The organism is Pseudomonas marginalis, from assembly GCF_900105325.1.
GTDB lineage: Bacteria > Pseudomonadota > Gammaproteobacteria > Pseudomonadales > Pseudomonadaceae > Aquipseudomonas > Aquipseudomonas marginalis.
Genome location: NZ_FNSU01000003.1, coordinates 1493137 through 1550073, shown reverse-complemented (window position 1 = coordinate 1550073; position 56937 = coordinate 1493137). Strand labels below are relative to the sequence as shown.

Below are 56937 nucleotides of genomic sequence, written 5' to 3'. Positions count from 1 at the left end.
TGCCGCCTTTCCCTACGCCGACCTGATCGCCGAAAACGCCCGCCGTGGGCTGGGCGATGCCGAGTACGAGATCCTCGATACCGGTGTGTTCGAAGACAACCGCTACTGCGACGTCAGCGTCGAATACGCCAAGCATCAGCCCGACGATATCTTCATGCGCGTCACCGTGCACAACCGCTCGCAACAGCCGACGCGCCTGCAGGTGCTGCCGCAGGTGTGGGCGCGCAATGACTGGAGCTGGACTTTTGATGCACCCAAGCCGCAGTTGAGGCTGGACGGCGAATACGTGCTGGCCCGTCATCATGAACTGCCCGATCGGCATCTCAGCGCCTGGGGCCAGGAGGGCCTGGAATGGCTGTTCTGTGAGAACGAAAGCAACTTCCCGCTGCTCGACGGGCAACCGGCGCCGGGGCCTTTCAAGGACGGGATCAACGACTACGTGGTCGAAGGGCTGGACGCTGCGATTCGCCGCGACACCGGTACCAAGGTGGCCGCGCGCTTTATCCTTGAACTGGCGGGCCTGCAAAGCCAAAGCCTTTACCTGCGCTTTGCGCCCGTGGACGCGCCCGAGGTCAACGCGCGCAAACTGTTTGAACAGCGGCGCCAGGAGGCCGATGACTTCTACGCCGCCTTGCAGCAAGGCATCGCCGATGACGATGCGCGCAATGTGCAGCGCCAGGCCCTGGCCGGCTTGCTGTGGTCCAAGCAGCTCTACTATTTCGATGTGAACCAGTGGCTCGACGGCGACCCGGCCCAGCCCGCGCCACCGCCCGAGCGCCTGCATATCCGCAATACCCATTGGCGGCATCTGTCCAACTTCGACATCCTCTCCATGCCCGACACCTGGGAATACCCGTGGTACGCCTCTTGGGACCAGGGTTTCCAGGCGGTGGCGTTTGCCCTGATCGATCCGGGGTATGCCAAGCAACAGCTGTTGTTGCTGGTGAAGGACCGCTTCATGCACCCCAACGGCCAACTGCCGGCCTATGAATGGCGTTTCGACGACGCCAACCCACCGGTGCATGCCTGGGCCAGCTGGCGCGTGTACCAGCAGGACAAGGCGCTGACCGGTGTGGGCGACCTGGATTTCCTCGAGCGGATTTTCCACAAGCTGCTGCTGAATTTTTCCTGGTGGGTCAACCGCAAGGACGCTGAGGGTCGCAACCTGTTCCAGGGCGGCTTCCTGGGGCTGGACAATATCGCCTTGTTCGACCGCTCGGCCGCGTTGCCGCCGGGTTATCAGCTCGATCAAGCCGACGGCACCGCCTGGGTGGCGGCGTATGCGCTGGACTTGATGCGTATCGGCCTGGAGTTGGCCAAGCGCAATGCGGTGTATGTCGATATCGCGGTGAAGTTTTTCGAGCATTTCCTGTATATCGCCGGCGCCATCAACCGCGTCGACGACAGCGCCGAAGGCCTGTGGGACGAGCAGGACCTGTTCTTCTACGACGTACTGCACCGTCCCGATGGCCAGAACGAGCCGGTGCGGCTGCGCTCCATCGTCGGCCTGATGCCGTTGTTTGCCGTGCTGGTGCTGGAGCAACGCGAACACGAGGGGCTGGAAGGGTTGCGTGAACGGCTGTTGGGTTTCATGCATCACCGGCCGGACCTGGCCAAACTGGTGTCGCGCTGGAACGAACCGGGGCAGGGCAATCGCCTGTTGCTGGCGCTGTTGCGTGGCGAGCGCACCAAGGATTTGCTGCGGCGCATGCTCGATGACGACGAATTCCTCTCGGCCTTTGGCGTGCGCTCCCTGTCCAAGGCGTTCGCCGAGCAGCCACTGGCGCTGAAGATGAATGGCGACACCCTGTGCGCCCGTTACCAGCCGGGTGAATCCGACTCGCGCCTGTACGGCGGCAATTCCAACTGGCGCGGGCCCTTGTGGATGCCGGTGAACTACATGCTGATCGAATCGCTGCGCGAATTTCACCGCTACTACGCGGACAACTTCTCGGTGGAATACCCCACGGGCAGCGGGTATCTGGCATCCCTGGAGGACGTGGCCGACAGCCTCAGCCAGCGGATGACACGCCTGTTTCTGCGGGATGAAAACGGTTCACGACCGTCGATGGCGGGGTATGCGCAGTTGGAGGCGGACCCGGCCAGTCGTGAGCTGGTGTTGTTCCATGAGTATTTCCATGGCGAGACGGGGCGGGGGTTGGGGGCTTCGCACCAGACCGGATGGAGTGCGTTGGTGGCGTTGCTGCTACAGCCCAAATGCGGGAGGGGGCTTGCCCCGGTACAAACCGGGGACATCGTTTACATTTCTAACCGGGGACATGGTTTACAGGCTAATACGCATGATCAGGAGGTAACTGATCATGCCCTGGAACCAAGAGTCCCCCATGAATCAAAGAATCAAGCTGGTAGCTGATTGGCTTTCTGGCAACTTCACCAAAAGCCAGTTGGCACGCCGCTTTGACGTTAGCCGACCTACCGTCGATAAGTGGATTGCCCGGCACGACGGCGATTTGAGGTCTTTATCCGAACTGTCCCGGCGACCTCACAACAGCCCAAATAAAACCGACGACGAGATTTTGGCCCGTGTAGTCGCGATGAAGGAGGCTCACGATAAATGGGGGCCGAAAAAGCTTCTCGAGCTATTACGGCTGGAAGATCCCTCCGTCACCTGGCCCTCTCCAAGTACGGCCGGTCAATGGCTTGACCGACTTGGGCTCGTCAAAAAGCGGCGCTTCAAACGCCGACACAGCATTTCCCACGCACAAATGCGAAAGGCCGACGAACCTAACAAGACGTGGTGTGCTGACTACAAAGGGCAGTTCAAGATGCTTAATGCTCAGATGTGCTTCCCTTTGACCGTCACAGACCATGCGTCGCGGCTGATTTTAGCGTGCAGGGCCCATCCCAAGATCATGACCCAGCCTGTAAAACAGGCCTTTGAGAGGCTTTTTCAGGAGTACGGCATGCCGGAAGTTATCCGTTCGGACAACGGGGTACCGTTCGCCTCTCCTGGCCTGGCAAGAATATCCACACTGGCAGTTTGGTGGATTCGGCTGGGTATTTATCCCGAGCGAACCATGCCGGGAAGACCCGCCCAGAATGGTCGCCATGAACGAATGCACCGTAGCTTGAAACTTGAGTTGCCCTTAGGGAAAAACTTAGTCGAGCAGCAGCTTTTGCTGGAGCATTTCAGGCATGAGTTTAATTACGTACGCCCTCACGAAGCGCTCGGCATGAAACGTCCGGGAGACTTGTATGTGCCGTCCACCCGAATTTATCCAGGATGCTTGCCCGATGTGGAATATCCGGCAGAAATGAAAGTTCGAAGCGTCAGGCAGGACGGATCGATCAAGTGGAACGGCAAGTTGGTATTTATCAGCGAGGCGCTGTCCGGGGAAAGGATAGGGCTCAAAGAAGCTGAAGATGAAGCTTGGGATTTGTACCTGTGTGATTATCCCTTGGGGAGGCTTGGACGAGGTATGACCCGCGTCCAGGCCTCAAATGTGTAAACGATGTCCCCGGTTTCAGATGTAAACGATGTCTACGGTTCTACACCCCGATAGCGGTGGGTCAGTCAACTGATGACGCGACTGACAAACCGCCATCGGGAGCAAGCCCCCTCCCACAGAGATTCAGGGTTGCCCGTGAATCAGGAAGGGAACAGTTCGCTCAGCTTCATGGCCAGCATCATGTCGCCTTCGGTGCGCAGCTTGCCGCCCATGAAGGCCTGCATGCCGTCGGTGGAACCGTCGACGATGCCCTCCAGGGTCTCGCTGTCCATGACCAGGGTCACTTGGGCGTCCGGGTTTTCGCCTTCCAGCAGTTCGCAGGTCTTGTCTTTGACTACCAGGGAAAAGTTCTTGGTGTCGTCGATACGGAAACCGAACACCAGGTCCAAGCCTTCGGCAGCGCTTGGGTTGAATTTGGCTTTCATTGCTTCTACGGCTTTAGCTACGTCAGTCATGGTTTCGATCCTTTTATGGTGAGTCCAGTGACCTTGGGGTCACGGTTGGCCGCACTTCATCGGAAGGTGATGAGTTGCGGCGCCTTCAACAGTTGCAAGTGGGTGTGACTGTTGAAGGAAGCCAGTGCCACCTCGCGACCGCGGAATTTCAGCTGGTTGAGCGAGGTGTTAACAATTTGCCAGTTCAGTTCGAAGGCCTGGGCGGCAGGCATCCGGGTAATCAGGTGGAGCAGGGCGGTGATGGTGCCGCCGGAGGTGAACACGGCGATCTTCTGCGTGTTGTTCGCCGCTTCCAGAATGCGTTGCAGGCCACCCTGGACGCGCTCGACGAACCCCAGCCAGCTTTCCAGCCCCGGGGTGTCATAGGTGCCGGCCAGCCAGCGCTCGATGATCAGGGCGAAGATGCGTTGGAACTCGCTGCGGTTTTGCGCGGCGTTGCGCAGGATGTCCAGGGCGTCGGGTTCGCTGCCGAGCAGGTCGGGGAGCAGGGCGCGGATGATTGCGTCGGCGTCGAATTCGTTGAAGGCGCTGTCGGTTTCCAATGCAGGCACCGGCAGGCCGAGGGTGCAGTATTGATCGAAGGCGGCAGTGGCGGTGTGCTGCTGTCGGCGCAGGTCGCCGGCGATGCAGCGGTCGAACACCAGGCCCATATCCGCCAGGTGGCGGCCGAGCACTTGCGCTTGTTCCACGCCGACGGGCGATAGCACGTCATAGTCGTCTGCACCGAAGGAGGCCTGGCCATGTCGAATCAAATAGATGCTGCCCACGTCCGTTTTCCCGGTACGTTGAAAGTCTGGCGAGGTTATGAGGATGCCAGGGTGCTGTCAATGAAAAAACATACGCTTGTTTTAAAAGCTCGTTGGAGCGCGTTCCTGCTGGCGGTTTGAGCACTGGCCGCCCGGCGATCCCGTCGGTATGCTTGGGCAATCCGCGCCTGGCGCCGTGCATTGTTAAGGAGACACATGGATTTTTTGGCTGAATACGCGAGCTTTCTGGCGAAGACTGTCACCCTGGTGGTCGCTATTCTGGTGGTCTTGATCAGCTTCGCGGCACTGCGCAGTAAAGGGCGTCGCAAAGCCGCCGGCCAACTGCAAGTCAGCAAGCTCAATGACTTCTATAAGGGCCTGCGTGAGCGCCTGGAGTCGAGCCTGCTCGACAAGGAGCAGCTCAAGGCCCTGCGCAAGTCCGAAAGCAAAGCCGAAAAGAAGAACGGCAAGAAGAAACCCGAGGTCAAGCCACGGGTGTTCGTGCTGGATTTCGACGGTGACATCAAGGCCTCGGCCACCGAGAGCCTGCGCCATGAAATCACCGCGCTGCTGAGCCTGGCCACGCCCAAGGACGAAGTGGTGCTGCGCCTGGAAAGCGGCGGCGGCATGGTCCACAGCTACGGCCTGGCGTCGTCGCAACTGGCGCGTATCCGCCAGGCGGGCGTGCCGTTGACCGTGTGCATCGACAAGGTCGCGGCCAGCGGCGGCTACATGATGGCGTGCATCGGCGAGAAGATCATCAGCGCACCGTTTGCCATCCTCGGCTCCATTGGCGTGGTGGCGCAGTTACCCAACGTCAACCGCCTGCTGAAAAAGCACGACATCGACTTTGAAGTACTGACCGCCGGCGAGTACAAGCGCACCCTCACGGTGTTTGGCGAAAACACCGAGAAAGGCCGCGAGAAGTTCCAGGAAGACCTGGACATCACCCATCAGCTGTTCAAGAACTTCGTCTCGCGTTATCGCCCACAGCTGGCGATTGATGACGTAGCGACCGGAGAGGTGTGGCTGGGTGTTGCCGCGCTGGATAAGCAACTGGTCGACGAACTGCAAACCAGCGACGAATACCTGGCCACCAAGGCCAAGACCGCCGAAGTGTTCCACCTGCACTATGCCGAGCGTAAAAGCCTGCAGGAACGGGTGGGCCTGGCGGCCAGCGGTTCGGTAGATCGGGTGCTGCTGACCTGGTGGAGCCGCCTGACCCAGCAACGCTTCTGGTAAGGCCCTTTGAGGTATAGGTAATACCTGTGGGAGGGACGGTGCGACGATTCGACTTGCCCCCGATGGCGGCCTGACAGCCGACCAGGCCGACCAGGATGTTGGATCAGACCGAGTACATATCCGTTGCTTCGGTAACGGCGGCTATTGGTTCCGCCCTTACGGCGGCTCACTTTTGAAAAGCGCAAAAGTAAGCAAAACGCTTCGCCCCACCACTCGGCACCTCGCCTAGGCTCGGTGTGCCCGTAATCCGACAGTGATTTGGGGGGCCGCCGCCACGCGCCATCCATGGCGCGGGGCGGCTAAACCGGCATCCCTGCCGGTTTACCCCCCAAATCACTATCGAATTCCGGCCAGCGTGGTTTAACGGGGCGCCTGAGATCAAGATCAAGAGCGGCTCGCTTCGCATCGTGGTTAGCGTTGGCTGCTACAAAGTTTTGTAGATACCTATGCTCATCGGGGGCAAGTCGAATCGTCGCACCGTCCCTCCCACATTCAGTTCGGTGTGGGTATCGGCTTGCGCATCAGCCTCCCCACCACCAGCGCTCCGAGCAATCCCAGCACACCCGCCACCCACAATACGTAACTGAATCCACCCACAAACGCCTGCTGCGCCAGCGGTTGCACCATCGCCCGTGCCGGCTCGGGCAACAAGCCCATTGCCGCCGGCATATCCCCGGCCACCACCCGTGAAGCAATCCCCGCCACCTGCGCCTGCCATTGCGTGTCGATACGTGCGCGCAACACGTGCTCGCTGTGGCTGCTCAGCAGTGCGCCATACACGCCAATCGCCAACATGATCGCGCTGAACCGCATGGTGGTGCTCATGCCCGACGCCATCCCCGCACGGTCCCGTGGCACGCAGGCCATGATGTTTTTTTGCGTATCACCATTGAGCAAACCGGCACCGGCACCGGTGACGGCAATCGCCAGGGCGAAGGGCAGGTAGCCGCCGATATTCACCGCCCAGGCACTTAGCAGGTTGCCGCAGCCCACCAGGGTCAACCCGGTTGCCATCATCGTTGCCGGTGCGAAGCGCCCCGCCAGCCGCGCGCCGATCCGGGGACAGACCAGCATGGTCAGGGCGAACGGCAGCATGCCCAGGCCCGAGGCAATCGCGGAGAAGCCCAGGCCGTTCTGCAGATAGAACGGCAGCAGCGTCATCATCACTTGGGCACAGCCGGCGTAGGCAAACATCCCGAGCAAGGCGCCGATAAAACGCGGGTGGCGAAACAGTTGCAGGTCCACCATGGGCCGCCGCTGCACACGTTCGACCCCTACAAATACACCCAGCAACACCGCACCGCCGATCAGGCGTGCATAGGTCAGCGGGTTATCCCAGCCGATACGGTTGGCCTCGATCAGGCCCCAAATCAGGCACAACAGGCTCGCGCTGAAGGCCAGGCTGCCCCACGGGTCGAGGCGGGCGGATTGGCTATCGCGGGATTCCGCAATGGCGTGCAGCACCAGGCTCATCAGCGCCAGGCCCACGGGCAGGTTGAGGTAGAAAATCCAGCGCCAGCCCAGGTACTCGGTGATCAAGCCGCCCAGGGTCGGCGCGGCCGTCATCGCCACGCCCATGCAGGCGCCCCAGAACGCCCAGGCCTTGGCCCGCTCGACTTCATCGTGGAAGGTGTGGCCAATGGAGGCCAGGGCTGACGTGAGCAATAACGCTGCACCGACGCCCTTGACCGCGCGGGCGATATCCAGCCACAACGCACTCGGCGCCGCCCCGCAGCCAACGGAGGCGAGGATAAAAATACTCAGGCCCCAGACCAGGGATTTTTTGCGCCCGAACCGATCGGCAAGGCTACCGGCCGGCAGCAGCAAGGCGGCAAACGCCAGCATGTAGGCGCTGACCACCCATTCGATATCGGCAAAGTTCGCCCCCAGGTCGCGAGCGATGCTCGGCAGGGTCACGGCGACGATATTAGTGTCGAGCACGATCAGCGAGCAGACGCCGGACGCGGTCAGCAACGTCAGGCGCGGGTTGACCCGGCTCATGATCGGATTACCTTACAGGCAATAGGGCAAATGCAGTTGATGGGCATCGCAAGGGCGCTCCAGTGGTGAGGTGCTTCGAGCTTATCCCTGGCCACTGCTGGTATTGTTAGCCGCTGTGGAGCACTTCATTACCTTTGAGCTAACCCTGTTATGGATATCCGCCATTTTCGCTACTTCCTCGCCGTGGCCCGGCAGCGCAACTTCACCCGTGCCGCCGAGCAATTGGGCATTGCGCCACCGACCCTGAGCCGGCAGATCCAGGACATGGAAACCAGCCTGGGCACGCGCTTGTTTATCCGCCGGCAACGCGAAGTCAGCCTCACCGAAGCCGGCGCCGCCTTGCTGGTCGAGGCCGAAGCCACCGTGCGCCAGTTTGAATTCGCCCAACGCCATGCCCAGCGTGCCGGGCGTGGCGAGATCGGCCATATCGAATTGGGTTACGTGGCTTCGGCGCTGTACGCCGGGCTGTTGCAGCGGCAGATGCGTGCGTTCGGCCAGGCATTTCCCGACGTCAGCGTGACGGTGCGCGAATGCGCCATGGCCACGCTGCCGAGTGCGGTGGCGGACGGGCGCTATGACATCGGCTACATCCGCTCGCCGATGACCTTGCCCGAGGGGGTGGAGGCGGTGCGCCTGGACGGCGAAGGTTTTGTCCTGGCGCTGCCCCAGGATTCCTGGCTGTTGGGGCTCGCGGCCATAGGCTGCGAACACCTGCAAAACGAGACATTTATCCTGCCGGAGCAAATCAGCGGCACCCTGCATGTCGCCGCGCAAGGCGGTTATGCTCCGCGCCTGGGGCCACAGCCGGGCGGGCTGGTCGCGGTAGTGGCGCTGGTGTCGATGGGGCAGGGCGTGGCGGTGGTGCCCGCGTCAATGGTCGGGCATGTGCAGTTGCCGGGCGTGGTGTACCGCAGCATTCAGGGCTGCGACGCATCCTCGTGGCTGTCGCTGATTCACCGGCGCTTCGAGAAAGCGCCGGCGGTGGCGCGGTATATCCAGCAGGTCAAGCACTCAGGCGCGGCTGCACCGAATCCGCCAGGCGCGTAAGGATCAGGCAGCACGACACCGCCCCCGCATCCAGCACGCCGAGTGAGCGCTCGCCCAGGCGACTGGCGCGGCCGATCTTCGCCACCAGGTCCTTGGTGGAGTCGCGCCCCTGGGAGGCGGCGGTTTTCATCGCCTCCAGTGCATCACTGAAGGACGCCCCCGAGGCGTGCGCGCGCTCGAAGGCTTCCACCGCCGGGATCAATGTGTCCATCAGGCACTTGTCGCCCACGCCCGCTTCGGTGATGTCCTGCAACGAGGTCAGGCCGCCGCGCAACAGGTGGGCGAAGGTGGCCGCGTCGATGTCGTCACGGCCACGCACTTCGTCGGCCATGCCGATAAACAGGCTGCCATACAACGGCCCCATGGAGCCGCCGATGCCTTCCATCAGGCTCAGGGTCAGTTCATCCAGGGCTTCGGCGAGGGTCAGTTGGCGACCTTCGATCGTGCGCCCGCAATGGGCGAAGCCCTTGGCCATGTTGATGCCATGGTCGCCGTCGCCAATCGCGCCGTCGACTTCGCTGAGGTATTCACGGTTGGCCACGATCACGCTGACCAGGTCGGTGACGATGGCGCTGCCGTGGTGGCTGGAAAAATGCTGGCTCATGGTTCAGTCCGCCTGGGTCATGCCGATGGAGCGGCAGGGTTGGTCGATCAGGGTTTTCAGCTCGGCGTCGAGGCCGAGCAGGGTCAGGGTCACGCCCATCATTTCCAGGGAGGTGAAGTAGTTGCCGACGTAGCAGCGGTGAATCTTCAAGCCCTTGGCCTTGAGTTGGCGTTCGACCTCGGCATAGAAAATATACAGCTCCATCACCGGCGTGGCGCCAAGACCGGAGACCAGCACCACCACGCTGTCATCCTGGCTGAAGTCGCGGTCGGTGAGGATCGGCGCGAGCATGCGCTCGGCCATGGCGGCGGCGGATTCGATCGGGATGACCTCAATGCCCGGTTCGCCGTGATGGCCGATGCCCAGTTCCATCTGGCCGTCGGGGATCTGGAAGTTGGGCTTGCCCACGGCGGCAATGGTGCAGGGCGTGAGGCCGATGCCAATCGAGCGGCACTGGTCGACGGTTTTCTGCGCGACGCGAATCACGCCGTCGAGGTCGTAGTGCTGGGCGGCTGCGGCACCGCCGATCTTCCACATGAAGATTTCCCCGGCCACGCCTCGACGTTTGGCGATCTCGGCCTTGGGCGCGGAGGCCACGTCGTCGTTGGCGACCACGGTGCGGATGCGCATGTCTTTGCTGGCGGCCATTTTCATCGCCAGCTTCACGTTCATATTGTCGCCGGCATAGTTGCCGTACAGGCAGGCCACGCCGGCGCCATGGTCGGCAGCGCGGAAGGCGTCGAAAAAGCTCTTGGCGGTGGGCGAGGAGAAAATCTCGCCGACGGCCACCGCGTCGACCAGGCCGGGGCCGACATAGCCGAGAAAGGCCGGCTCATGGCCGGAGCCGCCCCCCGTGACAATGCCGACACGCCCTGGCCCGGAAGGCCTGGCCTTGACGATCACCCGTGGGTTGCTTTCGTACTGGCGCAGTTCGGGGTGCGCGACCAGGATGCCGCGCAGCATGTCCTCGACCACTTGGTCCGGATCGTTGATGACTCGATTCATAACGCGGGTTCCTGTGTTCTTTTTGTAGGAGCGAGCTTGCTCGCGAAAAGCGTGAAGACACCGCGTTTATCCAGAAGCCCCGCGTTATCGTTGTCGACCTTCGCGAGCAAGCTCGGCTCCTGCAGTAAAGCGGTTGTGTGTTCCTAGGGTTCGAGTACAACCTTGAGCGACTTGTCGCCACGTTCCATCACCGCAAACGCTTCCTTGAAGTCCGCCAGGGCGAACTTGTGGGTGACTACATCGCGCATATCGATCTTGCGGTTGCCGATAAAGTCGATGGCCCGCGGGTACATGTACGGCCCCAGGTGCGAGCCGAGGATGTCCAGCTCCTTGCGGTCGCCGATGATCGACCAGTCCACCGTGGCCTCGTCGTTGAATACGCTGAACTCCACGAAGCGCCCCAGCTTGCGCAGCATCGCCAGGCCCTGGTTCACCGCCTTGTGGTGCCCGGTGGCCTCGATATAGATGTCGCAGCCATAGCCGTCGGTGATCGCGCGGATGTTGGCCAGTACGTCCACTTCGGCCGGGTTCCACACTTCGTCGGCGCCCATGCGCAGGGCGAGGGCGGCGCGTTCGGGTTTCATGTCGAGCACGATGAGTTTTTTCGGGTTGCGCAAACGCACGGCGCCGATGATGCCCAGGCCCAGGGTGCCGGCGCCGGCGACCACCACAATGTCGTCATGGTCGACGTTGGCGCGTTCCGCCGCATGCAGTGAGCAGGCCAGGGGTTCGATCAGGATCGCTTCGTCGGGGGCGATGGATTCCGGCACTTTGTGAATGATGCCTTCCTTGGTGAAGATCATGTACTGGGCCATGGCACCCTGCACATTGTTCTGGAAACCATAGAGGTCGTGTTTCTGGCACATCCAGTACTGGCCGTGGTTGCAGAAGCGACAGCCCCAGCACGGCACGATCTGCTCCGAGATCACCCGATCACCGACCTTCACGCCGCGCTTTTCCGCGCCCGGGCCCAGGGCCACCACGCGACACACGAACTCATGGCCGGGGATCATCGGCGGCTTGACGTAGCGCGGTTGCTCGGCATCGCCCCAGAACGACGGCGCGCCGCGATAGGTCTTGATGTCGCCCATGCAAATGCCGCACAACTCGACCTTGGTGAGGATCTCATCGGGGCCGGGCGTGGGTACGTCGACGGTTTCCAGGCGATAGTCTTCCGGGCCGTGGCAAACCACGGCCTGCATGGTTTTCGGGATGGCCGGCGAGAGTTGTTCGGGTGTGCGTTCGGTGACAGTGGACATGACAAAACCTCACGACAGATAAATGAATTACTGAATGCTGTAGCCGCCGTCGATCACCAGGTTGGCGCCGGTGATCATCTGCGCGGCATCGCTGAGCAGGTACAGCGCCAGCCCGGCGATTTCCTCCGGCTGCGCAAAGCGGCCCGCCGGGATCTGCAATTTGGCCCGTTCGCCGACTTCACCGGCCCAGGCCTTCTTGCCCAGCGCGGTCTCGACGATGGTGGGGGAAATGGCGTTGACATTGATGTGCGGCGCCCATTCCATGGCCAATACCTTGGTCATGCCGACGATGGCCGCCTTGCTGGCGCAGTAGGCGACGTGGCGGTCGAGGCCGATCACCGCGGCCTGGGACGCGAGGTTGACGATGCGCCCGCTGCCCTGGGCGAGCATGTGCCGGGCGCAGGCCTGGGCCACGAAAAAGCTGGCCTTGAGGTTGATGTCCAAGGTGGTGTCCCAGGCGCTTTCGCTGACATCGACGGCCTTGTCCAGCAGGGCCACGCCGGCGCTGTTGATCAGGTAATCCAGGCGTTGGAAGTGTGCGAAGACCTGGTCGATGGTGTGTTGCACTTGGTTGATCTGGCTGAGGTCGACGGCAATGCCCAGATGCCCGGCACCCAGGCCCGCTGCCACTTCAACCACCGCCGGGTCGCGGTCGAGCAAAGCCACGCGGGCGCCGCGCTCCACCAGCAGGCTGGCACAGGCCAGGCCGATACCGGCGGCGCCGCCGGTGATCACCGCGCAACGGCCGTTGAGGTCGAAGGCTTGGTTCCAGAATCCAGACATGCATGACTCCTCTTTCAATAACGATCGAGATCCAATGTGGGAGGGGGCAAGCTCTCTCCCACACTTGACTGTATTTCAAGCCAATGACTACTTACCGCCACTGACCTGTTTGTACAGCGCATCGGCGTTGGCGTTAGTCACGGGCACCCACGGCAGGATGTAGGTCTTGGCCGTGCCATCGCCCCATTTCAGGTCCTTGGCATAGCGCTCCCAGATCACCGACTGCGGCTTGTAGTCCTTGCCGGCGAGTGCGCGCAACGCCACGTCCAGTGCGCCCTGGGACTGGGCCTGGGCGTCCTGGAGGAAGGTGGTGACTTCGTCTTTCTTCGCCGCCTGGATCGCGTCCGGCATGCCGTCGATGGACGTGACGGGCACATCCTTGGAGGTCAGGCCGTGGGATTTGAGGGCCTGCACGGCGCCGAGGGCCATGTCGTCGTTCTGCGCGATCACGCCGTTGATGCCTTTGGGGTGGGCGTTCAACCAGTCTTCGGTCAGCGCCAGGGCCTGGGCGCGGTCCCAGTTGGCGGTCTTCTTCTCGATGATCTTGATGCCAGGGTGCTTGCCCAGCACTTCCAGCTCGCCTTTTTCGCGGTCGATCTGCGCCGACTGGCCAATCGGGCCCTGGATGATCACTACGTTGCCCTTGCCGTTGAGCTTGTCGACCATGGCCTGGGCCTGCAGGCGGCCGCCTTCCACATCATCGTTACCGACGTAGGGCACCGAGGCGTCGGCGACCTTGGTGTTGGAGGCGATAACCACCACGTCGTTGCTCATGGCTTGCTTGACGGTGCCGACGCCGGCCTTGGTGTCGATCGGCACGAACAGGATCGCGTCGTAGCGCTGGGTCACCATGTTTTCGATCTGATTGTTCTGGGTCAGGGCGTCGTAGTTGCCGTCGAACACCGTCAACTGCACGGTGCCGTCCTTGACCGCCGGGTGCTCCTTGAGCTCGCGGACCCAGTTCTGCATGAACTGGCCCTTGAGGCCATAGACGGCCGCGCCGACCTTGTAGGTCTTGCCATCGGCGGCCATTGCGATACTGCCGGCGAGCAGGGAGAGAGCCGCCGCGGCGGCCAGGGTGGTACCAAGTTTCATGGGGGGAACTCCGGTTATTGTTGTAGTGGTCGTTCTCTAGCGTTTTTTCTTGCGCCACACGTCGATCAGTACTGCAAACACGATGATCAGGCCCTTGGCGACCTGCTGGTAATAGGAGGACACGCCGAGCAGGTTCAGGCCGTTGTTGATCACGCCGATCAACAACGCGCCGAACAGCGTGCCGACAATGCTGCCGGTGCCGCCCGACAGGCTGGTGCCGCCGATGACCACGGCGGCAATCGCGTCCAGCTCATAGGACACCCCGGCCTGGGGCAGGGCGGAGGTGGTGCGTGCCGACAACACCACGCCCGCCAACCCGGCGAGCAGGCCGGACACCACGTACACCGAAAACATCACCTTGCGCACGCCGATCCCGGAGGTGCGCGCGCTTTTTTCATTGCCGCCCACCGCGTACACATAGCGGCCGTAGGTGGTGTAGCGCAGCACCATCCAGAAGATCAGCGCGACCACGGCGAAGATGATGATCGGCACGCCAATCGGGCCGATCTTGCCGATGCCCAGGGCCAGGTAGGCGTCGGGCAGGTCGGTGATCGGGCTGCCGTCGTTGAGGATGAAGGTCATGCCGCGGGCAATGCTGAGCATGCCGAGGGTGGCCACGAACGGCGGGATCGACAGGTTGGCGACCATAAAGCCGTTGACCACGCCGAGCATCGCCCCGGCAAACATCCCCGCACTCACTGCCGCCAGCAGCCCGTAGCCCTGGGTCGCGACCATGGCGCTGCACAATCCGGCAAAGGCCAGGATCGAGCCGACGGAAAGGTCGATGCCCTTGGTCAGGATCACGTAGGTCATGCCCACCGCGAGGATGCCGTTGATGGAGGTCTGGCGCAGGATGTCCATCCAGTTGCGCCAGGTCATGAAGTACTCGCTGGAAAACGCCATCACCACGCACAGCAGGATAAACACCAGCGGCAGGCCGAAACGGTCTAGGGACAGGCGCAGGCGGTTGCGTGGCGCTGTGGTGATGGGGGCGGCAATGGTTTTGGCATTCATGAGGCAAGACTCAACAGGGCTTCCTGGGAAAGGGCGGTGTCGGTGCTGATGGTCACCAGGCGGCCGCCCTTGAAGACGGCGATGCGGTCACTCAGGTGCAACAGTTCCGGGGCTTCCGACGACACCACGATGGCGGCGCCACCGGCGCGCACGAATTGATCCAGCAGGTGGTAGATCTCCTGCTTGGCGCCCTCATCGATACCCCGTGTCGGCTCATCGCACAGCAGGCACACCGGTTCGGTCGACAGGCATTTGGCGAGCACCACTTTCTGTTGGTTGCCGCCGCTCATGGACGCCACCGGCAGTTCCAGTGAGGTGGTTTTGATCTGCAGGCGCTTGACCATGTCCTGGGCCAGTTGGGTTTCCTTGCGCGCATTGATCAGCGACCAGCTCGACAGGCGCTTGTAGGCCGACAGCGCAATGTTGGAAAGAATGCTGCCGGTAAGCACCAGGCCGCTGTCCTTGCGGTCTTCGGTGACCAGCGACATGCCGGCATTGATGGTCGCCTTGGGCAGGCCCACGGGCATGGGCTTGCCTTGCAGGGTGACGCTGCCGGAGTCCGCCACGGTCAGGCCATAGATGCAGTTGAGGAATTCACTGCGCCCCGATCCCATCAGGCCGTAGATGCCGAGGATTTCACCCTGGCGCAGTTGCAGGCTGATGTCGTGGAACTCACCGGCGCGGCTGAGGTTGTCGACTTGCAGGCAGGTGTCGGCGGCGCATTCGCGGCCGACCTTGTGGTCGATGCGGGTCAATTCCTGGCCAACGATGCCGCGCACCAGGTGGTCGCGGTCGATATCGGCCATGCGTCCGCTTTCCACAAAGGCGCCGTCGCGGAAGATGCTGTAGTCATCGGCGATCTGCGCCAGTTCGCTCAAGCGGTGCGATACATAGACGATGCCGGCGCCCCGCGCGGTGAGGCGGCGAATCGCCTTGAACAGGGTTTCGGCTTCGCGCTCGCCAATGGCCGAGGTGGGCTCGTCCATGATCATCACCTGGCAGTCATGGCTGAACGCCTTGGCGATTTCCACCAGTTGGATCTGCGCCACGCTCAGGCGGTGCATGGGGCTGCTCGCGTCGACATCGAATTCCAGGCTTTCCAGCAGTTCGCGGGTGCGGCGGTTCAAGGCCTTGTTGTCGACGATGCAGCCGGCGCGGCGCGGTTCGCGACCCAGCCAGATGTTTTCGGCGACGGTCATGTAGGGGATCGGTTCCAGTTCCTGGGTGATCATCGCGATCCCCGCCGCGAGGGCTTCGCTGGGGCGATTGAACTGTACGGCGGTGCCGTTGAGCAGAATGCTGCCGGCATCACGCGGGGTGATGCCCATCAGGATGCTCAGGAAAGTCGACTTGCCTGCGCCATTGCCGCCGCACAGGGCGTGGACGCTGCCGGCCCGCAGAGAGAGGCGCCCGTCACGCAGGGCAGGGATCCCGGCGTAAGCCTTGGCGACGTGTTCAGCCTGGAGCAGTAATGGCGTGGCCATCGGCGTGTCCTCGTGCTGTGAATTCTTATTAGGTCGCACAGTCATGTTTCGCTGTGATCATATGTGTATCAAATGAAATTCTGATCAGTCAATCTCTTTCATGTAAATGCTGCGATTCTGATCTTTTTCGCCAATTACCCTTTTTTAGAGCGCTTTGACTGGCAAGTCAGTTAAATCCTGCTTGACAGGAGAGGGTTACGCCTGCGAAATGAATGAGAGAAATTTCATTGAGTGATCAGTTGATCAGTCATAAGCACTCACGGCAGCGGAGCCAGACACCATGAACACACCTTTCCCGGTGGCTATCGGATGCGATGAAGCGGGTTTTGAGCTCAAGGAGCTGTTAAAGCGCCATATCGAGGCGCTGGGCTATCCGGTGACCGACTTCGGCACCCATTCCACCGCGCCGGTGTTGTACCCGGACATCGCCCTGGCCGTGGCCACCGCCATCAACGCCGGGCAGCAGCGCCTGGGCGTGCTGGTGTGCGGCACGGGGATCGGCATGGCGATCTCGGCCAACAAGGTGCTCGGGATTCGTGCGGCCCAGGCCCATGACACGTACTCGGCAGAGCGGGCGCGCAAGAGCAACGATGCGCAGATCCTCTCTATCGGCGCGCGGGTGATCGGCGCCGAACTGGCGAAAAGCATCGTCAAGTCGTTCCTGGAGTCGGAGTTCGAGGCGGCACGTTCCGGGGCCAAGGTCGAGCGCATCAATGCGATCGAGCGCGATGGGCATCAATAGTGGACGTAGCAGGGCAAGAGTCGGGAGAATGCGCCTTTGACGCCGAAACGGAAGCCCGTCCCCATGAGTGACAGTACCCAGCGCATGGCCAGCGATATTGATCAGATGACTGAAGTGGCGATGCTCTATTACCTCGAGAACGTCACTCAGGAAGCCATCGCCAAGCGCTTCGACCTGTCCCGGGCCAAAGTCAGCCGATTGCTCAAGCGCGCGCGGGATGAAGGCATTGTCGAGGTGCGCGTCTTGCAGCATCCGGCGATGAACAACGAGCTGGAACAGGCCTTGGTGGCGCGCTTCAAGCTGGATCGCGCGTTGATCGCGGTGGACCACAGCGACCCCGATACCCAGCGCTCGGCGGTCGCCAGCCTGGTGGCCAACTACCTGAACAAGACCTTGAGTGACGGCATGATCGTCGCCGTGGGCATGGGCCGCAACGTCGGCGCCGTGGCCGATAACGTGTTCCTGCCGGTGACGCGCAACTGCACATTTGTCTGCGCCATTGGCGGTTCGCTCAAGGCCGGCGAATACATGAACCCCGATCACATCTGCCGGCGCCTGGCCCTGCGCTTTGGCGGCGAGAGTGAAAGCCTGTACGCCCCGGCCCTGGTGGCCAACCCGGAGTTGCGCGGGGTGTTGATCAACAACGACACGGTGCGCTCGACCCTCGACCGTGCGCGGCGGGCTGACATGGCGCTGATCGGCATCGGCGACATGAGCGAAAACAGCAATATGGTGCGCATGGGCTGGTTCTCGCCCCAGGAGATCGCCCAGGCACGCTTGTCCGGCACCGTGGGCGACATGATGGGCTATGACTTCATCGACATCCATGGCCAGCCGGCGGTCAACGCGATCCAGGGGCGAGTGATCGGGTTGACGGTGCAGGAGTTGTTTCGCATCCCGGACGTGGTGGCGATTGCCAGCGAGAACACCAAGGCGGCGGCGACGTTGGGGGCGTTGCGGTCGGGGGTGATCAATACGTTGGCGACGACGGTGACGAATGCCCACACCATCCTGGCGCTGGACGATGCAACCCGTAAAACCTGACACGCCCTCGTCGGGGCATGGGTATCTACACAACGTTGGCTCAACGCCGGACGCCCGGCAGACAGGGCTGTTGTGGTGAGCGGGCTTGTCGAATCGTCGCACCGCCCGCGCCGGGCTGCGAAGCAGCCCCAGTAAAGAAGTACGCGGTGTATCAGGCACTCTGTAGAGGCTGGTTTTGGGGCTGCTTCGCAGCCCAGCGCGGGGCAAGCCCGCTCACCACAGAGATTTGGCAGGATCTGAAAATACTCATGCTCATCGGGGGCAAGCCGTCTCCCACATGATTTTGTGTGGGGGTCGAAGACAGGTTTTGTAATAGTTTTGCGTTGCAGGAAATTTGTATTTCGCCTGTAGGATTCAAGTCCTTTTGTTATTTCAGGACCTGCATGAACATCCTCTCGGAGCCTCCCAGTCGTCTTTCCCCAAGACATCCGCCGCCGCTGTTCCCGCTGAAACACCCCGTATCCCGACTGCCAGCCGTGTCCCGGTCCACTGACCGCGCCTTGCCGTGCCCGGCATTCTGAAACCTGTAGAGAGACTTGTATAAATGGAATGGTTAGCGGATCCAACGGCCTGGCTCGGCCTGTTGACCTTGATTGTGCTGGAACTGGTGCTGGGCATCGACAACCTGGTGTTTATTGCGATCCTGGCGGATAAGCTGCCGCCGGAGCAGCGCGACCGAGCGCGCTTGATCGGTTTGTCCCTGGCGTTGCTGATGCGCCTGGGCTTGCTGGCGAGTATTTCCTGGTTGGTAACCCTGACCCAGCCGCTGTTCGAGGTGTTCGACAAGAGCTTCTCCGGCCGCGACCTGATCATGCTGTTCGGCGGTGTGTTCCTGTTGTTCAAGGCCACCATGGAACTGCATGAACGCCTGGAAGGCCATGTGGCCCAGCGCACCGGCAACGTGGCATACGCGATGTTCTGGCCGATTGTGGCGCAGATCGTGGTGCTCGACGCGGTGTTCTCCCTGGATGCGGTGATCACGGCCGTGGGCATGGTGGATGAGCTGGCGGTGATGATGATCGCCGTCATCATTTCCATCGGCCTGATGATCGTCGCGAGCAAGCCGCTTACACGCTTCGTCAACGCCCACCCGACGGTGATCATGCTGTGCCTGGGCTTCCTGATGATGATCGGTTTTGCCCTGACCGCTGAAGGCCTGGGTTTCCATATTCCCAAGGGCTACCTGTACGCGGCGATTGGTTTCTCGATCCTGATCGAGGTGTTCAACCAGATTGCCCGCGCGCGTCGCAAGAAGTCGGCCCAGGGCGTGTTGCCGGTGCGTGAGCGCACGGCCCATGCGGTGATGCGCTTGCTCGGCGGTCGCAGCCTGGCGGTGGAGGAGGTGGGGGAAGAGGTGGCTGACCTGTTGGGCGAGACGGATGCCGCCCAGGGGCCGCTGTTCGACCGACGCGAGCGGGTGATGATCAGCGGTGTGCTGCAACTGGCCGAGAGGCCGATTCGCAGCTTGATGACGCCGCGGGCCAACGTCGACTTTATCGACCTGGCGGACGACCCCGACACGATTCGCCTGAAGCTGATGCATTCGTCCTATTCGCGCCTGCCGTTGATCCGCAATGGCGCGGTGGATGAACCGTTGGGCTTTGTGCATAAGAAGGAATTGCTCAAGGAGTACCTGGCCGGCAACGAGCCGAACCTGGAGCACCTCGCACGCCGGGCGATCAACCTGCTGGAGAGCTTTTCGATCCTCAACGCCCTGGAACAGATGCGCCAGGAATCCACCCATATCGCCTTCGTGATCAACGAATTCGGTGACTTCATGGGCGTATTGAGCATGACCGACATTCTTGAATCCATTGCCGGTGAGTTGCCGGACGCCAGTGAGATCGAAGGGCCGGATATTGTCGAGGAGGGCGCGGGCTTCCGTGCCAATGGCGCCCTCAACCTCACCCAGATTCGTCAGCGTACCGGCTTCAAGGCCGTCGCGACCGAGGACTACCAGACCCTGGCCGGCCTGGTGATGAGCCTGCTCGACCGCCTGCCTGTGGTGGGCGATAGCCTGGAGCATGAGGGCTGGCGCCTGACGGTGGCGGCGGTAGAGGAGCGGCGGGTGACGCAGGTGTTATTGCAGCCTTGCGGCGTGCATAACGCCTGAAGGTGTCCTCCACAAACTGCGCTTGCTGCTCCTCGGGTCCGAAACCCTTGAATGTTTCCATCAAGGTGCCGTTCTGGAAGACCAGCAGCGTCGGGGTGCCTGTAACCTGCGGGTGCCTCGGCGTTTTCGCGCAATCGAGCACCAGGCTCACTACTGATCGGTACTGGGCGGCAATCTGCTCAAACAGCGGCCCGGCTACCTCGCAGGCCGGGCAGTGAGCTGAGATGAACAGCATGAACACCGGGCGCGAACTGCTCAGCACGCGCCGGTAGTCGTCGGTAGTGGCAATGGTTGCAGTGGCAATCCCCATGATGATCTCCCTTTGGACCGTGCAGGTTTTTTACCAACGCTAGGCCCGGGGACCGTCACCGTCTACTGTCAACCTTCACAGGTCTGCCTCACGCTCCACCCGTTCCCGGGCCTTGCGCGCCTGGTTTGCGCACTTGCGGTATTCCTCATTGTCCCGGGAGGCCTTGGCCCGGCGGTAGTCGTGGTGGTTCTGGCTGGTGTAGTTGGTGTCGAAGGCTTCCTTGAGCCTGCGCAGTTCTTCCTTGCAGTCGCGGCGGTCGTTGCTGGCCGACGCGTTGCCGGCTGCCAGCAAGGTGAGCATCACCAGGGTAAGGCATGACTTCATCAGGGCAGGGTCCTTGTCGGCAGGGATGTGCCAAGGCTAGTCCAGCGTGGGGATTTTTCCACGCTGCGCGCGCACTGCAACGGTGCGCAGTAACGCTGTCGCAGTGCGTCCAAAGGGACCTGTCACCGCCATATGGGGCCCTGGGTAGCAAAGTGATTGCAGATGCTGGCGTAGCGCCTTGTCTCCCCGAAATATTTATCTATCTGATTTAAAAAGCCTTTATTGCAGGCATGTTTTTCTTTGAGGGCGTGTGGCACACTTTCTGCTGTCTATTCCGTTGTTACATACTATGTTCCGGTATAGCGGAATACACAACTCCTGGAGTGCTTGTCATGCATCACCGACCTTCCGTGTTCAAAGCGTGTGTTTTTCTCTTCGCCGCATCGGCTTCCCTCGCAGGCATCGTGCAGGCGGCGGACAGCAAGCTCGATGATGTGCTCAAGCGTGGGCACCTGATCGTGGGTACAGGCAGTACCAATGCGCCGTGGCACTTCCAGGGAGCGGATGGCAAGTTGCAGGGGTTTGATATCGACATCGGCCGTATTGTGGCCAAGGGCTTGTTCAACGACCCGAGCAAGGTCGAGTTTGTGGTGCAGTCGTCCGACGCACGCATTCCCAACCTGCTGACCGACAAGGTCGACATGAGCTGCCAGTTCATCACCGTCACCGCCAGCCGTGCCCAGCAAGTGGCGTTCACGCTGCCGTACTACCGCGAAGGCGTGGGCCTGCTGCTGCCGAACAACAGCAAGTACAAGGAAATCGAAGACCTGCAGGCGGCGGGCGATGGCGTCACCGTGGCGGTGCTGCAGAACGTGTATGCCGAAGAACTGGTGCACCAGGCGCTGCCCAAGGCCAAGGTCGACCAATACGACAGCGTCGACCTGATGTACCAGGCGGTGAACTCCGGTCGCGCCGATGCCGCCGCCACCGACCAGTCCTCGGTCAAGTACCTGATGGTGCAGAACCCTGGCCGCTACCGCAGCCCGGCCTATGCCTGGAGCCCGCAGACCTACGCGTGTGCGGTCAAGCGTGGCGACCAGGACTGGCTGAACTTCGTCAACACCGCGTTGCATGAAGCCATGACCGGTGTGGAATTCCCCACCTACAAGGCGTCGTTCAAGCAGTGGTTCGGTGTGGACCTGCCGGAACCTGCCATCGGCTTCCCCGTCGAGTTCAAGTGATTCGTGAAAACCGGGGCGCCGCCAACGGCGCCCCCATCAGGTACTGCTGACCATGAACTATCAGTTGAACTTTGCCGCCGTGTGGCGCGATTTCGACACTTTGCTGGCGGGGCTCGGCCTGGGCCTGCAACTGGCATTGCTGTCGATCGCCATCGGCTGCGTGATCGGCCTGTTGATGGCGTTTGCCATGCTGTCCAGACATCGTGCGTTGCGAATCCTGGCCTCGGTGTATGTGACGGTGATCCGCAATACGCCGATCCTGGTGCTGATCCTGTTGATCTACTTCGCCTTGCCCAGCCTGGGTATCCGCCTGGACAAGATCCCCTCGTTCATCATCACCCTGTCGCTGTACGCCGGTGCCTACCTGACCGAAGTGTTCCGCGCCGGGCTGTTGAATATTCCCAAGGGCTTGCGTGAAGCCGGACTGGCCATCGGCCTCGGCGAATGGCGGATCCGCGCCTATATCACCGTGCCAGTGATGCTGCGCAACGTACTGCCCGCGCTGTCGAACAACTTCATTTCGCTGTTCAAGGACACTTCCCTGGCCGCCGCCATCGCAGTGCCCGAACTGACCTATTACGCCCGCAAGATCAACGTCGAAAGCTACCGGGTGATTGAAACCTGGCTGGTCACGACCGCGCTCTACGTGGCGGCCTGTTACCTCATTGCCATGCTGCTCCGTTACCTGGAACAGCGTCTGGCGATCCGTCGTTAAGGAGGGTGTCCATGTACGAGTCCCCCAGCTGGCTGCATGAGTTGTGGATCGCCCGGGATACGCTCTGGGCGGGGTTTCAGGCCAGTGTCGCGGTGTCGGCACTGGCGATTGTCTTTGGCACGCTGATCGGTATCGCCGCCGGGTTGATCCTGACCTACGGCAAATTCTGGATGCGCGCACCGTTTCGCCTGTATGTCGACCTGATCCGTGGCACGCCGGTGTTTGTGCTGGTGTTGGCGTGTTTCTACATGCTGCCGGCGCTCGGCTGGAAAATCACCGCGTTCCAGGCCGGCGCCGTCGGGCTCACGCTGTTTTGCGGCTCCCACGTGTCGGAAATCGTGCGCGGTGCACTGCAAGCCATTCCCCGTGGGCAGTTGGAAGCAGGCAAGGCGATTGGCCTGACATTCCGGCAGTCCCTGGCCTACGTGCTGCTGCCCCAGGCGCTGCGACAGATCCTGCCGACCTGGGTCAACTCCTCGACGGAAATCGTCAAGGCCTCGACCTTGCTCTCGGTGATCGGCGTGGCTGAATTGCTGCTGAGTACCCAGCAGGTGATCGCACGTACCTTCATGACCCTGGAGTTCTACCTGTTCGCCGGGTTTCTGTTCTTTGTCATCAACTACGCCATCGAGTTATTCGGGCGCTACATTGAAAAACGGGTGGCCTTGCCATGAACCAACCTCAAATAACCGAGCCGCTGCTGGACATCCGCGGCCTGCGTAAACAATACGGCGAGGTCGAAGTGCTCAAGGGCGTCGACCTGTCCATGGCGCGCGGCAACGTGGTGACGTTGATCGGCTCCAGCGGCTCGGGCAAGACCACCTTGCTGCGTTGCGTCAACCTGCTCGAAGAGTTCCAGGGTGGGCAGATCACCCTGGATGGCGAGTCCATTGGCTACAGCGACATCGGCGGCAAGCGCGTGCGTCACCCCGAACGCGTGATCGCCCAGCACCGGGCGATGACCGGCATGGCGTTCCAGCAGTTCAACCTGTTTCCCCATCTGAGCGCGTTGCAGAACGTCACCCTCGGCCTGTTGAAAGTTAAGAAAATGCCTAAGGACGAGGCGGTGGCACTCGCGGAAAAATGGTTGGACCGTGTAGGACTTCTGCAGCGCCGCGATCACTTCCCCGGCCAGCTGTCCGGCGGCCAGCAACAGCGTGTGGCGATAGCCCGTGCCATTGCCATGAACCCGAGCCTGATGCTCTTCGACGAAGTCACTTCGGCCCTCGACCCGGAATTGGTGGGCGAGGTGCTCAGTGTGATCAAGGGCCTGGCGGAAGAGGGCATGACCATGTTGCTGGTCACCCACGAGATGCGCTTTGCCTATGAAGTCTCGGACAAGATCGTCTTCATGAACCAGGGCCGGATTGAAGAGCAGGGCTCGTCGAAGGACATCTTCGAGCGGCCGCAATCGCCGCGCCTGGCGGAATTTCTCAAGAACATTCGTTTTTAATCAGGAGCATCGTTTTATGAGCATCACTCGTTACGGAGCCGGCAGTACGGCCGGCGGTGGCCAGCCGCGTCCCTTCGCCCGCGCGGTGGAAGCGGACGGTTGGTTGTACGTCTCGGGCCAAGTGCCTGCGGTGGACGGCGAAATCATCACCGGCGGGATCATCGAGCAAACCCGGCAGACCCTGCGCAATGTGGTGGCAATCCTCGAAGAAGCCGGCTACGAGTTGAAAGACGTGGTGCGGGTTGGCGTGTGGCTGGAAGACCCGCGGGACTTCTGGAGTTTCAACAAGGTCTTCGGCGAATACTTCACCCCGGAACACGCCCCGGCGCGGGCCTGTGTGCAGGCCAACATGATGGTGGACTGCAAGGTCGAGATTGATTGCGTGGCCTACAAGAAAAAGGGCTAAATTGCCCTCACTCTTAAGCCCACCAGAGATCAAATGTGGGAGGGGGCTTGAACCCGATAGCGGTGTATCAGTAACAGATGTGTTGATTGACACGCCGCCATCGGGGGCAAGCCCTAATGCCAGTCAGTTAAGGCTTTTTGTAGGAGCGAGCTTGCTCGCGAAAAACTCACAGGCGCCGCGTTCATTCAGGAAGCACGCGTTATCGTTGACGTTTTTCGCGAGCAAGCTCGCTCCTACAGGAGGCGATGTACGCTTAACTGACTGGCATTAGGGCAAGCCCCCTCCCACAGTGGACCTGCGCCAGCCCTACCATTTCGACCGGACCGAAATTGCCATGACCGAAGACACCATCAAACGCCGCGCCAAAGGCCTGGACCGTGCATTCGATATCCTCGATTTTCTCAAGGAAATCGGCCAGCCCCTGCGCCCGAATGATATTGCCAGCGGCATCGGCAGCCCCAAATCCACGGTCTACGAATTGGTCGCCTCCTTGTTGGAGCGGCGCATCCTCGAAACCGTGGGCAAGGACGGTCACGTCTACCTCGGCCGTCAGTTGTACTTCCTCGGCCAGGCGCATCTACGCCATTTCGACCTGACCCGCGAGGCCGACCACGCCTTGCAGGAGATCGTCAGCCAAACCCACGAAACCGCGCAGATGTGCCTGCTCAACGGGCGCAAATACACGGTGGCGCTGATGCGCGAAGGCGAGCGGCATTTCCGCATTTCCTCGGACATCGGTGAAGACGCGCCGATCCCATGGACCGCCTCCGGGCGCCTGTTGCTGGGGCACTTGAGCGACCAGCAGATCATCGACCTGATCGACCACGACGACTTTATCCTGCCGGACGGCCAGCGCCTGCCGCTGGAGACCTTTCTCGCGCAAATCCGCCAGGCCACCCTCGACGGGTTCTTTTCCTTCGACAGCGTGGCCGACACCTTTACCCACTGCTTTGCCGCCCCGGTCCGGGACGCGCAGGGCATCAGCATTGCGACGCTGTGCATCGTCGCCCCTCGGGCCGATGCGAGCAAAAACTACAACGACTATCGCCGGGTGTTGATCGACAGCGCCAACAACCTGGCTCGTCGCATCAACGAATAGGAGTTTTCCATGTCAGCCATCAATGCCGTTGAAAAGGGCGCCGCCGCCGTCGGTGCCCACCTGGTCCGCGACGTCGGCCTGCCCGCCCTGGTGCTGCACCGCGATGCCCTGGAGCACAACATTCGCTGGATGCAGGATTTCGTCAGCAACAGCGGCGCGGAACTGGCGCCCCACGGCAAGACCAGCATGATGCCGGCGTTGTTCCAGCGCCAGCTTGCTGCGGGCGCCTGGGGCATCACCCTGGCCAACGCGGTGCAGACCCGCGCCGCCTATGCCGGTGGCGTGCGCCGGGTGCTGATGGCCAACCAGTTGGTGGGCGCACCGAACATGGCGTTGATCGCCGACCTGCTGGCCGACAAGGATTTCGACTTCCACTGCATGGTCGACCACCCGGACAACGTCGCCGACCTGGGCCTGTTCTTCGCTGCCCGTGGCCTGCGCCTCAACGTGATGATCGAATACGGCGTGGTCGGTGGCCGTTGCGGTTGCCGCAGCGAGCAGGAAGTGCGCGACCTGGCCAAGGCGATCAAGGCCCAACCAGCCCTGGCCCTCACCGGTATCGAAGGCTACGAAGGTGTGATCCACGGCGAGCACGCCATCAGTGGCATCCGCGACTTCGCCGCGAGCCTGGTGCGCCTGGCCGTGGACCTGCAAGACAACGGGGCCTTCGACCTGCCCAAGCCTATTATCACGGCGTCGGGGTCGGCCTGGTACGACCTGATCGCCGAGTCCTTCGAAACCCAAAACGCAGCTGGTCGTTTCCTCAGCGTGCTGCGCCCCGGCAGCTATGTGGCCCACGACCATGGCATCTACAAAGAGGCGCAGTGCTGCGTGCTCGACCGCCGCGGCGACCTCCAGGAAGGCCTGCGCCCGGCCCTGGAAGTCTGGGCCCATGTGCAATCGTTGCCTGAGCCGGGGTTTGCGGTGATCGCCCTGGGCAAGCGCGACGTGGCCTACGACGCCGGTTTGCCGGTGCCGCTCAAACGCTATCGCGCCGGGATCCTGCCGGCGGAAGGCGATGATGTGAGCGCCTGCACCGTCACCGCCGTGATGGACCAGCACGCCTTCATGACCGTCGCGGCAGGTGTCGAGCTGCGCATCGGCGACATCATTTCCTTCGGCACCTCGCACCCTTGCCTGACCTTCGACAAGTGGCAGGTCGGCTGCCTGGTGGATGAGCAGTTGCGGGTGATCGAGTCCCTGGAAACCCGTTTCTGAGTGTAAAGCCATGACCACCACCCATCCCAGCATCGCCCTGATCGGCGAATGCATGATCGAATTGCAACACCGCGCCGATGGCAGCCTGCAACAGAGCTTCGGCGGCGATACCCTGAATGCGGCGGTGTACCTGCGCCGTGAGCTGGGGGATATCGGCACGGTAGACTATGTCACCGCCTTGGGCGATGACAGCTTCAGCGACGCCATGTGTGCGCACTGGGCCGAAGAAGGCCTGGGGCTGGAGCGGGTCCAGCGCCTGCCCGGACGTTTGCCCGGCTTGTACTGCATCCAGACCGATGCCAACGGCGAGCGCAAATTCCTCTACTGGCGCAACGAAGCGGCCGTGCGCGACTGCTTTACCACGCCGGCGGCTGCGCCGATCCTGGCGGCATTGCCGGACTACAACGTGGTGTATTTCAGCGGCATTACCCTGGCGGTGCTGGGTGAAGTCGGGCGCCGGCGCCTGCTCGAAGTCCTGATCGAAACCCGCCGACGTGGCGGCGCAGTGGTGTTTGACAACAACTACCGGCCACGGCTCTGGGCCACGGTGGACGTTGCCCGCGAGGCTTATCGCAGCGTACTGGCCGAGGTGGATATCGCCTTGCTGACCGAGGATGACGAACGCGCGTTGTTTGGTTATGCCGACAGCGAACAGGTATTCGCGGCGTACCCGGCGATTGCGGAAGTGGTGCTCAAGCGCGGTGCGGATGCGTGTTTGATCCGTTGCGACGGCGAGCGCCTTGCCGTGCCGGCGCTGAAGGTGGAGAAGGTGGTGGACACCACGGCGGCGGGGGATTCGTTCAGTGCGGCGTACCTGGCCAGTCGGCTCAAGGGTGGTTCGCCCCAGGAGGCTGCTTTGGCCGGGCATCGATTGGCGAGCCGGGTCATCCAGGTGCCGGGGGCGCTGATCCCCAGGGAGTAGGTGAATGGCCGCCTGCGGCGGATCGGGGGCTTGCCCCCGATAGCGGTCTTAAGCCAAAGCCTCAATCCCGGTAAAACACCTGCACCAGGTGATACCCGAACTTGCTCTTGATCGGCCCGTGCACCACCTTCACCGGTTTCTTGAAGATCACCGCATCGATCACCCCGACCATCTGCCCCGGCCGCACTTCACCCAAGTCGCCGCCGCGCTTGCCGGACGGGCACGTGGAGTACTTCTTGGCCAGCACATCAAAGGCTTCGCCCTTGGCAATGCGCTGCTTGAGTTGTTCGGCTTCTTCGCTGGTTTTCACCAGGATATGGCGGGCTTGGGCTTTCATCGGTCTCTACCAGGTGTGCGACGGCGCGCGATTATGCCTGAACTGAATCATCGACGCTGATCATGCTGCGGATTTTGGTCGCCAGCAGGTCGATGGAAAACGGCTTGGCGACCATGTCCATGCCGTCCTCCAGGAAGCCCTGGCGTTCGGCGGCTTTCTCCGCGTAGCCGGTCATGAACAGCACCTTGAGCCCCGGCCGATGCTGGCGAGCGATCTCCGCCAGTTGGCGGCCGTTCATGCCGGGCAGGCCGACGTCTGTCACCAGCAGGTCCACGCGCAAGTCCGACTCCAGCAACGGCAGCGCTGCACGCGCATCCCCCGCCTGGTGTGCGGTATAACCCAGCTCGTCGAGCACATTGACCACCAGCATGCGCACCGCCGGGTCATCCTCGACCACCACCACCGCTTCGCCGGCAAGGGCCAGCGGGACTTCGCCCAGATGGGCGGGCTGGCTGCTTTCCAGAGAGGTGCCGTGCAGGCGCGGCAGGTACAGGCGCACGCAGGTACCCTGGCCCGGTTCGCTCTGGATGGTCACGTGGCCACCGGACTGCTGGGCAAACCCATAGATCATCGACAGCCCCAGGCCGGTGCCCTGGCCGATGGGTTTGGTGGTGAAGAACGGGTCGAACGCCTTGGCGAGAATCTTCGGTGCCATGCCGCTGCCGTTGTCACACACGCCGAGCATCACGTAGTCGCCGGCCCTGACCGGTTCGAGGGTGGTGATATCGGTGCCGTCCAGGTAGCTGTTAGCGGTTTCGATCAGCAGTTCGCCGCCATCGGGCATGGCGTCGCGTGCGTTGATCACCAGGTTGAGCAGGGCGTTTTCCAGTTGGCTGGCGTCGGTGTTGACCGGCCAGATGTCGCGGCCCAGTTGCACCTTGAGCGTGATATGCGCGCCCTTGGTACGCTGGAACAGCTCCTCCAGGGACGCTACCAACTGGTTCGGATCCAGCGGGCGAAGGTCCAGCGACTGGCGCCGCGAAAACGCCAGCAGACGGTGGGTGAGGGCGGCCGCGCGATGGGCCGAGGACACGGCGGCGTCGGTAAAGCGGCCGATCTCGTCGCTGCGCCCGGCGGCGATGTAGCGCTGCATCAGGTCCAGGCTGCCGATGATGCCGGTGAGCATATTATTGAAGTCGTGGGCGATACCGCCGGTGAGCTGGCCCACCGCTTCCATCTTCTGCGCATGGCGCAGGGCATCTTCGGCGCGCTCGCGCTCGAACATCTCGTTTTGCAGGCGTTCGTTGGCTTCGGCCAGCGCCTGGGTGCGCTGGGCCACGCGCTCCTCGAGGTTCTCGTTGAGGTGGCGCAGGGCTTCTTCGGTGAGTTTGCGTTCGGTTTCATCGATGACAAAGATGTAGAAACCGTTCACCGAGCCGTCATTGCTGAAGCGCGGCAGGTATTTCATCAACGCATGGCGCGGGCGGCCATCGCGATGGGGGGTGACGGTCATGAAACTGCAGGCCTTGCCCCTGAGCGCAGCGGTGATCTTGTCCTCGCGCCCGGCGTACACATCGTCGCCGAGCACCTCGCGGATGGTCTTGCCGTACAGCTCCTGGGGCGTCATGCCGTACCAGTCGAGGTAGGCACTGTTGTTCAGGCGAAAGCGCTGCTCGTGGTCGACGTAGCCGATCAGCACCGGCATGGCGTTGATGATCAACTGCAGTTCGGTCTGGCTCTGGCGCAGGGCCTGCTCGGTGTTTTTGCGCTCGGTGAGGTCCAGTGCTGCGCCGAGAAAGCGCGCGGGGCGGCCTTGATGATCCTTGTAGCAACGCCCCCGGGCGAACACCCAGCGCACCTGGCCGTCGGCTTGTTGCAGGCGATATTCCTCGGCGTATTCAGTGCCGTAGGTGATGCAGTGCTTGATGCTGCGCGCCACCATGCCGCGATCTTCGGGATGTACGCCTTGCAGGTAGTCGCTGATCGGCAACCGGCTGGCGTCGCTTGGATCAACCCCGTGCAGGTAGGCGAAGTGCGCATCGGCGATAAAGCGGTCTTCGCCAATGTCCCAGTCCCAGGTGCCCACCGCATCGGTGGCGGCCAGGGCCAGTTGCAGGCGTTGTTCGGTGTTGTGCTGGGCCTTGCGCCGTTCGTTGGTTTCGATGGCCGTGACCAGGATGCCGGCCACATTGGCGCGTTCATCGCGGATCGGGCTGTAGGTCAGGTCCAGCCAGATTTCGGTGTCGCGATTGTTACGTTGCAGGACAAAACGCTGCTCGCTGAAGGTGCGCACCTGGCCGCTCAGCACGGCGTCGTAGATCGGCGCAGTGAAGCTTTCGAGTTCCGGCCAGGTCTGGTGCGCCGGCTGGCCCATGGCCTCCGGGTGTTTATTGCCCGCCAGCAAGGCGAAGCCGTCGTTGTAGAGTTGGGTGAGTTCGCTGCCCCACAGCAGGAGCATCGGCATCGGTGAGTGGATGACGATGTCCACGGCTGTGCGCAGGCTTTGCGGCCAATCATTGGCCTCACCGAGGGGGCTGTGCGCCCAGTCCAGCCGCGCAATCAATGCAGCGGCTTCGCTGCCGGTGGTTGTTCCCTTCATAAAAAGCCCTGAGCGTAACGCTTTGAAAAATGACAACACCCATTATCCCGTGGGACACCGATGGGTGACTACCCTCGAAAAATAGCATGCATTGAGGGTTTGTCTTCAAATGAGTGCGGCAGGGCTGAAACCTTTCATCTTTCCGCCAGTTCGGGGCGGTCGCGAAATTGCTCCAGGGCCTGCGGGTTGGCCAGTGCGTCGGTATTCTTCACCGGCTCGCCGTGCACCACGTTACGCACCGCCAGTTCGACGATCTTGCCGCTGATGGTGCGCGGGATATCGCTGACGGCGAGGATCTTCGCCGGCACATGGCGCGGCGTGGTGTTGGCGCGGATCACCTGGCGGATCTGTTGCTCCAGGTCCTCATCCAGTTCGATCCCGTCATCCAGGCGCACAAACAGCACGACCCGCACATCGTCCTGCCAGCGTTGGCCGATGGCCAGGCTTTCCAGCACCTGCGGGACTTTTTCCACCTGGCGATAAATCTCCGCGGTGCCGATGCGCACGCCGCCGGGGTTGAGCACTGCGTCGGAGCGGCCGTGAATCAGCAGGCTGCCGTTGGGGCGTTGCTCGGCGTAGTCGCCCTGGGCCCACACCCCGGGAAACTGGCTGAAATACGAGGCGCGCAGCTTCTTCTGGTGCGGGTCGTTCCACAAGCCGATGGGCATCGCCGGGAAGTGCCGGGTGCACACCAGCTCGCCTTTTCCCCCGACCAACGGCCGGCCCTGGTCGTCCCACACCTCGATGGCCATCGCCAGGCTCTTGCATTGCATTTCCCCGCGCCGCACCGGCAGCACCGGATTGCCGATCACAAAGCAGGAGACGATATCGGTGCCACCGGACATCGATGACAGGCACAGCTCGGCCTTGATCTCGCGGTACACGTAGTCGTAGCTCTGGGGCGACAAGGGCGAGCCGGTCGAAATCAGGCCCTTGAGGCTGCCCAGGTCGTGGCTCAGGCGCGGTTGCAGCCCGGCCTTTTCCAGGGTGGCAAGGAACTTGGGGCTGGTGCCGAACACGCTGATCTTTTCCGCGTCGATCAGGTCGATCAAGCGTTCCGGGCCGGGGTGAAACGGCGAGCCGTCATACAGCACCGCCGTGGCCCCGATGGCCAGCACCGAGACCAGCCAGTTCCACATCATCCAGCCGCAGGTGGTGTAGTAGAACAGGCAGTCCTCGCTGGATATGTCCGCGTGCAGGCCGTGTTCCTTGAGGTGGGTGAGCAGCACGCCGCCGGTGCCGTGGATGATGCATTTGGGCACGCCGGTGGTGCCGCTGGAATAGAGGATATACAGCGGATGGTCGAACGGCACCGCGACGAATTCAGGCTCGCCGCCGGGTTGGTAGAAGTCGTTCCAGAGGGCGACGCGGGCCTGGGTCTGATAGTCCTCGACGCAGGCCTGGGGCCGTGCATACGGGACGATGATCAATTGCTCCAGGGACGGCAGGCGTTCGAGGATTTCATTGAGCTTGGCGCTTTGGTCGATGGTTTTACCGGCGTAGCGGTACCCGGCGCAGGTGATCAGCACCTTGGGCTCGATCTGGCCGAAGCGGTCGATGACGCCTTGGGTGCCGAAGTCTGGCGAGGAGCATGACCAGATCGCGCCGAGACTGGTGGTGGCAAGCATGCCGACCAGGGTTTGCCAGGTATTGGGCATGCACGCGGCGACCCGGTCACCGCGGCCGACACCGGCCGCCCGCAGGCTGTCCTGCAGGCCGGCGACGTGGGCGGCCAGTTCGGCGTAGGTCAGTTGTTCGCGCTGGCCGTCTTCGCTGATCGCGACCACCGCCGGGTGATCGTCGCGGCGGCGTAACAGGTGTTCGGCAAAATTCAGGGTCGCGCCGGGAAACCACTGGGCGCTGGGCATCTCGACGTCTTCGATCAGCACTGCACTGGGCGGGCTGCGAAACTGCACATCGAAGAACGTGACGATCGCCTGCCAGAAGTCCGGGCGCTGGTCGATGCTCCACTGGTGCAGGGCCGGATAGTCGCTGAGCTGCACGCCGTGGCGATCATTGATAAAGCGCCGGAACTGGTCCATTCGCGTGGTGTGGATGCGTTCGGGGGAAGGTTGCCAGAGGATTTCGGACATCAGCACGGTCTCTTGTTCTTGTAAAAATCTACCCGTCAACATAGATCAACTGTGGGAGGGGGGGGGTGCCCCCCACAGTTTAGAACTCCAGTGTCTGGTTTTATTGGGCCAGCCAGCCACCATCAATGTTCCACGCCGCCCCCCGCACCTGGGCCCCGGCCTCGCTGCACAAGAACAGCACCAGCTCTCCCAGCTGCGACGGCGTCACGAACTCCAGTGACGGCTGTTTCTCCGCCAGCAGATCATGTTGCGCCTGCTGCGGATCGACGCCATTGGCCACGCGATCATCAATCTGCTTCTGCACCAGCGGCGTCAGCACCCAGCCGGGGCAGATCGCGTTGCAGGTCACGTTGCTGGTGGCGGTCTCCAGGCCCACCACCTTGGTCAAGCCGATCACGCCGTGCTTGGCCGCCACATACGCGGCCTTGCCCACCGAGCCGACCTGGCCGTGCACCGAGGCGATGTTGACGATACGCCCCCAGCCCTTGGCCTTCATGCCCGGCAGGCTCAAGCGTGTGCTGTGGAACACCGAGGACAGGTTGATCGCGATGATCGCGTCCCAGCGCTCCAGCGGGAAGTCCTCCACCGCCGCCACGTGCTGGATGCCGGCGTTGTTGACCAGGATGTCGACACCGCCGAACTCACGCTCGGCGTAGGCGAGCATGTCGGCGATCTGCGCCGGGTCGCTGACGTCCGCCGGGTGATGGCCGACCTTGCCGCCAAACGCCTGCACCTGGGCGACCACCGCGCTGGCGTCGCCGAAGCCGTTGAGGATCAGGTTGGCTCCGGCCTTGGCCAGGCTCAGGGCGATACCCAGGCCGATGCCGCTGGTGGAGCCGGTAACCAGGGCGGTCTTGCCGTTCAATCTCGTCATGAAAACCTCACACAATGCCGGTGGCGTAGAAAGTACCGATCACCACGAACACCGCGAGGGTCTTGATGATCGTGATGCCGAAAATGTCCTTGTAGGCTTCGCGGTGGGTCAGGCCGGTCACAGCCAGCAGGGTGATCACCGCGCCGTTGTGGGGCAGGGTGTCCATGCCGCCGCTGGCCATGGCCGCGACCCGGTGCAGCACTTCAAGAGGAATATTGGCCGCATGGGCCGCCGCAATAAAGCTCTCGGACATGGCCGCCAGGGCGATGCTCATGCCGCCGGACGCAGAGCCGGTGATACCGGCCAGCAGGGTCACGGTAATCGCTTCGTTGACCAGCGGGTTGGGGATGCCCTTGAGCCAGTCCGCCAGCACCAGGAAGCCCGGCAGCGAAGCGATCACCGCGCCGAAGCCATATTCGGAAGCGGTGTTCATCGCCGCCAGCAATGCGCCGCTGACCGCGCTTTTGCTGCCGTCGGCGAGCTTACTTTTGATCGCCGACCAGCCGAATACCAGCACCATGATGATGCCCACCAGCAACGCCGCCTGCACCGCCCAGATCGCGGTGAGCTTGGCGATTTCAGTGGTCACCGGTGCGCTCATGCCCGGCAGGCTGAGGCTGTGGGTCTTGCCGTACCACTGTGGGATCCAGTGGGTGAACAGCAGGTTCATCACGCCCACCAGGATCAGCGGCGACAGCGCGATCCACGGGTTGGGCAGGGCAATGTTCTCGGCGGTCTCAGGCTCGTTGCGCAGCTCGGTGCCGTAGCCTTCACCCGCGCGCTGGGCCTTGTTGCGCTGGCGCGCCAGGTAGAGCATGCCGGCGCAGAACACGAAAATCGTGCCGATCAACCCCAGCCACGGCGCCGCCCAGGCGGTGGTGTTGAAGAAGGTGCTGGGGATGATGTTCTGGATCTGCGGCGTGCCGGGCAGGGCGTCCATGGTGAACGAGAACGCACCGAGGGCGATGGTCGCTGGGATCAGGCGCTTGGGGATATTGCTCTGGCGGAACATCTCCGCCGCAAACGGGTACACCGCAAACACCACCACAAACAGCGACACGCCGCCGTAGGTGAGCAGGGCGCAGACCAGCACGATCACCAGCATCGCCTGGCGCGTGCCGAGCAAACGGATCGCCGCCGCCACGATAGAGCGCGAGAAACCCGACAGCTCGATCAGCTTGCCGAACACCGCACCGAGCAGGAATACCGGGAAATACAGTTTGATAAAGCCGACCATTTTCTCCATGAACACCCCGGTAAAGGCAGGGGCGACGGCGGACGGGTCGGTGAGTAGCACGGCGCCGAGGGCGGCGATGGGGGCAAACAGGATAACGCTATAGCCACGGTAGGCAGCCAGCATCAGCAACGCGAGCGCTGCCAGGGCAATGATCACACTCATGGTGTGTCTCCATCGGATTGTTATTGTTGTGGGTGAAGCAGTGGGGAGGGCTATAGCGAGATGTGTGCCATATTTTCAAACTATTGAAATATATGGATATTTTTTAAATTCTTTCGAGTGTTTTTGAATGCTGTCTCGATTTTGAGACAAATGAAGACAAAATGTGGGAGGGGGCTTGCCCCGATAGCGGTGCATCAGCCAGTAAATGTGTTGACTGGCCTGATGCTATCGGAAGCAAGCCCCCTCCCACAGGGAGTGTCTTTCTATGGAGAATTTTGTCTCTGTTTGGAGATCAGGCGATTCCAAGTGCCACCATCTTCTTGTACAACGTCGACCGCCCCAGCCCCAATCGCCTGGCCGCCTCCACCACATTCCCGTCACACGCCTGGAGTGCCGCCGCAATCACCTGCCGATCAAGCCGCTCCCGCGCCGCCGCAAACGTCTCACCCTCAACCGTGTCCACTGCGCCGCGCGTCACCGGGCTGAACGTGCCAATCGCCGCGCGAATGTCCCTAGCGTTCAGCACCAGGTCATCGCTCAGCAACGCCGCGCGCTCCAGCACGTTGCGCAGTTCGCGGATGTTCCCCGGCCACGCATGCTGCGCCAACAGCGCCAGGGCCTCGCGGTCCAGTTCATGCTGGCTGCGCAGTTCCTCGAGGATCGCTTCGCTCAGCGCCGGAATGTCCTCCAGCCGTTCACGCAGCGGCGGCACCTGGATCGGCAATACGTTCAGGCGGTAATACAGGTCCGCACGGAACTCACCGCGCTTGATCGCCGCTTCCAGGTCCATGGAGGTGGCCGCGATCACCCGTACATCGCTGTGCAGCATTTCGTTGGAACCCACCGGTTCGAATTCCTTTTCCTGCAACACCCGCAGCAGCTTGCTTTGCAGCGGCAGCGGCATATCGCCGATTTCATCGAGGAACAGCGTGCCGCCCTGGGCAATCTGGAACTTGCCTGGACGGCCCTTGCGATCGGCACCGGTAAAGGCGCCCGGCGTGGTGCCGAAGAACTCGGCTTCCAGCAGGTCATGGGGAATCGCCGCGCTGTTGATGCTGACAAACGCCTTGTGCGCACGCGGTGAGGCACCGTGGATCGCCTGGGCGAGCAATTCCTTGCCGGTACCAGTCTCGCCCAGCAGCAGCACCGGCGATTCGGCGCTTGCGCTGCGTCGTGCACGGCGTTTGACTTCCAGGCTGGCGGCGCTGGTGCCGATAAAGTGCGCGAAGTTGTACTTGCTCTGGCGTGAGCGCAGCAACGAGCGGGTGGAGGCCAGTTCCTGCTGCATGCTCAGGTAGCGTTCGATCAGCGGCGACAGGTTGCGCAGCTCATCGAACAAGGCAAAGCCAATCGCACCGATCACTGCACCGGCGTCGTTGTGGATCGGCAGGCGCATCACCACCAAAGGGCCTTTGGGGGTGTCCTGGATGTCCAGCAGAATCGGCCGGTCGGTGCGCACCACCTGGCGCAACAGGCTGTTGGAAATCACCCGCTCGCACGGCTGGCCGATGGCTTCATCGGCACTCTTGAGGCCGAAGCGCTTGGCGTAGCGCTCATTCATCCAGACGATATTGGCGTCGCGGTCGACAATCACCGTGCCTTCGCTGGACTGCTCGATGATCTCGAACAGCGACTGGATCGCCAGGCCGCGAACCTGTTGGTAGTCCGTCAGGCTGGTACTCATGACGACAGCCCGCCGGCCGCCGCCAGGAGTTCTTTGGTATACGGGTGCTGCGGTGCTTCGAAAACGTCATGGCTCGGCCCGCGCTCCACCACCTTGCCGTCCTTGATCACGATCATGTCATGGGCCATGGCGCGCACCACGGCGAGGTCATGGCTGATAAACAGGTAGGTCAGACCGTACTTTTCCTGCAATTCACGCAGCAACGCTACGACCTGCTTCTGCACCGTACGGTCCAGTGCCGAGGTCGGTTCATCCAGCAGCATCAGCGCCGGCTTGAGCACCAGCGCGCGGGCGATGGCGATGCGTTGGCGCTGGCCGCCGGAGAATTCATGGGGGAAGCGATGGCGGCTGGCGGGGTCGAGGCCCACGTCCTTGAGCACCTGGATCACTTGCGCATCGCGGTCGGCCAGGCTGCACGGCGCATGCACCTCCAGGCCTTCGCTGATGATCTGCTGCACCGACATGCGCGGGCTAAGGCTGCCGTAGGGGTCTTGGAAGACCACCTGCATCTGTTTGCGCCACGGGCGCATTTGCTTGTGGTTGAGCGGGTCGAGAGACTCGCCCTGGAAGCGGATGCTGCCGGTGGAGTCCAGCAGGCGCAGGATCGCCTGGCCGAGAGTGGACTTGCCCGAACCGGACTCGCCGACAATCCCCAGGGTCTTGCCGCGCTGCACGCTGAGGCTGATGCCATCCACCGCGCGCAGGTAGGTCTTGCGCCGGAACAGGCCGCCGCCCAGGGGGAATTGCACGCTCAGGTCGTGCACGTCCAGCACGGTCTCCCGTGGCTCGCTGCACAGCACATCGCCGGACGGCTCGGCGTCCAGCAGCAGGCGGCTGTAGGGGTGTTGGGGGGCCGTGAACAACGCCTCGCAGTCGGCCTGCTCGACAATCTCGCCGGCACGCATCACGCACACCCGCTGGGCAATGCTGCGCACCAGGTTGAGGTCATGGCTGATCAGCAGCAGCGACATGCCCAGGCGGTGTTGCAGGGACTTGAGCAGCAGCAGGATCTTGCGCTGCACGGTCACGTCGAGGGCGGTGGTGGGCTCGTCGGCGATCAGCAGTTCCGGCTCACAGGCCAGGGCCATGGCGATCATCACCCGTTGGCGTTGGCCCCCGGAGAGTTGGTGGGGATAGGCCTTGAGGCGTTCCTGTGGTTTCTGGATACCCACCAACTGCAGCAACTCGAGGATGCGCGCCTGAGCCGCCTTGCCGCCGAGGCCCTTGTGCAGCAGCAAGGTTTCGCCGATCTGTTTTTCGATGCTGTGCAGTGGGTTGAGGGAGGTCATCGGCTCCTGGAAGATCATCGCAATGCGGTTGCCGCGCAGTTTCTGCAAGGTCGACGCCGAGGCGCCGATCAGTTCCTGGCCGCGATACTTCACGGAGCCGCGGGTTTCAGTACCGGCTTCGGGCAGCAGTTGCAGAATCGAATGGGCGGTCACCGACTTGCCGGAGCCGGACTCACCCACCAGCGCCAGGCACTCGCCGGGGCGTACGTCCAGGCTCAGGTTGCGTACCACGGTCTGGCCGCTGAAGGCGACGCTGAGGTCGCGGATTTCGATCAGGTTCATACGCAGTCACTCATGAGCGTGGGTCGAAGGCATCACGTAATGCCTCGCCGATAAAGACCAGCAGCGACAGGATCAGCGCCAAGGTGAAAAACGCCGTCAGGCCCAGCCACGGCGCTTGCAGGTTCTGCTTGCCCTGGGCAATCAGCTCGCCCAATGACGCACTGCCCGCAGGCATGCCGAAACCGAGGAAATCCAGGGCGCTCAGGGTGGAAATCGCCCCGGTGAGGATAAACGGCAGGTAGCTCAAGGTGGCGGTCATGGCGTTGGGCAGGATGTGCCGGCGAATGATCTTGCCGTCGCCCAGGCCCAGGGCCCGTGCGGCCTTGACGTACTCCAGGTTGCGCCCGCGCAGGAACTCGGCGCGCACCACATCCACCAGGGCCAGCCAGGAAAACAGCGCCATGATCCCCAGCAACCACCAGAAGTTCGGCTCGACAAACCCCGACAGGATGATCAGCAGGTACAGCACCGGCAGCCCGGACCACACTTCAAGGATGCGTTGGCCGAGCAGATCCACCCAGCCGCCGTAATAGCCCTGCAAGGCCCCGGCGGCGATGCCGATGGTGGCGCTGATCGCGGTGAGTGCCAGGGCAAACAGGATTGACACCCGCGCGCCGAAGATCACCCGTGCCAGCACATCCCGCGACTGGTCATCGGTACCCAGCCAGTTCACCGTCGAGGGCGGGCTGGGGGCCGGGCGGGTCAGTTCGTAGTTGGGGGTGTCGTCGCTGAACGGGATTGGCGGGAACAGCATCCAACCGCCGTCCTGCTTGATCAGCTTTTGCACGTAGTCACTGCGGTAATCGGCCTGGAACGGCAGTTGCCCGCCGAACTGCTGCTCGGTGTAGCGCTTGAATGCCGGGAAATACAGCTCGTTCTTGTAGCTGAGCACGAGAGGCTTGTCGTTGGCGATCAACTCGCCGCCCAGGGTCAGGATAAACAGCCCGATAAACAGCCACAGCGACCACCAGCCGCGACGGTTTTTCTTGAAGCGTTCGAAACGCCGACGGGCCACGGGAGACAGGTTAAGCATCAGGCGTTCCTCGCGGCGAAGTCGATACGCGGGTCCACCAGGGTGTAGCAGAGGTCGCCGATCAGTTTTATCAGCAGGCCAAACAAGGTGAAGATAAACAGCGAGCCAAACACCACCGGGTAGTCCCGGGACACGGCCGCTTCGTAGCTCATGCGGCCGAGGCCATCGAGGGAAAAGATCACCTCGATCAACAGCGAACCGGCAAAGAACACACTGATGAACGCCTGGGGAATCCCCGAGATCACCAGCAGCATGGCGTTGCGAAACACATGGCCGTACAGCACCCGGCGTTCGCTCAGGCCCTTGGCGCGGGCGGTCACTACGTACTGGCGCGTGATTTCATTGAGGAACGAGTTTTTGGTCAGGATGGTCAGGGTGGCGAAACCGCCGATTACCAGCGCGCTGACCGGCAGCACCAGGTGCCAGAAGTAGTCGGCGATCTTGCCCACGGTGCTCAGTTCGGCGAAGTTTTCCGAGACCAGCCCGCGCACCGGGAACCAGTTCAATGACGTGCCTCCGGCGAACATCACAATCAGGAACATCGCGAACAGAAACGCCGGCATCGCGTAGCCAATCACAATGGCGGTGCTGCTCCACACATCAAAGCTGCTGCCATGGCGCACCGCCTTGCGAATGCCCAGGGGGATCGACACCAGGTAAGTGATCAGCGTGGCCCACAGGCCGAGGGAAATGGTCACCGGCATTTTTTCCAGGATCAGGTCGATCACGGTGGCGCCGCGAAAGAAGCTGTTGCCGAAATCCAGCTGGGCGTAGCTATTGAGCATCAGCCACAGGCGTTCCGGCGCGGGCTTGTCGAAGCCGTATTGTTTTTCGATGTCCTTGATCAGTTTCGGGTCCAGCCCGCGGCTGGCACGGGAGCCGCTGCTGACAGCGTCGCCGGATGAGCCGCCGACCGCGCCGCCGCCGATGCCCTGCAAGTGGGCGATGGCTTGTTCCACCGGCCCGCCGGGGGCGGCCTGGACGATCACGAAGTTGACCAGCATGATGATCACCAGCGTCGGGATGATCAGCAGCAGGCGCCGCACGATATAGGCAAACATCAGCGAGCTCCCGCGCGTTTTTTCAACTCGGCATTCATTTGTTCATTGGTCAGCGGGGTAGGGCTGATTTCCCACCAGGTTTCCAGGGCTTCATCATTCCTGGCCTCGATGGCCGGACGGCCGAAGCGGTTCCACCACGCAGCGGAGGTGCCGGGCGGGTAGTAATTGGGGATCCACAGGTAATTCCATTGCAGCACCCGATCCAGGGCATGGGCATAGGTGAGCATCTGCGCCTGGGTGTCGGCCTTGACCAGGCCCTTGATCAGGCTGTCGACGGCCGGGTCCTTGAGCACCATGTAGTTGTTGGCGCCCGGATCGAATGCGGCGGTCGAGCCGAAGTAGTTGTACAGCTCCATGCCGGGCGAGGTGGTCACCGGGAAGCCGGTGACGATCATGTCGTAGTCGCGGGCCATCAGGCGGTTCACGTATTGCGAAGAGTCGATGCGGCGGATGTTCAAGGTAATGCCGATCTGTGCGAGGTTGCGTTTGTACGGCAACAACAGGCGTTCCAGGCCGTTCTGGGCATTGAGGAAGGTGAACTCCAGCGGCTCGCCCTCGGCATTGACCAGTTTGTCGCCGTCTGGCTTCCAGCCGGCTTCTTCCAGCAGGGCCAGGGCTTGCAACTGTTTGTCGCGGATCATGCCGCTGCCATCGGTGACCGGGGCCTTGAACACCTGGGTGAATACCTCGTCGGGAATCTGCCCGCGCAAGGGTTCGAGAATCGCCAGTTCTTCCGGGGTGGGCAGTTGGGTGGCGGCCAACGGGCTATTGGAGAAGTAGCTTTGCTGGCGGATGTACAGGTTGCGCATCATCTGCCGGTTGGCCCATTCGAAGTCCCACAGCATTGCCAGGGCCTGGCGCACGCGACGGTCCTTGAACATCGGTTTTTGCACGTTGAACACATAACCCTGGGCCGGTTGCGGCATGTCCTTGGCCAGGTGCGCACGTTGCAGGCGGCCATCGTCCAGGGCCGGGCCGTTGTAGCCGATGGAATAGCCGGTGGCGGAAAACTCACGGTTGAAGTCGTAGGCGCCACCGCGCAGTACCTGGCGGGCCACTTCGGTGTCACCGAAGTACTCCAGGCTCAGGTGATCGAAGTTGTACAGGCCGCGGCTGACGGGCAGGTCCTTGCCCCACCAGTCGGGGTCGCGGGTAAAGGTGATGGTGCTGCCCGAGTCGATCTTGCCGACCTTGTACGGGCCGCTGCCCAGGGGGGCTTCGTAGCCACCGCCGTTGGCGAAGTCGCGAGTTTTCCACCAGTGCTCGGGAAACACCGGCAGGGTGGCGATATCCAGGGGCAGGGTGCGGTTTTCATTGCTGGAGAAATCAAAACGTACCTGGCGCTGGCCTTCGACTTCGACGTGCTTGACGTCGGCGAACAGCGTGCGAAAGCGCAGGCTGCCTTGGGTCATCAGCAGGTTGAAGCTGTAGCGCACGTCTTCGGCGGTGATCGGCTTGCCATCGGCAAAGCGCGCCTTGGGGTTGAGGAAGAAACGCAGGGACAGGCCGTCCTCCGCGCGTTCCATCTTCTCGGCCACCAGGCCATACACCGTGTAGGGCTCGTCCAGGGAACGCAGGGCCAGGGGCGCATACAACCAGCCGTCGACCTGGGAGACGCCGATGCCTTTGTCGATATACGGCAGCACATGGTCGAAACGCCCGATCTCCAGCGCCGAGCGCCGCAGGCTGCCGCCCTTGGGGGCGTTGGGGTTGGCGTAGTCGAAATGGCTGAAACCGGCTGGATACTTGGCCGGTTCGCCGTACACGGTCATGGACGGTTGGGGCGCCGCGATCACGGCGCTGCTGGCCAGCAGCAGGGCCAAGGAGGTACTGAACAGTCTGGAAAAAGCCAATCGCATTGTCAGCCTTGAACGCCGGGTGGAGAAGAATAAGGATTTGTACGCTAACGGCATCAGCGTCGCCAGTCGTCACATGCACAACGGCCCACCAAGAGGCGGGCCGTTGTTTCAAGCAGCAGCGCGGACGGGATCAGTCCTGGCGGCTGGTGACTTCCAGCAGGTGGTAGCCGAACTGGGTTTTTACCGGGCCTTGCACGGTGTTGACCGGGGCGCTGAAGACGACGGTGTCGAATTCCTTGACCATCTGGCCTGGACCGAACGAACCCAAGTCACCGCCCTGGCGGCTGGATGGGCAGCTGGAGTTGGCTTTGGCGATTTCTGCGAAATCGGCGCCGCCTTCGATTTGGGCCTTGAGTTCGTTGCACTTGTCTTCGGTGGCAACGAGGATGTGACGGGCGGTGGCTTTGGCCATGGGGATTAACTCCTTGAGTAAAAACGGTGAGCGTACCGGATTCAGGCGGTTATTTCCTGGCAAAGTTCCGCTGGGGTTCAGGTTGGGGCGTTGAGCTTGGGTATTGGCGTGAGATCTAGAGCAGACTGATATCTACCTGATGTATAGAGATCACATGTGGGAGGGGCGGTGCGACGATTCGACTTGCTCCCGATGGCGGCCTGAAAGCCGACCAGGATGTTGGATCAGATCGAGTGCATATCGGTTGCTGCGGTAATGGAGTGAGATCCAGAGCAGACTAGTATCTACCTGATGTATGGAGATCAAATGTGGGAGGGGCGGTGCGACGATTCGACTTGCTCCCGATGGCGGCCTGACAGCCGACCAGGATGTTGGAACAGACCGAGTACATATCCGTTGCTGCGGTAACGGCCACCTATGGTTCCGCTCTTACAGCGGCTCACTTTTGGAGGGACCCAAAAGTAAGCAAAAGGTCCTCGCCCCAACACTCGGCACCTCGCCTAGGCTCGGTGTGCCCGAACGCAGGCTTGAATCCGTGGGCCGCCGTCATGGGCCATCCCTGGCCCAGGACGGCTAACCCGGCGTCCTGCCGGGTTACCCACGGATTCAAGCCTGCGTTCGGCCAGCGTGTTTGACGGGGCGCCTGAGATCAAGAGCAAAAGCCACAGCCACAGCAAAAGCAGTGTTACGTCTGACGTTGCCGGAGTCATCTGATGTCAGGTCGAATAAGCCCCCATCAATTCAAGACGATATAGTCATTCTGCTGAATGATCGGCCGATGGGCGCCTTGCACCAGGTGCAGGTAGCGGCCGTCCACCAGGTCGATGGGCAGGCAGTCGTCGATATCCATCACGCCGTCGGTGTGGGCCTGGGACCAGTGGCGCAGCATTTGTTGCTTGCCCTTGCTGGTCGCCTCCCGTTTGTTGCGGGCGACCACCAGCAGGTAGTGGTGGGCTTCGCCAAAGCTGTTGGCTTCATAACCGCCAAGGTTGATGAAGTACAGGTGATGGGCGTCGGCAGCGGGGGCCAGGTGGCTGAGTTCGACTTTCCAGCCGTCGACGCCGTCCACCGCCATCCACGAATCTATATGCACGCCCTTTGGGCTGCCAAACCAGCTCTCGCGCAGTTGCGGGTAGGTATCTTCCAGGGTGTCTGCTACGGCGAACACCACATCGTGCACTTCAATTCTTGCTCGTGGGTGCTTGCCCCCGAGCATCACGACAAACAGCATTGCAGGTCCTTCCTGGCGACTTGGCAAAGGGCAACCATACTTCGATTGAACCCTTTTGTCCGGTCAATGCCACACTGTTAATCCGCGAATTCATCAGGAGGTTGTCATGCGCACCATTGATCTGGCGGGCGTTCCCGTCCCTGTCATCGGCCAGGGCACCTGGCGCATGGGCGAAGACCCGGACCGGCGTCGCGCCGAAGTCGCGGCATTGCAACTGGGGATCGACGAGGGCATGACCCTCATCGACACCGCCGAGATGTATGGCGAGGGGGGCGCCGAGGAAGTCGTCGGCGAAGCCATCAGCGGCAGGCGCGACCAGGTGTTCCTGGTGAGCAAGGTCTACCCGCACAACGCCAGCCAAAAGGGCGTGCCCCGTGCGTGTGAAGCCAGCCTCCGGCGCCTGGGCACGGACTACATTGATCTGTATCTGCTGCATTGGCGTGGCCAGTACCCCCTTGAAGAAACCGTCGAAGCGTTCGAGCGCCTGCGTGAGGCTGGCAAGATCGGCCGCTGGGGCGTCTCGAATTTCGATGTGGCCGACCTGCAGGAACTCGCATCCCCGGCCTGCGCGACTAACCAGGTGCTGTACAACATCGAAGAACGCGGGATCGAATTCGACCTGTTGCCCTGGTGGCAACAACACCATTTGCCGCTGATGGCGTACTGCCCGATTGCCCAGGGTGGGGCGTTGCTGTCCAGTCAGACCCTCAAGCAGATCGCCCGCCGCCACGAGGTCACGCCCGCCCAGGTTGCCCTGGCCTGGGTGCTGCGCCAGGACGGTGTGATCGCCATCCCCAAGGCGGTCACCCCGGAGCATGTACGGCTCAATGCGGCCGCCGCCAAGATGGTGCTCGATGAGCACGACCTGGATGCCATCGATCGGGTGTTCGGCGCACCCAAGCGCAAGCATCCCTTGGCGATGGTGTAGTTGCCTGGCAGAAACGGTGCCGTCCCTGGCACCTGTTCCTGCTCAGGTCCGACCTAACCCGCTACCGGGCTGCGCCAGTCATCGGACCCGGATGTGCCGGACACTTCGTGGGTCCACACGATCTTGCCATAGGTGAAGTGCACGTCCTCCAGGTGAGTGAAATGGGCATTGTCCGGATCCTGGCAGTGGGGCATGCGTGACTGTATGTCCACGATCTTCGCCCTCTCCAGTTCAATCGTGAAGTAGTGCTCTTGGGTGCCGGCTGGCGACGTACGGAACCACTCGAGTCGGCAGGTGACGTCTTCACCGCTGGTCAAGGCGCTGAACAGCAATGGCGATGACTTATCGAAGACCTTGCTGATCATCAGCGGCTTATGGACCCTCTGGCCCGTCGGCTGGCCGGACTGCGGGTCGCGTGGAACAATCACCTGATGGGAGAAGGCCTGGACCAGAATCTGGTCTTCATGGCCTTCCTGGTAAATATTGCCCACCGAGTCCTTGGTAAATGTGCCTGCCGTAATCAAGCCTTGCTTGGAGCCAGTGACGGAAAGATACGCGGGTGTTGGCATGACGGGTTTCCTTGTCTGATTGATGAGGTAGTTCCAACGGTTAATCGTACCGGTTGGGAATGTGGCTATTACAAGAAGCGTGCCGGAAAGTGTGGGAACCAATACGGACTTGGCATGCTGTGGATATAGGCGTTGGATTTAAACGGGTGTTATGGTTTTTTTGGCTGTTTTGCGGGAAATGTTTGCGCATAAGTGCGCATTTAGTTGCTCATGTTGAAACGTCGCTCAGTAGTTGGTTTTCCGCTGGGGTTAGGTGAAATATATCTCTGTAGCTGCGCAAAAGCCTGCATATGCCTTGGTTTACGGGTGGTGTAGGAAATGTCTTAAGTGTGAGTCTGTTGCTTGCTGGATGTTATTGTCGTGGCTAAGGTTTACGAACTTCGCGGCGATTCAAGCGAAGGTTGATGGCAATCTAGTGTGAAAGTTAAATGCACTTAGTTTGTCGCTCGTGCCTTGGATAGTCGAGTGCGCTCCTAAATGGTCCATTCAGAAAAACTCTGCGCTTATTACCTCGAGGTTGCCCGGCAGCCCTGTTTGCCAGCGAACTTTGCCGGCAGTGATATGCGCTATTCAAATGAATATGAAACCCTGGAGTCCGAACTGGCAAAGTTGCAGTCCATGCATGGCGCCGGCCAGCCGGACTGGCAAAAGCTCCTGGAAATCAGCGAATGCCTGTTGCGTGAGCAGTCCAAGGATCTGCGCGTGGCCGTCTGGCTGACCTGGGCGCTTTACCACCGCGAGTCCTTTGCCGGACTGCTGGCTGGCCTCGGGTTGCTGCGCCATCTGTGTGAGCACCATTGGTCGGCGGTATACCCTGGAAAGCTGCGCACCCGCAGCGCAGCGTTCGGCTGGCTGGTCCTGCGCCTTGAGACACTGCTTGTCCAAGACCTTTCGGTTCAAGGCCCGCAACCCTTGTTCCAATCTATGCTTGAACACCTCACGCGCCTTGATGAACTCTGGACTGCACATTTGGGAGGCGACGCGCCGCTGTTGCTGCCGATTCGCAAACAATTGGAGCAGTGGTTGGCGCTTGCTGTGCAAGGCCATCCCCCTATCGCCGGGTTGAACGCCGCCGTTGCGCAAGTGCAACCCGCTGCTACGCCATCCTCAACGGCCAAACCGACGGTAAACAACGAAAAAGATGCGCACGACTTGCTGTTTGCCTTGCAGGAACAAGCTCGTCCGTTGTGTGCCTGGTGGTTACGCCAGGACGCCGCCGACCTACGGGCCTTGCACCTGAGTCGAACGCTGGCCTGGCTGTCCATCGTCCGCTATCCGGATGCCAACGGTGAGCGAGTCACCGCGTTGTGCGGGCCTGCCCCCGACAGACTCAAGTACTACCAGCAACGTTTTGCCCAAGGCCATCACGCCGAGCTGCTGCCTGAACTTGAGGCCGGCCTCTCAGGTGCGATGTTCTGGTTCGACGGGCTGTACATGCTCTGGCAATGCCTGGAAGCCCAGCAGGCGGAACTGGCCGTGAGCGAGTTGGAAGTGAGTTTCGCCCTGCTGTTGCAACGATTGCCGGACTTGCCGGCGTTTCGCTTTCAAGGGGGCGCTCCTTTTGCCGACGACGCCACTCGCGGCTGGATCGCATTGCATGTTTCCCATCACCTGCAAACCCCTGAGGCGCCCCGCGTGGGGGGCGATGCCGAGCCCTGGGAGATCGCCTTGCAGGATGTGCTACCGCGGCTGCGCAAGGATGGGCTCAAAGCCGCGGTACATGAGCTCAATCAAGGTCTGCATGCCGCTCGCAGCGATCGCGCCCGCTTTTATTGGCGGTTGGCCCTGGCGCGCTTGTGTGCACACGCTGGCAAACATGAACTGGCGAAGATCCAGCTCGAACAACTGGACCTCGAGCTGCAGCGCTCGGGCCTGGAGCGCTGGGAGCCGGAGCTGGCGTTTCAAGTGACACGCCTCTTGCACCGCTGCTGCGACCTGCTGCCACAAAACCATGCCGTGCGCGAGCGCAAGGAAGACACCCACCGCAGGCTGTGCCTCTTCGATCTGGAAGCGGTACTTGAATAGGCTTACGAGCCGCTTGAAAAGGAGATTTACCATGGCCAAAGAATGTTCGGTAGCACCCAAGGAACGCATCAATATCACCTTCAAACCCGCCATCGGCGGTGCGCGGGAAGAAGTCGAGCTTCCGTTGAAACTCCTCGTGCTGGGGGACTTCACCCAGCGTGAGGACCTGCGCAAGCTTGAAGATCGCAAGCCCATCACCCTCAACCAGAACACCCTCGATGAGGTGTTGGCCAAACAGGCGCTGAGCCTGACGCTGAATGTCCCCAATCGCCTCCAGGACGGCGCCGAGGTCGAAGACCTGGCCATCCAGTTACGAATCAATTCGATGAGGGATTTCAACCCGGCGAACCTGGTGGAGCAGATCCCCGAGTTGCACAAGCTGATGGCCCTGCGTGAGGCGCTGATGGCGCTCAAGGGACCACTGGGAAATACGCCGAGCTTTCGCAAAGCCATCGAACAGGCCCTGGCCGACGACGAATCCCGTGCCCGAGTATTGGCGGAGCTGGGCCTGAGCGGCCGGACCGCCTGACATTTTTCAGTAAAAGGACACTGGCGCCATGACGACTCAACACACCTCGATACCCGTACTCATCACTGACGAGCACAGCATTCTCGACAACATCATCGCCCAGACTCTGTTGAGTGCGGATGATGAGGCCTACGGCATAGCCAGGCGTGGCGTCTCGGCATTTATCGAAGAGCTGATCAAGCCGCAGAACAGCGGGGAACCGGTCAAGAAACACCTGGTTGACCGGATGATTGCGGAGATTGACGAGAAGCTCGGTCGGCAAATGGATGAGATTCTGCACCACCCGCGCTTCCAGGCCCTGGAATCCTCATGGAAAGGCCTGCAGTTGTTGGTCGAGCGCACCAACTTTAGAGAAAACATCAAGATCGAACTGCTGAATGTCTCTCGGCAAGACCTGTTGGATGACTTCGAAGACTCACCCGAGGTGATCCAGTCCGGGCTCTATAAGCACGTCTACAGTGCGGAGTACGGTCAGTTCGGCGGTCAACCTGTGGGCGCAATCATCGCTGACTTCTTTCTTTCCCCCAGCGCCCCCGATGTGAAGCTGATGCAATACGCTTCCAAGGTCGCCTGCATGGCCCATGCACCGTTTATCGCGGCCGCCGGGCCGACTTTTTTCGGCTTGGAAAGCTTCACCGATCTACCTGACTTGAAGGATCTCAGGGATCATTTCGAAGGTCCGCAGTTCGCCAAATGGCATAGCTTTCGCCAGAGCGAAGATGCCCGTTATATCGGGCTGACGGTGCCGCGATTCCTGCTGCGCACGCCTTACGATCCCCTTGAATGTCCGGTCAAGACCTTCGCCTACCGGGAAACCGTGGTGAACAGCCACGAGCACTACCTTTGGGGTAATACCGCCTACGCCTTTGCCACACGATTGACCGACAGTTTTGCGCGGTTTCGTTGGTGCCCGAACATTATCGGTCCGCAAAGCGGCGGCACAGTGGAGGACTTGCCCTTGCATCACTTCCACAGCATGGGCGAAATCGAAACCAAGATTCCCACTGAAGTGCTGGTATCCGACCGTCGCGAATACGAACTGGCGCAAGAGGGTTTCATTGCCTTGACGATGCGCAAGGGCAGTGACAATGCCGCGTTTTTCTCCGCCAGCTCGGTGCAACAGCCCAAGCGTTTCGGCATCAGTGCCGAGGGCAAGGAGGCCGAGCTGAATTACCGCCTGGGCACTCAGTTGCCCTACATGATGGTGGTCAACCGCCTGGCCCATTACCTCAAGGTTCTGCAACGGGAGCAACTGGGCTCGTGGAAGGAGCGTACTGACCTGGAGCTGGAGCTCAACAAGTGGATTCGCCAGTACGTGGCAGACCAGGAAAACCCCAGTGCCGAAGTGCGTGGGCGGCGGCCATTGCGGGCGGCACGTATCGTTGTCAGTGATGTCGAGGGCGAGCCTGGCTGGTACCGCGTCAACCTGAGTGTGCGACCGCACTTCAAATACATGGGGGCGGATTTCACCCTGTCCCTGGTTGGCAAGCTTGACAAAGAATGAGTAGGGGCCAAGGGATGACCCGTAACCAAAGCCTCTTCGAGCGACTTGAAAGTCCGGCCGCAAAATCATCATGTGCAGTGACGTCCGTCGCAGCTCATCTGGGAAAGATGCTCAGCATCCGCGCTGGCAGTGTGCAGACACTGGAGGATTACGGTATGCCGGATCTCAATGACACGAGCCAGAGTCTGCATGAGTCATTGAGCCAGTCGCGCTTGTTGATCGAGCGGTTTATCCGGGCCTATGAGCCCCGCTTGAAGGATACGCACGTGAGGGCGTTGCCTTGTGGTGACGATCCTCTGGCGCTGGCGTTTGCCATTGACGCCACGCTCTGCGTTGACGGTGTGACGCAGCCCGTGGTGTTCACCGCGCGCCTGCAGGATGCTGGACAGGTTGAGGTCTTGCCTGATGTCCTTTAACCACTATTACCAGAGCGAACTCAGTGCGTTGCGACAGCTCGGGCGGCGCTTTTCCGAGCGCAATCCTGCTCTCGCGCCCTTTTTAGGGGAGGCCGGTCAGGATCCGGATGTGGAAAGACTGCTGGAAGGCTTTGCTTTCCTCACCGGTCGCCTGCGCCAGAAGCTGGATGACGAGTTGCCTGAGCTGACTCATTCCTTGATGCATCTGCTGTGGCCCAACTACATGCGGCCCATACCGGCGTTCAGTATCCTGCAGTTCGATCCGTTGAAACATGCGGGGCCCGGTGTGATGGTCGCACGGGATACACCGGTCGAAAGCGCTGCGGTCAATGGTGAGCGCTGTCGTTTTCGAACCTGCTACGCCACCTGCATCTTGCCGCTGCAACTGAGCGCGCTGGAGTACTGCGTCCAGGGAGAGCAGGCGTTGCTGAGCCTGCGCCTGGACATGGGCGGCGAAGGCAATTTCAGCGAATGTGCGTTCGATCAATTGCGCCTGCATTTGTCGGGAGACCGCTATATCAGTCAAGCGTTGTACCTGAGCCTGTTGCGCGAGGTTGAGGGTATCGTGTTGCTGCCATTGGGCGGTGATGGGCTTGCGGTCAGCGGGGCTGATGGCCAGCCCCTGCTGTTGCAATTGGGTGGCGATCAGGTCAGTCCGGTGGGGTTCGCGGAGGAGCATGCGCTGATGCCTTATCCGCAGAATACCTTTCGTGGATACCGCCATCTGCAGGAGTATTTCGCCTTTCCTGAAAAGTACCTGTTCGTCGATGTGCGTGGCCTGGATGCGTTGCAGCGGTTGCCCCAGGACGTACTCAAGCAAATCTGCAGCGTCAGGCTGTGCTTCAAATTACGCACCCGGTGCCAGGCAACCGGATGCCCCACGCTGGACAACGTGAGGCTGTACTGCACGCCCATCGTCAACCTGTTCAAACATGATGCGGTGCCGATTCGCCTGGATGGCAAGCAGGACGAATACCTGTTGATTCCTGGGGAATATGCGCGCGCAAACGCCTGTGTATTTTCCGTCGACAAGGTCACGGGCTGGCGCCCTGGCGGGCTGGGGTATCAGGCGTACGTACCATTTGAATCCTTTGAGCACGACGGCGTTATCGATGCATCAGCAGCGCCCACCAGCTACAGCATTCGTCAGCGTGCTTCGGCGCATCATGCCGGGCTCGATACCTGGCTGGGGTTCGGAAACGGGCGGGGGCATACCCAGGAAACGCTGTCGATCGAACTGACATGCACCAATCACAACCTGCCTCGGCAATTGCAGGCAGGGGAGATCAATCAGCCCTGTGAGCAGACACCGGAGGGCTTGTCATTTCGCAATATCTGCGCGCCGACTGCGAGTTTTGCACCGCCCCTGGACCAGGACTTTCTCTGGCGACTTATCAGCAACATGTCGCTCAACTATTTGTCACTGAGCGACATCAATGTCTTGAGGGTGGTCCTCGAAACCTATGACGTGCCGCGTTACCACGATCTGCAAGCGAAAAAGGTCAGCCAGAGAAGGCTGGGGGCCTTGCGATCCATCAGCCATACGGCCGTCGACCGCTTGCACCGGGGCATGCCGATTCGAGGGTTGCGGGTCGACCTGAGCATTGATTCCCAAGGTTTTCTGGGGGCGGGCGAAGCGTTTTTGTTCGCCTCGGTGCTCAACGAGTTCTTCGCGCTTTATGCCAGCCTTAATGCCTACCACGAGCTGCGTGTCATCAGCACACAAGGAGATGTGTACCTATGGCCACCTCAGATGGGGCAGCAGCCCCTGCTTTGAAGCAACTGTGCCGTGCCATCCGTGAATATTCGCTGTTCCAGGCGATTTCGCAGGTGATCAAGCGCCTGCGCGACGCCCATCCGCTACTGGATGACAACGCACTCTATGAGCGGCTGGAGTTTCAGGCCAACCCGGGTCTTGGTTTTCCCGGTCACGATATTGACCGGTTGGAGTTTTTTGTTGAACACGATCAATTGCGTGCGCGTCTTCGCCTCAATGTCCTGGGCCTCTGTGGCGCAGGTTCACCCTTGCCGGCCTTTTACGGTGAGCAGGCGTGTGCCGATGGAGCGGGCGGCCACGCGACTCGAGACTTCCTGGACCTGTTTCACCATCGTCTGCAACGGCTGATGCTGCCGATCTGGCGCAAATACCGCTACCAGGCGTGTTTCCAGGCGCAGGCGCGTGATGCTTTTTCCGAGCAGATGTTTGCGTTGATCGGGTTGAGGGGCCAGCGCATCCGTACCACTGCGCAGTTGGACTGCAAGCGACTGTTGCCCTACCTGGGGTTGCTTGGCCTGCGGGCGCACTCGGCGGCGGTGATCGAGACAGTGCTGCGCTACTACTTCGAGCATGAGCGCGTGTTTATAGAGCAATGGGTGGAACGCACGGTTGCCATTGCTCCCCCGCAGTTGAACCAGCTTGGCTGTGCCAACAGCCTGTTGGGCTTCGACCAAGTACTGGGAAGCCGGATCACCGACTGCAACGGTAAGTTCCGGGTGCATATACAGGATCTGGATTGGCAGCGCTTCCATGGTTTCTTGCCGACGGGGTCGGAGTATCCACTGCTGTGTTCGTTGGTGCGACTGGCTGCACGAGACCCGCTGGAGCATGACCTGCGGCTGGTGCTGGCCAAGGAGGCGATCAGGCCGTTGCACGTGGGTGAACACAATGTCTGCAGGCTGGGGTGGACCACTTGGCTGGCACACGAGTGCGCCGATGGTGCGGTCATCGTGGCCAGCAATGCTCACTAGGGAACAATGATCATGATGAATGTAGACCTGCAACAGCTGATCCTGACATTGACGCCCGCAGTCCGTCAGGACCTGGAGCGCTCGGCCGAACGTTGCGTGACGCGAGGTGGCAGGGAGGTCCTGGTGGAAGACCTGCTACTGACCCAGCTGGAACGTCCCAGGGGGCTTTTGATACGAGCCTTGGCCGACGCCGGGATCGAGGCGCAGACGCTGCAAGCAACGCTGCAGCCCAAGGGGCAGGCAAGTGCCACGCGTAATCCGGTGTTCGCCCCGGCCCTCGTGCAGTGGTTACAACAGGCGTTGATGGTTGCCCATCTGGAGTTGCGCCAGAGCGTCGTGGACCACGGTGCACTGTTACTGGCGTTGTTGCGCCACCCGCTGCAGCACGCAGGCACCGGCTATCACGCGTTGTTGAGCCGTTTGGATGCACAGCGTATACACGGGTTTGTGCTGGACCAGGGGCCTGACATCTGCCCGGCAGCAGGCGGCGAGTCACTGCTGGCGCGCTTTACCCATGATCTGACACGCCAGGCCCAGGAAGGGCGTATCGACCCGGTGCTGTGTCGCGAGGGTGAGATCCGCCAACTGATCGACATCCTTATGCGGCGGCGCAAGAACAATCCGATCCTTGTCGGCGAGGCCGGGGTGGGCAAGACCGCGGTTGTCGAAGGCCTTGCCCTGCGCATCGCCAGCACGCAGGTGCCGGAGCCACTCAAGGGTGTGCGTGTGCTGACCCTGGACATGGCACTGCTGCAAGCCGGTGCCAGCATCAAGGGCGAGTTCGAGCGGCGTCTCAACGGCGTGATTGACGAGGTGAATGCCGCGCCGACACCGGTGATTCTGTTTATCGATGAAGCGCATACCCTGGTGGGGGCGGGGGCCGGCGATGCCGCCAACCTGCTCAAGCCGGCCCTGGCCCGCGGTGAGTTGCGGACCGTCGCGGCTACGACTTGGGGCGAATACAAGAAATACTTTGAAAAAGACCCGGCCTTGGCGCGGCGTTTCCAGCCTGTGCTGGTTGGCGAGCCCAGCGTTGAACAGGCGACTTCGATCCTGCGCGGGCTGGTCCCGGCCTACGAATCCAGCCATGGCGTGCATATACGTGACGATGCCGTCGTCGCGGCGGCGCAGATGAGCGCCCGCTACCTGGCAGGGCGTCAGTTGCCCGATAAGGCCGTGGATGTGCTGGACACCGCCTGCGCACGTGCGCGCATCAACCAGTTGACGGTGCCCGAGGCATTGGAACGCCTGTGTACCGAACAGGCTGAAGGCTCGCGCCAGCGCGAGGCACTGAATCGAGACAGGGATGCGGGGCTGCCAGTTGATGAGCAGTCTGCGCAAGCGCTGGGCCTGCGCTTGGCGGCTGTCGAGAGCGAACGTCAACATCGGCAGCAGCGCTGGCTTGCACAGCGCGCACTGGAGGAGCCGGTGCGCGTATGCCCTCGCCTGGTGGCAGAGGTCATCAGTACCTGGACGGGCATTCCGGTTGAACAACTGTCCCTTGAGCACAGTGCATCGGTGCTGGGGGTTGCCGATGCGCTGCGGTCGCGCATTCTCGGCCAGGAACCTGCCATACAGGCGCTTGACCGCAACCTGCGCGCGGTGGCTGCCGGACTGAACAAGGCCGATGCGCCGGTCGGTGTGTTTCTGTTGGTGGGCCCAAGTGGTGTGGGCAAGACCGAAACGGCGCTGGCCCTGGGTGATTTGCTGTATGGCGGCGAACGTTTTGTCACCACCCTCAACATGTCGGAGTTTCAGGAAAAACACGCCCTGTCTCGGCTGATTGGCGCACCTCCCGGTTATGTCGGCTATGGAGAGGGCGGGGTGCTGACGGAAGCCGTGCGCCGGCGCCCCTATTCGGTGGTGCTGCTCGACGAAGTCGAAAAGGCCGACCCGGAGGTGTTGAACCTGTTCTATCAGATCTTCGACAAGGGGCTGGTCAATGATGGCGAAGGCCGGGAAATCGATTTTCGCAATACGCTGATCCTGATGACTTCCAACCTGGGCAGCGATTGCATTATCGACTTATGTGAAGGCGGCCGACGACCTGGCACCCAGGTGCTGCAGGACGCAATTCACCCTCTGCTGCGCGACTATTTCAAACCGGCACTGCTCGCCCGGATGCGAGTCGTGCCCTATTACCCGTTGATGGGCGCTGTGTTGCATGACCTGGCAAGACTCAAGCTTGACCGTCTTGGGCGAAGGTTGCAGTCACGCAAGCTGGCCTTGAGCTATACGACCGAACTGGTCACGCATATGGCTGAGCGGTGCGTCCATAGCGACAGCGGAGCGCGGTACATCGACCAATGGATCGAGATCCACCTGTTGCCGCAGATGGTCGATCGACTGCTTGGGGCGGTGGCGACGGGTGAGCCGCTGTCGCGGGCCCACGCCTGCCTGGATGGTGACGGGCTGCCGATCTGTGAGTTCAGCCAATGATGAACGATGTGCTTGCCCCTTTACCCCAGCCCCTGGCATACGCCGAGACGTTGTTGGCCTGGTTCACCCGAATGGGCATCGAGGGTGACGAGACAACGCTGCCAGGCCTGTGTGTTGCCGCGGCTGCGCAACTGAGTGAATGCGAACTCGGCCAGTTATATTGGCGGGACGAGGTCACGGGTCGGCTGGACTTGATTGCCCAGTATTTGCCTGGCGCATTGCCCCTCGGCGAGGGTGCTTGCGGCGCCGACTTTCAGCATCAGCAACTGTTGCGTCACGTGCTCGGCCATCCCAGCATCCTGAGCGTGGAGAACCTGGACGACAGTGTGTACGAAAGCGGTTTTCTACCCGCGACAGCTACGCCCTGGCACTCGTTGATATGCCTGCCGCTGTTCGGTCGCCACAAGGCCGTTGCCGGTCTATTGCTGTGCGCCAGCCAGCGGTCGAAATTGCTCCTGGACTACGGACCATCGTTAAGCCAACTGGCAAGCTTCGCCTTGAGTCAACTGGCGCTGTTGCGACGTGTGCGTCCGCCGCACAACGGCTCCCAGGCCAGGCCTTGTCTACCCTCGGCGCGTATGAAGTATGGGCTGATCGGCAACAGCGCAGCCATGGAAGAAACCTACCGGCTGATCGGCAAGGTGCTGAATGCGCCCTGCACGGTGCTGCTGCGCGGGGAGACCGGAACCGGCAAGGAGGTGGTGGCACGGGCCATCCATGCTGCCGGGGCGCGCCGTAGCAAAGCCTTTGTGGTGCAGAACTGTGCGGCCTTTCCCGAGGGTCTGCTGGAGAGCGAGCTATTCGGTTATCGCAGGGGCGCCTTTACAGGCGCCGAACGTAACCATGCGGGGCTATTTGACGCCGCCGATGGCGGCACGTTGCTCCTCGACGAAATCGGCGATATGCCGCTGTCACTCCAGGCCAAGCTGCTGCGGGTGTTGCAGGAAGGCGAGGTTCGCCCGTTGGGAGCCGATGCGGCCCATAAGGTCGATGTGCGAATTATCGCAGCGACCCATCGTGATCTGGCTGCAATGGTGGCGGAGGGTAGTTTTCGCGAGGACCTGTACTACCGACTGGCGCAGTTCCCGATCGAATTGCCGGCCTTGCGCGAACGCGACGCAGATGTGCTGCTGTTGGCGCGACAGTTCTCGCAATCGGCCTGCGCTGCGCTGGGGCTCTCGCCGGTGGAGTGGTCTGCTGCGGCCTTGGATCAACTGTCGTGCCACGCTTTTCCCGGGAATGTCCGTGAACTCAAATGTCTGGTGGAGCGCGCGGTACTGCTGTGTTACGACGCAGTGGTGCTGCCTGAACACCTGTCCCTGGCGCCCGCGTCGACCCCTACAGCCGTCGGCGCGACGTTGCGCCAGCGCCTGGAGCGGGTTGAACGGGTATTCCTGATCGACTGCCTGCACAAGAACCGTGGCAACCGGACCCGTACGGCACGTGAGTTGGGGCTCGCACGCCGCACCCTGCTTTACCGACTTACACGCTTGAACATCCCTGGCGGCGATGTCCGAGGGGGATGCTGAATGGTGCACATATGGCTTCCACTCTTCGCCGCCGGCCTTACTTTCATTGGAGATACCTGATGCCACTTCGTACTTGGAAAGCCTGGGGGCTTGTCCTGTGCTTGTTGAGCGGCTGCAACGCCAATTACGTTTTTGATGACGCTGACTACCGTCCGCTGGGTGACCCCCAGGCGACACGTCGCAGCGATTGAACAGCGGAGCCTTGTCATGCAACTAGTGTTAGAGGTGTGCAATACCGGAAGCGGTGAGCCTGCATCCTGTAAGACATTCGACGGCGTCGGCGGCGTGATCGGCCGCGGGATCGGCTGTGACTGGGTCATCCCCGACGCCAGTCGCTTGCTCTCCAGTCATCATGGCCTGGTCAGTTACCGGGATGGCCAGTATTTTTTTACCGACATCAGCAGCAATGGCATTGGCGTGTCGGG

The 56937-nt window shown here is 61.6% G+C and carries 49 protein-coding genes and 2 pseudogenes (2 of these 51 cut by a window edge); 26 read left to right on the top strand and 25 right to left on the bottom strand.

Translation table 11 applies throughout. The annotated features are described in order from the left end of the window. Positions 1-2218: pseudogene (locus BLW22_RS16060) on the top strand (MGH1-like glycoside hydrolase domain-containing protein) (its annotated part extends 413 nt beyond the left edge of the window); the annotation flags it as partial. 103 nt (positions 2219-2321) lie between these two features. Further along, complete coding sequence (locus BLW22_RS16055; protein WP_065924691.1) at positions 2322-3470, top strand: integrase core domain-containing protein; 1149 nt, start codon at positions 2322-2324, stop codon at positions 3468-3470. A gap of 140 nt (positions 3471-3610) precedes the next feature. On the opposite strand, the gene BLW22_RS16050 is transcribed toward BLW22_RS16055, so the two are convergent. After that, entirely contained in the window at positions 3611-3925 is a 315-nt protein-coding gene (locus tag BLW22_RS16050; RefSeq protein ID WP_065927178.1) for an SCP2 sterol-binding domain-containing protein, read from the bottom strand. Positions 3926-3981: 56 nt separating this feature from the next. Next, positions 3982-4692 carry a histidine phosphatase family protein gene (locus BLW22_RS16045; RefSeq protein ID WP_074847015.1) on the bottom strand — a complete coding sequence of 237 codons (711 nt, stop codon included), beginning with the start codon at positions 4690-4692 and terminating at the stop codon, positions 3982-3984. A gap of 195 nt (positions 4693-4887) precedes the next feature. On the opposite strand from BLW22_RS16045, the gene sohB reads away from it, so the two are divergent. After that, complete coding sequence (gene sohB / locus BLW22_RS16040) at positions 4888-5913, top strand: protease SohB (protein WP_065927176.1); 1026 nt, start codon at positions 4888-4890, stop codon at positions 5911-5913. Between the two features lie 492 nt (positions 5914-6405). On the opposite strand, the gene BLW22_RS16035 is transcribed toward sohB, so the two are convergent. Further along, a complete protein-coding gene (locus tag BLW22_RS16035; protein ID WP_074847014.1) occupies positions 6406-7914 on the bottom strand; it encodes an MFS transporter in 1509 nt (502 codons plus the stop codon). A gap of 150 nt (positions 7915-8064) precedes the next feature. On the opposite strand from BLW22_RS16035, the gene BLW22_RS16030 reads away from it, so the two are divergent. Then, positions 8065-8961: a LysR substrate-binding domain-containing protein gene (locus tag BLW22_RS16030; RefSeq protein WP_074847013.1), complete on the top strand. Its 897-nt coding sequence runs from the start codon at positions 8065-8067 to the stop codon at positions 8959-8961. Here the strand turns inward: BLW22_RS16030 and dhaL are convergent. The 7 genes from dhaL to BLW22_RS15995 all read right to left on the bottom strand — a co-directional run bounded on the left by dhaL (position 8918) and on the right by BLW22_RS15995 (position 16205). Beyond that, the gene (dhaL, locus tag BLW22_RS16025) at positions 8918-9565 is read right to left on the bottom strand and encodes a dihydroxyacetone kinase subunit DhaL (protein WP_065927173.1); all 648 of its coding nucleotides are present in this window, start codon (positions 9563-9565) and stop codon (positions 8918-8920) included. The genes BLW22_RS16030 and dhaL overlap by 44 nt on opposite strands. A gap of 3 nt (positions 9566-9568) precedes the next feature. Continuing rightward, entirely contained in the window at positions 9569-10570 is a 1002-nt protein-coding gene (locus tag BLW22_RS16020; RefSeq protein WP_074847012.1) for a dihydroxyacetone kinase subunit DhaK, read from the bottom strand. Positions 10571-10713: 143 nt separating this feature from the next. Beyond that, positions 10714-11829 carry an MDR/zinc-dependent alcohol dehydrogenase-like family protein gene (locus tag BLW22_RS16015; protein WP_065948191.1) on the bottom strand — a complete coding sequence of 372 codons (1116 nt, stop codon included), beginning with the start codon at positions 11827-11829 and terminating at the stop codon, positions 10714-10716. A gap of 27 nt (positions 11830-11856) precedes the next feature. Then, positions 11857-12612 (bottom strand): SDR family oxidoreductase, encoded by a 756-nt coding sequence (locus BLW22_RS16010; protein ID WP_065927170.1) that lies wholly within the window; start codon positions 12610-12612, stop codon positions 11857-11859. A gap of 87 nt (positions 12613-12699) precedes the next feature. Then, complete coding sequence (locus BLW22_RS16005) at positions 12700-13707, bottom strand: substrate-binding domain-containing protein (RefSeq protein WP_074847011.1); 1008 nt, start codon at positions 13705-13707, stop codon at positions 12700-12702. A 36-nt stretch (positions 13708-13743) separates the two neighbouring features. Then, positions 13744-14721: an ABC transporter permease gene (locus BLW22_RS16000; RefSeq protein WP_027608638.1), complete on the bottom strand. Its 978-nt coding sequence runs from the start codon at positions 14719-14721 to the stop codon at positions 13744-13746. Continuing rightward, complete coding sequence (locus BLW22_RS15995) at positions 14718-16205, bottom strand: sugar ABC transporter ATP-binding protein (RefSeq protein WP_074847010.1); 1488 nt, start codon at positions 16203-16205, stop codon at positions 14718-14720. The genes BLW22_RS16000 and BLW22_RS15995 overlap by 4 nt, the downstream gene beginning before the upstream one ends. A 280-nt stretch (positions 16206-16485) precedes the next feature. Here BLW22_RS15995 and rpiB point away from each other — a divergent pair, with 280 nt between their 5' ends. The 3 genes from rpiB to BLW22_RS15980 all read left to right on the top strand — a co-directional run bounded on the left by rpiB (position 16486) and on the right by BLW22_RS15980 (position 20104). Next, a complete protein-coding gene (rpiB, locus tag BLW22_RS15990; protein WP_016969738.1) occupies positions 16486-16947 on the top strand; it encodes a ribose 5-phosphate isomerase B in 462 nt (153 codons plus the stop codon). Positions 16948-17010: 63 nt separating this feature from the next. Further along, positions 17011-17991 carry a sugar-binding transcriptional regulator gene (locus BLW22_RS15985; protein WP_027608636.1) on the top strand — a complete coding sequence of 327 codons (981 nt, stop codon included), beginning with the start codon at positions 17011-17013 and terminating at the stop codon, positions 17989-17991. A 544-nt stretch (positions 17992-18535) separates the two neighbouring features. After that, entirely contained in the window at positions 18536-20104 is a 1569-nt protein-coding gene (locus BLW22_RS15980; RefSeq protein WP_027608635.1) for a TerC family protein, read from the top strand. Between the two features lie 19 nt (positions 20105-20123). Here BLW22_RS15980 and BLW22_RS35610 read toward each other — a convergent pair. Both BLW22_RS35610 and BLW22_RS15970 read right to left on the bottom strand, forming a co-directional pair. Further along, positions 20124-20414: pseudogene (locus BLW22_RS35610) on the bottom strand (thioredoxin family protein); the annotation flags it as partial. A 75-nt stretch (positions 20415-20489) separates the two neighbouring features. Further along, positions 20490-20738 (bottom strand): hypothetical protein, encoded by a 249-nt coding sequence (locus BLW22_RS15970; RefSeq protein ID WP_065927168.1) that lies wholly within the window; start codon positions 20736-20738, stop codon positions 20490-20492. 332 nt (positions 20739-21070) lie between these two features. Between BLW22_RS15970 and BLW22_RS15965 the strand changes: the two genes are divergently transcribed. The 8 genes from BLW22_RS15965 (at position 21071) to BLW22_RS15930 (ending at position 27732) form a co-directional block, all read left to right on the top strand. Further along, positions 21071-21919: a transporter substrate-binding domain-containing protein gene (locus BLW22_RS15965; protein WP_027608633.1), complete on the top strand. Its 849-nt coding sequence runs from the start codon at positions 21071-21073 to the stop codon at positions 21917-21919. Between the two features lie 52 nt (positions 21920-21971). Continuing rightward, positions 21972-22634 (top strand): amino acid ABC transporter permease, encoded by a 663-nt coding sequence (locus tag BLW22_RS15960; protein WP_027608632.1) that lies wholly within the window; start codon positions 21972-21974, stop codon positions 22632-22634. 11 nt (positions 22635-22645) lie between these two features. Then, positions 22646-23308, top strand: a complete 663-nt coding sequence (locus tag BLW22_RS15955) for an amino acid ABC transporter permease (protein WP_074847009.1) — start codon at positions 22646-22648, stop codon at positions 23306-23308. Next, a complete protein-coding gene (locus BLW22_RS15950) occupies positions 23305-24087 on the top strand; it encodes an amino acid ABC transporter ATP-binding protein (RefSeq protein ID WP_065927166.1) in 783 nt (260 codons plus the stop codon). Before BLW22_RS15955 ends, BLW22_RS15950 begins: the two co-directional genes overlap by 4 nt. Positions 24088-24103: 16 nt before the next feature. Beyond that, entirely contained in the window at positions 24104-24493 is a 390-nt protein-coding gene (locus BLW22_RS15945; protein WP_012723821.1) for a RidA family protein, read from the top strand. A 334-nt stretch (positions 24494-24827) separates the two neighbouring features. Further along, the gene (locus BLW22_RS15940) at positions 24828-25592 is read left to right on the top strand and encodes an IclR family transcriptional regulator (protein WP_065927191.1); all 765 of its coding nucleotides are present in this window, start codon (positions 24828-24830) and stop codon (positions 25590-25592) included. A gap of 9 nt (positions 25593-25601) precedes the next feature. Further along, positions 25602-26810 carry an amino acid deaminase gene (locus BLW22_RS15935; protein WP_065927165.1) on the top strand — a complete coding sequence of 403 codons (1209 nt, stop codon included), beginning with the start codon at positions 25602-25604 and terminating at the stop codon, positions 26808-26810. A gap of 10 nt (positions 26811-26820) precedes the next feature. After that, positions 26821-27732, top strand: coding sequence for a sugar kinase (locus BLW22_RS15930; RefSeq protein WP_074847008.1), 912 nt, complete (start codon positions 26821-26823; stop codon positions 27730-27732). A gap of 61 nt (positions 27733-27793) precedes the next feature. On the opposite strand, the gene BLW22_RS15925 is transcribed toward BLW22_RS15930, so the two are convergent. The 12 genes from BLW22_RS15925 to BLW22_RS15865 all read right to left on the bottom strand — a co-directional run bounded on the left by BLW22_RS15925 (position 27794) and on the right by BLW22_RS15865 (position 43825). Beyond that, the gene (locus tag BLW22_RS15925) at positions 27794-28069 is read right to left on the bottom strand and encodes a peptidylprolyl isomerase (RefSeq protein ID WP_010564624.1); all 276 of its coding nucleotides are present in this window, start codon (positions 28067-28069) and stop codon (positions 27794-27796) included. A gap of 31 nt (positions 28070-28100) precedes the next feature. Further along, on the bottom strand, positions 28101-30608 hold the full coding sequence (locus tag BLW22_RS15920) for a PAS domain-containing hybrid sensor histidine kinase/response regulator (RefSeq protein WP_074847007.1): 2508 nt from the start codon (positions 30606-30608) through the stop codon (positions 28101-28103). Positions 30609-30742: 134 nt separating this feature from the next. After that, positions 30743-32701, bottom strand: coding sequence for an acetoacetate--CoA ligase (locus BLW22_RS15915; protein WP_074847006.1), 1959 nt, complete (start codon positions 32699-32701; stop codon positions 30743-30745). A gap of 100 nt (positions 32702-32801) precedes the next feature. Then, positions 32802-33575: a 3-hydroxybutyrate dehydrogenase gene (locus BLW22_RS15910; RefSeq protein ID WP_065927161.1), complete on the bottom strand. Its 774-nt coding sequence runs from the start codon at positions 33573-33575 to the stop codon at positions 32802-32804. A 7-nt stretch (positions 33576-33582) separates the two neighbouring features. Then, complete coding sequence (locus BLW22_RS15905) at positions 33583-34974, bottom strand: GntP family permease (protein ID WP_065927160.1); 1392 nt, start codon at positions 34972-34974, stop codon at positions 33583-33585. A 292-nt stretch (positions 34975-35266) separates the two neighbouring features. After that, positions 35267-36658 carry a sigma-54 interaction domain-containing protein gene (locus tag BLW22_RS15900; RefSeq protein ID WP_074847005.1) on the bottom strand — a complete coding sequence of 464 codons (1392 nt, stop codon included), beginning with the start codon at positions 36656-36658 and terminating at the stop codon, positions 35267-35269. Beyond that, entirely contained in the window at positions 36655-38229 is a 1575-nt protein-coding gene (locus BLW22_RS15895; RefSeq protein ID WP_065948198.1) for an ABC transporter ATP-binding protein, read from the bottom strand. Before BLW22_RS15895 ends, BLW22_RS15900 begins: the two co-directional genes overlap by 4 nt. Positions 38230-38239: 10 nt before the next feature. Then, positions 38240-39262, bottom strand: a complete 1023-nt coding sequence (locus BLW22_RS15890; RefSeq protein ID WP_065927157.1) for an ABC transporter permease — start codon at positions 39260-39262, stop codon at positions 38240-38242. Further along, the gene (locus BLW22_RS15885; RefSeq protein WP_074847004.1) at positions 39262-40323 is read right to left on the bottom strand and encodes a microcin C ABC transporter permease YejB; all 1062 of its coding nucleotides are present in this window, start codon (positions 40321-40323) and stop codon (positions 39262-39264) included. The genes BLW22_RS15890 and BLW22_RS15885 overlap by 1 nt, the downstream gene beginning before the upstream one ends. Next, positions 40323-42182, bottom strand: a complete 1860-nt coding sequence (locus BLW22_RS15880) for an extracellular solute-binding protein (protein WP_065927155.1) — start codon at positions 42180-42182, stop codon at positions 40323-40325. The genes BLW22_RS15885 and BLW22_RS15880 overlap by 1 nt, the downstream gene beginning before the upstream one ends. Positions 42183-42312: 130 nt before the next feature. After that, the gene (locus BLW22_RS15875) at positions 42313-42594 is read right to left on the bottom strand and encodes a peptidylprolyl isomerase (protein WP_044274278.1); all 282 of its coding nucleotides are present in this window, start codon (positions 42592-42594) and stop codon (positions 42313-42315) included. Between the two features lie 736 nt (positions 42595-43330). Then, entirely contained in the window at positions 43331-43825 is a 495-nt protein-coding gene (locus BLW22_RS15865) for a DUF1543 domain-containing protein (RefSeq protein WP_074847003.1), read from the bottom strand. Between the two features lie 106 nt (positions 43826-43931). Here BLW22_RS15865 and BLW22_RS15860 point away from each other — a divergent pair, with 106 nt between their 5' ends. Then, the gene (locus BLW22_RS15860) at positions 43932-44753 is read left to right on the top strand and encodes an aldo/keto reductase (RefSeq protein WP_065927153.1); all 822 of its coding nucleotides are present in this window, start codon (positions 43932-43934) and stop codon (positions 44751-44753) included. A gap of 53 nt (positions 44754-44806) precedes the next feature. Here BLW22_RS15860 and BLW22_RS15855 read toward each other — a convergent pair whose 3' ends face one another. Then, positions 44807-45322, bottom strand: a complete 516-nt coding sequence (locus BLW22_RS15855) for an Hcp family type VI secretion system effector (RefSeq protein ID WP_065927152.1) — start codon at positions 45320-45322, stop codon at positions 44807-44809. Between the two features lie 477 nt (positions 45323-45799). Here BLW22_RS15855 and tssA point away from each other — a divergent pair, with 477 nt between their 5' ends. The 10 genes in view from tssA to tagH are tightly spaced (at most 59 nt apart) and all read left to right on the top strand, a layout consistent with a single transcriptional unit that may run on beyond the window. Beyond that, on the top strand, positions 45800-47347 hold the full coding sequence (tssA, locus tag BLW22_RS15850) for a type VI secretion system protein TssA (RefSeq protein WP_074847002.1): 1548 nt from the start codon (positions 45800-45802) through the stop codon (positions 47345-47347). Positions 47348-47378: 31 nt separating this feature from the next. Then, on the top strand, positions 47379-47876 hold the full coding sequence (gene tssB, locus BLW22_RS15845; protein WP_065927150.1) for a type VI secretion system contractile sheath small subunit: 498 nt from the start codon (positions 47379-47381) through the stop codon (positions 47874-47876). Positions 47877-47904: 28 nt separating this feature from the next. Beyond that, the gene (gene tssC / locus BLW22_RS15840; protein WP_074847001.1) at positions 47905-49380 is read left to right on the top strand and encodes a type VI secretion system contractile sheath large subunit; all 1476 of its coding nucleotides are present in this window, start codon (positions 47905-47907) and stop codon (positions 49378-49380) included. 14 nt (positions 49381-49394) lie between these two features. Continuing rightward, on the top strand, positions 49395-49796 hold the full coding sequence (tssE, locus tag BLW22_RS15835) for a type VI secretion system baseplate subunit TssE (protein ID WP_065927190.1): 402 nt from the start codon (positions 49395-49397) through the stop codon (positions 49794-49796). Next, positions 49786-51573 carry a type VI secretion system baseplate subunit TssF gene (tssF, locus tag BLW22_RS15830; protein ID WP_074847000.1) on the top strand — a complete coding sequence of 596 codons (1788 nt, stop codon included), beginning with the start codon at positions 49786-49788 and terminating at the stop codon, positions 51571-51573. Before tssE ends, tssF begins: the two co-directional genes overlap by 11 nt. Continuing rightward, entirely contained in the window at positions 51537-52544 is a 1008-nt protein-coding gene (tssG, locus tag BLW22_RS15825) for a type VI secretion system baseplate subunit TssG (RefSeq protein WP_065948205.1), read from the top strand. The genes tssF and tssG overlap by 37 nt, the downstream gene beginning before the upstream one ends. A 12-nt stretch (positions 52545-52556) precedes the next feature. Continuing rightward, entirely contained in the window at positions 52557-54983 is a 2427-nt protein-coding gene (locus BLW22_RS15820) for an AAA family ATPase (RefSeq protein WP_074846999.1), read from the top strand. Further along, positions 54980-56512 (top strand): sigma-54 interaction domain-containing protein, encoded by a 1533-nt coding sequence (locus tag BLW22_RS15815; RefSeq protein WP_074846998.1) that lies wholly within the window; start codon positions 54980-54982, stop codon positions 56510-56512. The genes BLW22_RS15820 and BLW22_RS15815 overlap by 4 nt, the downstream gene beginning before the upstream one ends. Before the next feature lie 59 nt (positions 56513-56571). Continuing rightward, entirely contained in the window at positions 56572-56703 is a 132-nt protein-coding gene (locus BLW22_RS35390) for a type VI secretion protein (protein WP_074846997.1), read from the top strand. Between the two features lie 16 nt (positions 56704-56719). Then, positions 56720-56937, top strand: partial view of a type VI secretion system-associated FHA domain protein TagH gene (gene tagH / locus BLW22_RS15805; RefSeq protein ID WP_065927189.1) — the 5' end (the start) only. 967 nt of this gene lie beyond the right edge of the window; the window shows 218 of its 1185 coding nt (coding positions 1-218); its start codon is at positions 56720-56722; its stop codon lies off the right edge, out of view.

Excerpts from the sequence above, each read along its gene's own strand:
- BLW22_RS15865 (WP_074847003.1), bottom strand. The coding sequence starts at position 43,825 with ATGCTGTTTGTCGTGATGCTCGGGGGCAAGCACCCACGAGCAAGAATT.
- rpiB (WP_016969738.1), top strand. The coding sequence starts at position 16,486 with ATGAACACACCTTTCCCGGTGGCTATCGGATGCGATGAAGCGGGTTTT.
- BLW22_RS15885 (WP_074847004.1), bottom strand. The coding sequence starts at position 40,323 with ATGTTTGCCTATATCGTGCGGCGCCTGCTGCTGATCATCCCGACGCTG.
- BLW22_RS35390 (WP_074846997.1), top strand. The coding sequence starts at position 56,572 with ATGCCACTTCGTACTTGGAAAGCCTGGGGGCTTGTCCTGTGCTTGTTG.
- BLW22_RS15995 (WP_074847010.1), bottom strand. The coding sequence starts at position 16,205 with ATGGCCACGCCATTACTGCTCCAGGCTGAACACGTCGCCAAGGCTTAC.
- BLW22_RS15980 (WP_027608635.1), top strand. The coding sequence starts at position 18,536 with ATGGAATGGTTAGCGGATCCAACGGCCTGGCTCGGCCTGTTGACCTTG.
- BLW22_RS15890 (WP_065927157.1), bottom strand. The coding sequence starts at position 39,262 with ATGCTTAACCTGTCTCCCGTGGCCCGTCGGCGTTTCGAACGCTTCAAG.
- BLW22_RS16035 (WP_074847014.1), bottom strand. The coding sequence starts at position 7,914 with ATGAGCCGGGTCAACCCGCGCCTGACGTTGCTGACCGCGTCCGGCGTC.
- BLW22_RS15880 (WP_065927155.1), bottom strand. The coding sequence starts at position 42,182 with ATGCGATTGGCTTTTTCCAGACTGTTCAGTACCTCCTTGGCCCTGCTG.
- BLW22_RS15950 (WP_065927166.1), top strand. The coding sequence starts at position 23,305 with ATGAACCAACCTCAAATAACCGAGCCGCTGCTGGACATCCGCGGCCTG.
- BLW22_RS16055 (WP_065924691.1), top strand. The coding sequence starts at position 2,322 with ATGCCCTGGAACCAAGAGTCCCCCATGAATCAAAGAATCAAGCTGGTA.
- BLW22_RS15875 (WP_044274278.1), bottom strand. The coding sequence starts at position 42,594 with ATGGCCAAAGCCACCGCCCGTCACATCCTCGTTGCCACCGAAGACAAG.
- BLW22_RS16030 (WP_074847013.1), top strand. The coding sequence starts at position 8,065 with ATGGATATCCGCCATTTTCGCTACTTCCTCGCCGTGGCCCGGCAGCGC.
- sohB (WP_065927176.1), top strand. The coding sequence starts at position 4,888 with ATGGATTTTTTGGCTGAATACGCGAGCTTTCTGGCGAAGACTGTCACC.
- BLW22_RS16020 (WP_074847012.1), bottom strand. The coding sequence starts at position 10,570 with ATGAATCGAGTCATCAACGATCCGGACCAAGTGGTCGAGGACATGCTG.
- BLW22_RS15940 (WP_065927191.1), top strand. The coding sequence starts at position 24,828 with ATGACCGAAGACACCATCAAACGCCGCGCCAAAGGCCTGGACCGTGCA.
- tssG (WP_065948205.1), top strand. The coding sequence starts at position 51,537 with ATGGCCACCTCAGATGGGGCAGCAGCCCCTGCTTTGAAGCAACTGTGC.
- BLW22_RS15970 (WP_065927168.1), bottom strand. The coding sequence starts at position 20,738 with ATGAAGTCATGCCTTACCCTGGTGATGCTCACCTTGCTGGCAGCCGGC.
- BLW22_RS16005 (WP_074847011.1), bottom strand. The coding sequence starts at position 13,707 with ATGAAACTTGGTACCACCCTGGCCGCCGCGGCGGCTCTCTCCCTGCTC.
- BLW22_RS15860 (WP_065927153.1), top strand. The coding sequence starts at position 43,932 with ATGCGCACCATTGATCTGGCGGGCGTTCCCGTCCCTGTCATCGGCCAG.
- dhaL (WP_065927173.1), bottom strand. The coding sequence starts at position 9,565 with ATGAGCCAGCATTTTTCCAGCCACCACGGCAGCGCCATCGTCACCGAC.
- BLW22_RS15945 (WP_012723821.1), top strand. The coding sequence starts at position 24,104 with ATGAGCATCACTCGTTACGGAGCCGGCAGTACGGCCGGCGGTGGCCAG.
- tssC (WP_074847001.1), top strand. The coding sequence starts at position 47,905 with ATGACGACTCAACACACCTCGATACCCGTACTCATCACTGACGAGCAC.
- BLW22_RS15905 (WP_065927160.1), bottom strand. The coding sequence starts at position 34,974 with ATGAGTGTGATCATTGCCCTGGCAGCGCTCGCGTTGCTGATGCTGGCT.
- BLW22_RS15925 (WP_010564624.1), bottom strand. The coding sequence starts at position 28,069 with ATGAAAGCCCAAGCCCGCCATATCCTGGTGAAAACCAGCGAAGAAGCC.
- BLW22_RS15895 (WP_065948198.1), bottom strand. The coding sequence starts at position 38,229 with ATGAACCTGATCGAAATCCGCGACCTCAGCGTCGCCTTCAGCGGCCAG.
- tssA (WP_074847002.1), top strand. The coding sequence starts at position 45,800 with ATGGTCCATTCAGAAAAACTCTGCGCTTATTACCTCGAGGTTGCCCGG.
- BLW22_RS16050 (WP_065927178.1), bottom strand. The coding sequence starts at position 3,925 with ATGACTGACGTAGCTAAAGCCGTAGAAGCAATGAAAGCCAAATTCAAC.
- BLW22_RS15910 (WP_065927161.1), bottom strand. The coding sequence starts at position 33,575 with ATGACGAGATTGAACGGCAAGACCGCCCTGGTTACCGGCTCCACCAGC.
- tssF (WP_074847000.1), top strand. The coding sequence starts at position 49,786 with ATGTCCTTTAACCACTATTACCAGAGCGAACTCAGTGCGTTGCGACAG.
- BLW22_RS15985 (WP_027608636.1), top strand. The coding sequence starts at position 17,011 with ATGAGTGACAGTACCCAGCGCATGGCCAGCGATATTGATCAGATGACT.
- BLW22_RS15935 (WP_065927165.1), top strand. The coding sequence starts at position 25,602 with ATGTCAGCCATCAATGCCGTTGAAAAGGGCGCCGCCGCCGTCGGTGCC.
- BLW22_RS16015 (WP_065948191.1), bottom strand. The coding sequence starts at position 11,829 with ATGTCCACTGTCACCGAACGCACACCCGAACAACTCTCGCCGGCCATC.
- BLW22_RS15815 (WP_074846998.1), top strand. The coding sequence starts at position 54,980 with ATGATGAACGATGTGCTTGCCCCTTTACCCCAGCCCCTGGCATACGCC.
- BLW22_RS15965 (WP_027608633.1), top strand. The coding sequence starts at position 21,071 with ATGCATCACCGACCTTCCGTGTTCAAAGCGTGTGTTTTTCTCTTCGCC.
- BLW22_RS16010 (WP_065927170.1), bottom strand. The coding sequence starts at position 12,612 with ATGTCTGGATTCTGGAACCAAGCCTTCGACCTCAACGGCCGTTGCGCG.
- BLW22_RS15855 (WP_065927152.1), bottom strand. The coding sequence starts at position 45,322 with ATGCCAACACCCGCGTATCTTTCCGTCACTGGCTCCAAGCAAGGCTTG.
- tssB (WP_065927150.1), top strand. The coding sequence starts at position 47,379 with ATGGCCAAAGAATGTTCGGTAGCACCCAAGGAACGCATCAATATCACC.
- BLW22_RS15960 (WP_027608632.1), top strand. The coding sequence starts at position 21,972 with ATGAACTATCAGTTGAACTTTGCCGCCGTGTGGCGCGATTTCGACACT.
- BLW22_RS15915 (WP_074847006.1), bottom strand. The coding sequence starts at position 32,701 with ATGTCCGAAATCCTCTGGCAACCTTCCCCCGAACGCATCCACACCACG.
- BLW22_RS15820 (WP_074846999.1), top strand. The coding sequence starts at position 52,557 with ATGATGAATGTAGACCTGCAACAGCTGATCCTGACATTGACGCCCGCA.
- BLW22_RS15930 (WP_074847008.1), top strand. The coding sequence starts at position 26,821 with ATGACCACCACCCATCCCAGCATCGCCCTGATCGGCGAATGCATGATC.
- BLW22_RS15920 (WP_074847007.1), bottom strand. The coding sequence starts at position 30,608 with ATGAAGGGAACAACCACCGGCAGCGAAGCCGCTGCATTGATTGCGCGG.
- BLW22_RS16000 (WP_027608638.1), bottom strand. The coding sequence starts at position 14,721 with ATGAATGCCAAAACCATTGCCGCCCCCATCACCACAGCGCCACGCAAC.
- BLW22_RS15955 (WP_074847009.1), top strand. The coding sequence starts at position 22,646 with ATGTACGAGTCCCCCAGCTGGCTGCATGAGTTGTGGATCGCCCGGGAT.
- BLW22_RS15900 (WP_074847005.1), bottom strand. The coding sequence starts at position 36,658 with ATGAGTACCAGCCTGACGGACTACCAACAGGTTCGCGGCCTGGCGATC.
- tssE (WP_065927190.1), top strand. The coding sequence starts at position 49,395 with ATGACCCGTAACCAAAGCCTCTTCGAGCGACTTGAAAGTCCGGCCGCA.